Annotated in this window: 58 protein-coding genes and 1 tRNA gene (1 of these 59 running past the window's edge); 26 read left to right on the top strand and 33 right to left on the bottom strand. The window is 65.7% G+C overall.

All coding sequences use genetic code 11. The features are described 5' to 3' along the window. Nucleotides 1-373, top strand: the 3' portion of a protein-coding gene (locus CIT39_RS04235) for a prephenate/arogenate dehydrogenase family protein (protein WP_094973256.1). The gene continues 563 nt to the left of window position 1, outside the view; the window shows 373 of its 936 coding nt (coding positions 564-936); its start codon lies beyond the left edge, outside the window; the stop codon is at nt 371-373. 86 nt (nt 374-459) lie between these two features. Here the strand turns inward: CIT39_RS04235 and CIT39_RS04230 are convergent, their stop codons facing one another. Beyond that, nucleotides 460-1,644: a DUF2125 domain-containing protein gene (locus CIT39_RS04230; RefSeq protein WP_094973257.1), complete on the bottom strand. Its 1,185-nt coding sequence runs from the start codon at nt 1,642-1,644 to the stop codon at nt 460-462. 110 nt (nt 1,645-1,754) lie between these two features. On the opposite strand from CIT39_RS04230, the gene CIT39_RS04225 reads away from it, so the two are divergent. Then, nucleotides 1,755-2,363, top strand: a complete 609-nt coding sequence (locus tag CIT39_RS04225) for a gamma-glutamylcyclotransferase (protein WP_162308335.1) — start codon at nt 1,755-1,757, stop codon at nt 2,361-2,363. Here CIT39_RS04225 and CIT39_RS04220 read toward each other — a convergent pair. The 4 genes from CIT39_RS04220 to ftsE all read right to left on the bottom strand — a co-directional run bounded on the left by CIT39_RS04220 (nt 2,360) and on the right by ftsE (nt 5,565). Further along, a complete protein-coding gene (locus CIT39_RS04220; RefSeq protein ID WP_094973259.1) occupies nt 2,360-3,133 on the bottom strand; it encodes a lysophospholipid acyltransferase family protein in 774 nt (257 codons plus the stop codon). The genes CIT39_RS04225 and CIT39_RS04220 overlap by 4 nt on opposite strands. A gap of 34 nt (nt 3,134-3,167) precedes the next feature. Then, nucleotides 3,168-3,872 (bottom strand): YdcF family protein, encoded by a 705-nt coding sequence (locus CIT39_RS04215; protein ID WP_094973260.1) that lies wholly within the window; start codon nt 3,870-3,872, stop codon nt 3,168-3,170. Between the two features lie 72 nt (nt 3,873-3,944). Beyond that, the gene (locus tag CIT39_RS04210; RefSeq protein ID WP_094973261.1) at nt 3,945-4,913 is read right to left on the bottom strand and encodes a cell division protein FtsX; all 969 of its coding nucleotides are present in this window, start codon (nt 4,911-4,913) and stop codon (nt 3,945-3,947) included. Continuing rightward, the gene (ftsE, locus tag CIT39_RS04205; protein ID WP_063694655.1) at nt 4,906-5,565 is read right to left on the bottom strand and encodes a cell division ATP-binding protein FtsE; all 660 of its coding nucleotides are present in this window, start codon (nt 5,563-5,565) and stop codon (nt 4,906-4,908) included. Before ftsE ends, CIT39_RS04210 begins: the two co-directional genes overlap by 8 nt. A 161-nt stretch (nt 5,566-5,726) precedes the next feature. On the opposite strand from ftsE, the gene CIT39_RS04200 reads away from it, so the two are divergent. Both CIT39_RS04200 and CIT39_RS04195 read left to right on the top strand, forming a co-directional pair. After that, on the top strand, nt 5,727-6,608 hold the full coding sequence (locus CIT39_RS04200; RefSeq protein WP_094973262.1) for an MJ0042-type zinc finger domain-containing protein: 882 nt from the start codon (nt 5,727-5,729) through the stop codon (nt 6,606-6,608). A gap of 46 nt (nt 6,609-6,654) precedes the next feature. Beyond that, nucleotides 6,655-7,032: a response regulator gene (locus CIT39_RS04195; RefSeq protein WP_094895924.1), complete on the top strand. Its 378-nt coding sequence runs from the start codon at nt 6,655-6,657 to the stop codon at nt 7,030-7,032. A gap of 146 nt (nt 7,033-7,178) precedes the next feature. Here CIT39_RS04195 and CIT39_RS04190 read toward each other — a convergent pair whose 3' ends face one another. Both CIT39_RS04190 and CIT39_RS04185 read right to left on the bottom strand, forming a co-directional pair. After that, nucleotides 7,179-8,324: a DUF4175 family protein gene (locus tag CIT39_RS04190; protein WP_094973263.1), complete on the bottom strand. Its 1,146-nt coding sequence runs from the start codon at nt 8,322-8,324 to the stop codon at nt 7,179-7,181. Next, the gene (locus CIT39_RS04185; protein ID WP_094973264.1) at nt 8,312-10,249 is read right to left on the bottom strand and encodes a TIGR02302 family protein; all 1,938 of its coding nucleotides are present in this window, start codon (nt 10,247-10,249) and stop codon (nt 8,312-8,314) included. The genes CIT39_RS04190 and CIT39_RS04185 overlap by 13 nt, the downstream gene beginning before the upstream one ends. Before the next feature lie 167 nt (nt 10,250-10,416). Here CIT39_RS04185 and CIT39_RS04180 point away from each other — a divergent pair, with 167 nt between their 5' ends. Next, nucleotides 10,417-10,800 carry a carboxymuconolactone decarboxylase family protein gene (locus tag CIT39_RS04180; protein WP_094973265.1) on the top strand — a complete coding sequence of 128 codons (384 nt, stop codon included), beginning with the start codon at nt 10,417-10,419 and terminating at the stop codon, nt 10,798-10,800. Between the two features lie 212 nt (nt 10,801-11,012). Further along, the gene (locus tag CIT39_RS04175) at nt 11,013-11,921 is read left to right on the top strand and encodes an NAD(P)-dependent oxidoreductase (protein WP_094973266.1); all 909 of its coding nucleotides are present in this window, start codon (nt 11,013-11,015) and stop codon (nt 11,919-11,921) included. Nucleotides 11,922-11,930: 9 nt separating this feature from the next. Here CIT39_RS04175 and lysA read toward each other — a convergent pair whose 3' ends face one another. From lysA to argH, 3 genes are all read right to left on the bottom strand, one after another. After that, on the bottom strand, nt 11,931-13,196 hold the full coding sequence (gene lysA / locus CIT39_RS04170; protein WP_094973267.1) for a diaminopimelate decarboxylase: 1,266 nt from the start codon (nt 13,194-13,196) through the stop codon (nt 11,931-11,933). A 23-nt stretch (nt 13,197-13,219) separates the two neighbouring features. Continuing rightward, nucleotides 13,220-13,516 (bottom strand): LPS translocon maturation chaperone LptM, encoded by a 297-nt coding sequence (lptM, locus tag CIT39_RS04165; protein WP_094973268.1) that lies wholly within the window; start codon nt 13,514-13,516, stop codon nt 13,220-13,222. Between the two features lie 93 nt (nt 13,517-13,609). Then, nucleotides 13,610-15,007, bottom strand: a complete 1,398-nt coding sequence (gene argH / locus CIT39_RS04160; protein ID WP_094973269.1) for an argininosuccinate lyase — start codon at nt 15,005-15,007, stop codon at nt 13,610-13,612. A gap of 101 nt (nt 15,008-15,108) precedes the next feature. Between argH and tlpA the strand changes: the two genes are divergently transcribed. Further along, the gene (gene tlpA / locus CIT39_RS04155; RefSeq protein ID WP_094973270.1) at nt 15,109-15,774 is read left to right on the top strand and encodes a thiol:disulfide interchange protein TlpA; all 666 of its coding nucleotides are present in this window, start codon (nt 15,109-15,111) and stop codon (nt 15,772-15,774) included. 5 nt (nt 15,775-15,779) lie between these two features. Here tlpA and CIT39_RS04150 read toward each other — a convergent pair whose 3' ends face one another. The 6 genes from CIT39_RS04150 to CIT39_RS04125 form a co-directional block, all read right to left on the bottom strand. Further along, nucleotides 15,780-15,974 (bottom strand): hypothetical protein, encoded by a 195-nt coding sequence (locus tag CIT39_RS04150; RefSeq protein WP_094973271.1) that lies wholly within the window; start codon nt 15,972-15,974, stop codon nt 15,780-15,782. Nucleotides 15,975-16,151: 177 nt separating this feature from the next. Continuing rightward, the gene (locus CIT39_RS04145; protein ID WP_094973272.1) at nt 16,152-17,033 is read right to left on the bottom strand and encodes a 3-hydroxybutyryl-CoA dehydrogenase; all 882 of its coding nucleotides are present in this window, start codon (nt 17,031-17,033) and stop codon (nt 16,152-16,154) included. A gap of 210 nt (nt 17,034-17,243) precedes the next feature. Further along, complete coding sequence (locus CIT39_RS04140) at nt 17,244-18,188, bottom strand: electron transfer flavoprotein subunit alpha/FixB family protein (protein WP_094973273.1); 945 nt, start codon at nt 18,186-18,188, stop codon at nt 17,244-17,246. Then, the gene (locus tag CIT39_RS04135; protein WP_094973274.1) at nt 18,188-18,937 is read right to left on the bottom strand and encodes an electron transfer flavoprotein subunit beta/FixA family protein; all 750 of its coding nucleotides are present in this window, start codon (nt 18,935-18,937) and stop codon (nt 18,188-18,190) included. Before CIT39_RS04135 ends, CIT39_RS04140 begins: the two co-directional genes overlap by 1 nt. Nucleotides 18,938-19,063: 126 nt before the next feature. After that, a complete protein-coding gene (locus CIT39_RS04130) occupies nt 19,064-19,636 on the bottom strand; it encodes a cob(I)yrinic acid a,c-diamide adenosyltransferase (RefSeq protein WP_094973275.1) in 573 nt (190 codons plus the stop codon). Nucleotides 19,637-19,638: 2 nt separating this feature from the next. Then, complete coding sequence (locus tag CIT39_RS04125; protein ID WP_094973276.1) at nt 19,639-19,833, bottom strand: twin transmembrane helix small protein; 195 nt, start codon at nt 19,831-19,833, stop codon at nt 19,639-19,641. A gap of 320 nt (nt 19,834-20,153) precedes the next feature. Here CIT39_RS04125 and CIT39_RS04120 point away from each other — a divergent pair, with 320 nt between their 5' ends. After that, on the top strand, nt 20,154-21,047 hold the full coding sequence (locus CIT39_RS04120) for a YihY/virulence factor BrkB family protein (RefSeq protein ID WP_094973277.1): 894 nt from the start codon (nt 20,154-20,156) through the stop codon (nt 21,045-21,047). Here CIT39_RS04120 and CIT39_RS04115 read toward each other — a convergent pair. Then, nucleotides 20,974-22,236: an ATP-binding protein gene (locus tag CIT39_RS04115; RefSeq protein ID WP_094973278.1), complete on the bottom strand. Its 1,263-nt coding sequence runs from the start codon at nt 22,234-22,236 to the stop codon at nt 20,974-20,976. The genes CIT39_RS04120 and CIT39_RS04115 overlap by 74 nt on opposite strands. A 105-nt stretch (nt 22,237-22,341) precedes the next feature. Then, complete coding sequence (gene gluQRS, locus CIT39_RS04110; RefSeq protein WP_094973511.1) at nt 22,342-23,211, bottom strand: tRNA glutamyl-Q(34) synthetase GluQRS; 870 nt, start codon at nt 23,209-23,211, stop codon at nt 22,342-22,344. A gap of 181 nt (nt 23,212-23,392) precedes the next feature. Here gluQRS and CIT39_RS04105 point away from each other — a divergent pair, with 181 nt between their 5' ends. The 4 genes from CIT39_RS04105 to CIT39_RS04090 all read left to right on the top strand — a co-directional run bounded on the left by CIT39_RS04105 (nt 23,393) and on the right by CIT39_RS04090 (nt 27,745). Beyond that, on the top strand, nt 23,393-24,040 hold the full coding sequence (locus tag CIT39_RS04105) for a DNA-3-methyladenine glycosylase family protein (RefSeq protein WP_094973279.1): 648 nt from the start codon (nt 23,393-23,395) through the stop codon (nt 24,038-24,040). Nucleotides 24,041-24,170: 130 nt separating this feature from the next. Next, entirely contained in the window at nt 24,171-25,946 is a 1,776-nt protein-coding gene (locus CIT39_RS04100) for a flavin-containing monooxygenase (RefSeq protein ID WP_101635020.1), read from the top strand. Nucleotides 25,947-25,994: 48 nt separating this feature from the next. Continuing rightward, nucleotides 25,995-26,972 (top strand): peptidyl-alpha-hydroxyglycine alpha-amidating lyase family protein, encoded by a 978-nt coding sequence (locus CIT39_RS04095; RefSeq protein ID WP_094973280.1) that lies wholly within the window; start codon nt 25,995-25,997, stop codon nt 26,970-26,972. Between the two features lie 215 nt (nt 26,973-27,187). Next, complete coding sequence (locus CIT39_RS04090; protein WP_094973281.1) at nt 27,188-27,745, top strand: HNH endonuclease; 558 nt, start codon at nt 27,188-27,190, stop codon at nt 27,743-27,745. Nucleotides 27,746-27,754: 9 nt separating this feature from the next. Here the strand turns inward: CIT39_RS04090 and CIT39_RS04085 are convergent, their stop codons facing one another. The 3 genes from CIT39_RS04085 to CIT39_RS04075 all read right to left on the bottom strand — a co-directional run bounded on the left by CIT39_RS04085 (nt 27,755) and on the right by CIT39_RS04075 (nt 29,955). Next, a complete protein-coding gene (locus CIT39_RS04085) occupies nt 27,755-27,928 on the bottom strand; it encodes a hypothetical protein (protein WP_155526009.1) in 174 nt (57 codons plus the stop codon). A gap of 2 nt (nt 27,929-27,930) precedes the next feature. Continuing rightward, nucleotides 27,931-28,932, bottom strand: coding sequence for a glycoside hydrolase family 16 protein (locus tag CIT39_RS04080; protein ID WP_094973512.1), 1,002 nt, complete (start codon nt 28,930-28,932; stop codon nt 27,931-27,933). Nucleotides 28,933-29,073: 141 nt separating this feature from the next. Then, nucleotides 29,074-29,955 (bottom strand): DMT family transporter, encoded by an 882-nt coding sequence (locus CIT39_RS04075; RefSeq protein WP_094973282.1) that lies wholly within the window; start codon nt 29,953-29,955, stop codon nt 29,074-29,076. A 163-nt stretch (nt 29,956-30,118) separates the two neighbouring features. Between CIT39_RS04075 and CIT39_RS04070 the strand changes: the two genes are divergently transcribed. Continuing rightward, complete coding sequence (locus tag CIT39_RS04070) at nt 30,119-30,340, top strand: dodecin (protein ID WP_094973283.1); 222 nt, start codon at nt 30,119-30,121, stop codon at nt 30,338-30,340. Between the two features lie 80 nt (nt 30,341-30,420). Then, the gene (locus CIT39_RS04065) at nt 30,421-31,068 is read left to right on the top strand and encodes an HAD family hydrolase (RefSeq protein WP_094973284.1); all 648 of its coding nucleotides are present in this window, start codon (nt 30,421-30,423) and stop codon (nt 31,066-31,068) included. A gap of 16 nt (nt 31,069-31,084) precedes the next feature. Here CIT39_RS04065 and CIT39_RS04060 read toward each other — a convergent pair whose 3' ends face one another. From CIT39_RS04060 to CIT39_RS04035, 6 genes are all read right to left on the bottom strand, one after another. Further along, a complete protein-coding gene (locus CIT39_RS04060; RefSeq protein ID WP_094973285.1) occupies nt 31,085-32,053 on the bottom strand; it encodes an ABC transporter ATP-binding protein in 969 nt (322 codons plus the stop codon). Further along, entirely contained in the window at nt 32,050-33,045 is a 996-nt protein-coding gene (locus CIT39_RS04055; protein WP_094973286.1) for an ABC transporter ATP-binding protein, read from the bottom strand. The genes CIT39_RS04060 and CIT39_RS04055 overlap by 4 nt, the downstream gene beginning before the upstream one ends. Beyond that, nucleotides 33,045-33,962, bottom strand: a complete 918-nt coding sequence (locus CIT39_RS04050; protein ID WP_094973287.1) for an ABC transporter permease — start codon at nt 33,960-33,962, stop codon at nt 33,045-33,047. Before CIT39_RS04050 ends, CIT39_RS04055 begins: the two co-directional genes overlap by 1 nt. Further along, on the bottom strand, nt 33,928-34,887 hold the full coding sequence (locus CIT39_RS04045) for an ABC transporter permease (protein ID WP_094973288.1): 960 nt from the start codon (nt 34,885-34,887) through the stop codon (nt 33,928-33,930). The genes CIT39_RS04050 and CIT39_RS04045 overlap by 35 nt, the downstream gene beginning before the upstream one ends. A gap of 29 nt (nt 34,888-34,916) precedes the next feature. Further along, nucleotides 34,917-36,707, bottom strand: coding sequence for a peptide ABC transporter substrate-binding protein (locus CIT39_RS04040; RefSeq protein WP_094973289.1), 1,791 nt, complete (start codon nt 36,705-36,707; stop codon nt 34,917-34,919). 261 nt (nt 36,708-36,968) lie between these two features. Further along, complete coding sequence (locus CIT39_RS04035) at nt 36,969-38,387, bottom strand: M20 family metallopeptidase (RefSeq protein ID WP_094973290.1); 1,419 nt, start codon at nt 38,385-38,387, stop codon at nt 36,969-36,971. A gap of 286 nt (nt 38,388-38,673) precedes the next feature. Between CIT39_RS04035 and CIT39_RS04030 the strand changes: the two genes are divergently transcribed. From CIT39_RS04030 to CIT39_RS04020, 3 genes are all read left to right on the top strand, one after another. Continuing rightward, the gene (locus CIT39_RS04030; protein WP_094973291.1) at nt 38,674-39,645 is read left to right on the top strand and encodes a S1C family serine protease; all 972 of its coding nucleotides are present in this window, start codon (nt 38,674-38,676) and stop codon (nt 39,643-39,645) included. Nucleotides 39,646-39,667: 22 nt separating this feature from the next. Further along, a complete protein-coding gene (locus CIT39_RS04025) occupies nt 39,668-40,738 on the top strand; it encodes an alpha/beta hydrolase (protein WP_094973292.1) in 1,071 nt (356 codons plus the stop codon). Between the two features lie 81 nt (nt 40,739-40,819). Further along, nucleotides 40,820-41,026 (top strand): hypothetical protein, encoded by a 207-nt coding sequence (locus CIT39_RS04020; protein ID WP_094973293.1) that lies wholly within the window; start codon nt 40,820-40,822, stop codon nt 41,024-41,026. Nucleotides 41,027-41,109: 83 nt separating this feature from the next. Here the strand turns inward: CIT39_RS04020 and CIT39_RS04015 are convergent, their stop codons facing one another. From CIT39_RS04015 to CIT39_RS04005, 3 genes are all read right to left on the bottom strand, one after another. Next, nucleotides 41,110-41,769 carry a DsbA family protein gene (locus tag CIT39_RS04015; protein ID WP_094973294.1) on the bottom strand — a complete coding sequence of 220 codons (660 nt, stop codon included), beginning with the start codon at nt 41,767-41,769 and terminating at the stop codon, nt 41,110-41,112. An 87-nt stretch (nt 41,770-41,856) separates the two neighbouring features. After that, nucleotides 41,857-42,579: an LrgB family protein gene (locus CIT39_RS04010; RefSeq protein ID WP_094973295.1), complete on the bottom strand. Its 723-nt coding sequence runs from the start codon at nt 42,577-42,579 to the stop codon at nt 41,857-41,859. Then, nucleotides 42,576-42,959, bottom strand: a complete 384-nt coding sequence (locus tag CIT39_RS04005) for a CidA/LrgA family protein (RefSeq protein ID WP_094973513.1) — start codon at nt 42,957-42,959, stop codon at nt 42,576-42,578. The genes CIT39_RS04010 and CIT39_RS04005 overlap by 4 nt, the downstream gene beginning before the upstream one ends. A gap of 195 nt (nt 42,960-43,154) precedes the next feature. On the opposite strand from CIT39_RS04005, the gene CIT39_RS04000 reads away from it, so the two are divergent. Further along, entirely contained in the window at nt 43,155-43,703 is a 549-nt protein-coding gene (locus CIT39_RS04000; RefSeq protein ID WP_094973296.1) for a TetR/AcrR family transcriptional regulator, read from the top strand. Nucleotides 43,704-43,749: 46 nt separating this feature from the next. Here CIT39_RS04000 and CIT39_RS03995 read toward each other — a convergent pair whose 3' ends face one another. Next, on the bottom strand, nt 43,750-44,250 hold the full coding sequence (locus tag CIT39_RS03995; RefSeq protein WP_094973297.1) for a hypothetical protein: 501 nt from the start codon (nt 44,248-44,250) through the stop codon (nt 43,750-43,752). 199 nt (nt 44,251-44,449) lie between these two features. Between CIT39_RS03995 and CIT39_RS03990 the strand changes: the two genes are divergently transcribed. Both CIT39_RS03990 and CIT39_RS03985 read left to right on the top strand, forming a co-directional pair. Next, nucleotides 44,450-44,731, top strand: coding sequence for a PsiF family protein (locus CIT39_RS03990; protein ID WP_094973298.1), 282 nt, complete (start codon nt 44,450-44,452; stop codon nt 44,729-44,731). A 99-nt stretch (nt 44,732-44,830) separates the two neighbouring features. Next, entirely contained in the window at nt 44,831-45,916 is a 1,086-nt protein-coding gene (locus CIT39_RS03985) for an AbrB family transcriptional regulator (RefSeq protein WP_094973299.1), read from the top strand. A 169-nt stretch (nt 45,917-46,085) separates the two neighbouring features. On the opposite strand, the gene CIT39_RS03980 is transcribed toward CIT39_RS03985, so the two are convergent. Beyond that, nucleotides 46,086-46,625 (bottom strand): disulfide bond formation protein B, encoded by a 540-nt coding sequence (locus CIT39_RS03980; protein WP_094973300.1) that lies wholly within the window; start codon nt 46,623-46,625, stop codon nt 46,086-46,088. Nucleotides 46,626-46,783: 158 nt separating this feature from the next. Between CIT39_RS03980 and CIT39_RS03975 the strand changes: the two genes are divergently transcribed. The 6 genes from CIT39_RS03975 to CIT39_RS03950 all read left to right on the top strand — a co-directional run bounded on the left by CIT39_RS03975 (nt 46,784) and on the right by CIT39_RS03950 (nt 54,107). Then, a tRNA-Leu gene (locus tag CIT39_RS03975) sits at nt 46,784-46,868 on the top strand. Nucleotides 46,869-47,078: 210 nt separating this feature from the next. Next, nucleotides 47,079-47,381: a hypothetical protein gene (locus tag CIT39_RS03970; protein ID WP_094973301.1), complete on the top strand. Its 303-nt coding sequence runs from the start codon at nt 47,079-47,081 to the stop codon at nt 47,379-47,381. 777 nt (nt 47,382-48,158) lie between these two features. Continuing rightward, nucleotides 48,159-48,386 (top strand): hypothetical protein, encoded by a 228-nt coding sequence (locus CIT39_RS03965; protein ID WP_094973302.1) that lies wholly within the window; start codon nt 48,159-48,161, stop codon nt 48,384-48,386. A 179-nt stretch (nt 48,387-48,565) separates the two neighbouring features. After that, the gene (locus CIT39_RS03960) at nt 48,566-51,325 is read left to right on the top strand and encodes a DUF2235 domain-containing protein (RefSeq protein ID WP_094973303.1); all 2,760 of its coding nucleotides are present in this window, start codon (nt 48,566-48,568) and stop codon (nt 51,323-51,325) included. Nucleotides 51,326-51,468: 143 nt separating this feature from the next. After that, a complete protein-coding gene (locus CIT39_RS03955; protein ID WP_162308334.1) occupies nt 51,469-52,152 on the top strand; it encodes a response regulator in 684 nt (227 codons plus the stop codon). Continuing rightward, nucleotides 52,149-54,107, top strand: a complete 1,959-nt coding sequence (locus CIT39_RS03950) for an ATP-binding protein (RefSeq protein ID WP_244607513.1) — start codon at nt 52,149-52,151, stop codon at nt 54,105-54,107. The genes CIT39_RS03955 and CIT39_RS03950 overlap by 4 nt, the downstream gene beginning before the upstream one ends. A gap of 136 nt (nt 54,108-54,243) precedes the next feature. Here CIT39_RS03950 and CIT39_RS03945 read toward each other — a convergent pair whose 3' ends face one another. After that, complete coding sequence (locus CIT39_RS03945) at nt 54,244-54,549, bottom strand: hypothetical protein (RefSeq protein WP_094973305.1); 306 nt, start codon at nt 54,547-54,549, stop codon at nt 54,244-54,246. Nucleotides 54,550-54,667: the final 118 nt, after the last annotated feature.

Below are 54,667 nucleotides of genomic sequence, written 5' to 3'. Positions count from 1 at the left end.
GATCACCAGCCATCTGCCGCATCTGATCGCCTACACCATCGTCGGCACCGCCGACGAGCTGGCGCAGGTGACGGAATCCGAGGTGATCAAATTCTCGGCCGGCGGTTTCCGCGATTTCACCCGCATCGCGGCCTCCGACCCGACGATGTGGCGCGACGTCTTCCTCGCCAACAAGGAAGCCGTGCTGGAGATGCTCGGCACTTTCACCGAGGATCTCGCAAAACTGACGCGCGCGATTCGGCGCGGCGACGGCGAAGCGCTGTTCGACCATTTCACCCGCACCCGCGCCATCCGCCGCGGCATCGTCGAGATCGGCCAGGATTCGGCAGCCGCGGATTTCGGCCGCCAGCACGGGGCGCTGAAGAAGCCGTAGCGGACAGTCCCGTAGCCCGGATGAGCGAAGCGACATCCGGGACGGTCCCCGCATGTCGCTTCGCTCATGCGGGCTACGGCATCCAACTAATACAGCGGCGGGATCTGGCCGACCTTGACCGGGCCGAGCAGCACGGCGCCGTCGACGAATTTCAGCGGGAAGCTGCGCGCCTTCCTGCCTTCCAGCGTGCTCTCGGTACCGATCGAGTTGATGCCGGCGGCGACGCCGGCATTCGCGTTCTGCTTGATGACCTTGCCGAGACCGGGAACGGCGCGATCGAGCGCACCGAACAGATTGTTGAGGTCCTGCGACTTCACGCCGGGCGCGACGCGGTCGAGCGTGGCCTGCGGCACGCCCTCTTCCAGCATCTTCTCGATGCCGAGCGCCGGGATCACGCGCTCGAGGCCCGTCACCGTCATCTGCAATTCGCCGTCGAGCCGGCCGTTGACCGAGAGGCCGAGCGTGCCGGCCGCAACCGCGATCATCTCGCCCTGCTGGATCCGCGACTGCACGATCTCGATGTGGCCGCCGGCGGCCTGGATCTCGCGGAACCGCTGCGGCCAAGGCTTTGGAGTGAGGTCGGACAGGCCGGTGATCTTCGCGCGCGTGTCGGCCTCGAACGGCTCGGCAAGCAGGGGATGAACGCCCTGGATGCTGCCTTGCGCGACATGGAGCACGGTCTCGATCACAGGGTGATCGGCTGGCGAGCCCTCGGCGAGGCGCCCGTGCAGCTCAACCTGCTTGGCGCGCGCGAGCGGCACCTGCACGCTGCCGTCGAGACGATTGAGACTGGGATCATCGAACACGAGCGAGGCGCGGTCCGGGATGGCCGGCAGGCCGACCACGCTGCTGCGGCCCTTGCTCCAGTTCACCACGAAGGTGCTTTGCGTGACGCCGTCGGTCAGCGTCGCGGGCGCCGAGAATTCGGCGATGACGAGCTTGGGATCGTACACCTGGGCAACGACCAGGATGTTGTCGAGCTTGGCCGTGAACGGCGTCTTGCTCGCGTTCTGCGACACCAGCGAGACGCTGGCGCCGGAGCATTGGACCTCGAAGCGGAACGGGAAGCCGGCGATCGAGCGCTTGGCGCAGTCATAGATGCGGCCGGACTTGGCCTCCTGCGCCCGCCAGGCGTCGGCGGCCACTTCGGCCTGCGAGGCCGCATAGAACCAGAAACAGCTCCACGCGACGGCAAGGATCAGGACGAGGACGGGGGCGATGAAAAGGCCCCAACGGGAGCGCCGGCCTGCGGAAACGGTCATATCGGACATGCGGCGACCCTTTGACCCCAGATGATGGCAAATGTAAGCGAGGTTCGGCTGCGACGAAAGGCGGAGAATCCGCTTCGCTTGGGAGCGCGGTTCTGGTAGCCGTGCCCGAAATGTCCGAAATCACCCTCCCCTCCGTCACCACAGCCACGGGCGACCTCTGGGTGTTCGGCTATGGTTCGCTGATGTGGCGGCCGGGCTTCGAGTTCGAGGAGCGCGTCCCGGCGCGGCTGGTCGGCGAGCACCGCGCGCTCTGCGTCTATTCCTTCGTCCATCGCGGCACGCCGGAGAAGCCGGGCCTGGTGCTCGGGCTCGACCGCGGCGGCGCCTGCCGCGGCATTGCCTTTCGCGTCGCTGAAAAGAACCGCGCTGACGTCGTCGCGTATTTGCGCGCGCGCGAGCAAGTCACCTCGGTCTATCGCGAGGTGATGCGCTCGGTCTGGCTGGAGAACGATGCGCGCCAGCGCGTCCCTGCGCTCGCCTACGTCGTAGACCGCGGCCATGTGCAATATGCCGGCCGTCTCTCGCTCGCCGAGCAGCACCGCCACGTCGTCCAGGGCCACGGCCAGTCCGGCGCCAACCGCGACTACGTCACCGCGACGGTGAAGGCGATCGAGGCCGAAGGTTTTCGCGATACGCAACTGCATCAGCTCGCGACCATGCTCCATGGCGATGCGCATTCGCTGCACGCGCCGACTCCCGACGATCGAGACGGCCGCTAGCTCTCCGACGGCGCGTAACTCGGCGATGCGCCGATCAATTGCTCCTGCTCCTTGCGGCCGGCTTCGACGAGGCGGCTCGTTGCCTCTTCGATCGCCGTTTGCACACGAGAGAGAAACTCATCCTTCGGCAAGCCCGCCGGCAACGGATCGAGGAATTCCACCACGAGCGTGCCGGGATAGCGCATGAAGGTGCGGCGCGGCCAGAACAGGCCGGAGTTGAGCGCGATCGGCAGGCACGGCACGCCGCAGGACGAATAGATCTGCGCAAAGCCGGTCTTGTAGTCGGGCGGCGCGCCCGGCGCGCGGCGCGTGCCTTCCGGAAAGATCACGAGCTGTTTCCCACTGCGCACCGCCTCGCGCGCCCGCCGGGTCATGTCCAGCAGCGCCTTCACGCCGGCCTTGCGGTCGATCGCGATCATCCCGGTCTTGACCAGGAACTGACCGAACACCGGGATCTGCATGAGCTGACGCTTGAGGATGAAGATCGGACGATTGAAGAATCCGGGCAGCACGAACGTCTCCCAGAACGACTGGTGCTTGGCCGCGATCACCAGCGGTCCTTGCGGGATGTTCTCGACGCCGCGGAATTCGACCTTGATGTTGCAGACCACGCGCATCAGCACCAGCGTCGCCTTCGCCCACCATTGCGCGACGGTCAGCATGGCGCGCGGCGGCAGCAGGAAGGTCGGCAGCGCCACGATCGCGAGGCACACCAGCACGGTGTAGAACAGCACGTTGAACACGAGCGAGCGCAGGAAAATCAGGAACATCGACGATCCGATTAATTTGCCGATCAATTGCCGGTCAATTGGCCTGTGCGGTGGCGGGCCGCTTCGGTTGCTGACCTGCAGGCTGCTCCGACATCTCGGGCGAAAGGTCAATCCCGAAATCCTCCAGCCGCACCCTGAGCTCGGCCGCGATGTACTTGACATATTCCAAAAGCAGCAGCCGCAAGGTGGACGCCGAAGTCCACCACGGCTCCTCGCGCCATTTGTCGCCGACCACCGCGAACGGGATCAGCGTCGTCTGTGGCATCGCGTGCGAGAATTCCACCAGCGCGCGCGGCATGTGATAGTTTGAGGTGACCACGATCAGCGACTTGAACCGGCGGCCCTCGGCCCAGCGCCGCGCCTCCGCCGCATTGCCGCGGGTCGAAAGCGCGGTGCGGTCGAGATCGACGCAACAGGTCATGAAGGACTGGTTCTCCGGCAGCGTCCGGGAGATGTCGCTCGCCGTCGACGTCGGGTGCACGCCGGAGATCAGCAGCCGCCTGCCGTAGCCGGAAGCAAGCAGCTCCATCGCATCCGACACCCGCGAGGAACCGCCGGTCAGGACCACGATGCCGTCTGCCTTCCGGCTTGGGGCGATCTCGGCGCCGCGCAATTGCGACAGGAACGCGATGAAGCCCGCCGCCGCCCCGACAAAGGCGAACGCAATCGTCGACACCAATGCCGCGCGCAGCCAGCCGCGCGGCAGGTTCGGCGATCGATCGTCGGTCGGCGAGGTCATGTGATGTCAGTGAACCCTTCCCTAGAGTGATTTTAAAACGTTTTGAGGCGAAGTGGAGTCCGGTTATCAACCCTAGTCGACATCGTTCAATGTCGCGAACAGGGTCTGGCGTGAGGCCACCGCGGTGATGGCGCCGATCAGCACGGCCTGGACCACGAGCACGATGTAGCCGGACGGCCGCAGCGAGAAGGTGCCGAGCAGCGCGGCGAACTGATCGCCGACGGGGGTACCGGAAAACCAGCCGGCGATCGACTCGGAGAAGCCGAACACCAGCATCGCGGCGCCGCCGCCGATCACGCCGCCCTCCAGGCCCAGCCTGAGGAAATGGCGCAGGAAGCGATTGGCGATGTAGCGATCGCCGGCACCGACGAAATGCAGCACCTCGACGATCGGACGGTTCGCCGCCATGGCGCCGCGGGTCGCGAACGAGACCGAGATGATGGTGGCGACGATGACCAGCGCGAGGATGCCGAGGCCGGCGAGCACGGTGGCGTTGGTCATGGAGCGCATCCGCTCGATCCATGCGCGGTGGTCATCGACGCTGGCACTTGGCGCGACCTGGGTCACGCGCGCGCGCAGGACGCCGAGATCGAGCGGCGTGCCGGGTTGCACGCGCGCGATGATCATGCGCGGCACCGGCAGATCGTCCATCGACAGCCCGGTGCCGAGCCAGGGCTCGAGCAGCTTGCCGCTCTCCTCCCGGGTGAACGGCTTGACCTCGACGATTCCGGCTTGCGCGCGCATCGCCTCCGTCACCGCCGCGGTGTCGCGTTCGAGATCGCGGCCGGGCTGCGGGCGAACCTGGATGGTGATCTCGCTCGCGACGTCCGACTGCCATTCCGCGGCGGAGGCACTCACCAGCAGCACCGTGCCCGTGGTCATTGACGCCAGGAAGGTCATGATGGCGACCACGGCGACCAGCGCGCGGCCCTGGATCGAGGCGCGCGGCACGATCGGCGACATGTTGCGCGCGTTGGCCGGAAGCTGCGGACGCTCCTGTCCGAGGTCGACCAACACGCCGCGCTCGTCGGTTCTATTCATAGACGTGCAGCCGTCCCTGATGCAGCACGAGACGGCGGGCCTCGTACTGGTCCATCAGGCCGATGTCGTGGGTCGCGATGATGACGGCGGTGCCCGATTTGTTGAGCTCGATGAAGAGCCGCAGCAGGCGGCGCCCCAGCGTCGGATCGACGCTGCCGGTCGGCTCGTCCGCGAGCAGCAGTTGCGGCCGCGAGATCACGGCGCGCGCGATCGCCGCGCGCTGCTTCTCACCGCCCGACAGGATCGGCGGCAGCGCGTCCATGCGCTCGCCAAGCCCGACCCAGCGCAACAGATCGATCACCTCCTTGCGATAGCTCGACTCGCTGCGGCCCATGACGCGGAACGGCAGCGCCACGTTCTCGTAGGTCGTCATGTGATCGAGCAGGCGGAAATCCTGCAGCACGATGCCGATGCGCTTGCGCAGATCGGCGATCTCGTCCTTGCCGAGCTGCGAGATGTCGTGGCCGAACAGATTGACGAGGCCCCGCGTCGGTCGGTGCGACAGGAACAACAGGCGCAGCAGCGAGGTCTTGCCCGCACCGGAGGGGCCGGTGAGGAACTGGAACGAATGCGCCGGGATCTGGAAACTGAGGTCGCGCAGGATCTCCGGCCCCAGACCGTAACGCAATCCGACATTTTCGAACCGAACCAAGTTCAGCTCCGTTCGAGAGGGGGCGCGGGTCGCATGGCTGCGCTCCGCCATGCGCGATCAACCGGTTTTGCCGCCGTTATGGTTTCCGGTTCGTTAACGGTCGCCTTGTAGCATCCAGGGCGCCCGGTTCGGCACGACTGGGTCATCGTCGAGGCTCGTCCATGCATATCGTCTGCCCCCATTGTATGACATCCTACGCCATCAAGCTCGCGAGCCTTGGGGCGAACGGACGGGCGGTCCGCTGTTCCCGCTGCAAGGAGACCTGGATCGCCCATGCCGAGGATGCCATCGAGGAGGCATCCGTCCCGGCCATGGCCGCGGCCAGCCAGGCCGACGACCAGGCCGACCTTGCCGAGCAGTGGAACTCCTACGCCAAGGACGACGGCGACACTGATGCGCCTGTCGTCGACAGCCCCTCGATCGCCAGCGACTGGCCCGAGGAAGAGGCTCCCAATGAAACCGAGGACGAGTGGTCGGCGGCGGCCCGGGAGGCCGAGGAAGAGGTCGTCGGCGCGCAGCACCAGTCCTGGTTCCGCAGCCTGTTCCCCCGCCGCGGCGCACGGGTCAGCCGACCGGTCACCACCGCTGTGCCCCAAAAATCCTATTTCGGCGTGCCGACCGCCTGCGTCGCCATGGGCGCGCTGGTGCTGGCGCTGGTGATCTGGCGCGGCGACATGGTGCGGCTGCTGCCGCAGACCGCCGCCTTCTACAAGATGGTCGGGCTTGAGGTGAACCTGCGGGGCCTCGCCTTCAGGGACGTGAAGCTGTCCAGCGAGACCGTGGACGGTAAGCAGGTGCTGGTGATCGAGGGCGTGATCGTCGGCGAGGGCAAGAAGCCGCTCGATATTCCGCGGCTGCGCTTTGCCGTCCGCGACGGGCAAGGCGCGGAGATCTACGCTTGGAATACGGTGCTGGAGCAGACCGTGCTGCGGCCTGGCGAGCGCGCCGTCTTCCGCTCCCGCCTCGCCTCGCCGCCGCCGGAAGGCCGCAATATCGACGTCCGCTTCTTCAACCGGCGCGACATTGCCGGCGGCAGCGTATAATCGCGCCGCCCAGTGCCGCCCGGGAGTTGGTCCGAAAGTTGATCCCATGCCGAAGATCCTGATCGCCGACGACGAGGATTCGATGCGCACGCTGGTGGCGCGCGCCATCGCCATGGACGGGCACGAAACGGTCACCGCGCAGGACGGCGCCGAAGCGCTGGAGATCCTGACCCGCGAGGACGGCGCGTTCGACCTGCTCCTCACCGACATCCAGATGCCCGTGATGGACGGCATCGCGCTGGCGCTCTCCGCCGCGCGCGATTTTCCCGATTTGACCATCCTGCTGATGACCGGCTTTGCCGACCAGCGCGAGCGCGCCTCGAATCTCAACGCGCTGGTGCACGACGTCGTGACAAAACCGTTCTCGATCGCCGACATCCGCATCGCCGTGGCGGACGCGCTGGCGGCGAAGAAGGGGTCTTAGGCGACACTAGCCACATATACTGCTGTCATGCCCCGCGAAGGCGGGGCATCCAGTACGCCGCAGCCTATCGATTAAATAACAACCGTCTCGGAGTACTGGATCGCCCGATCAAGTCGGGCGATGACAGTGAGCTTGTGGCGTCCGCCTCAAAAATCCTTCAGCAGCCGCTCGATGTAATCGAGCTCGATCTGCGGGCGCGAGCTGTCGCCGAGGCGGCGGCGGAGCTCTTCGAGAATGCGGCGGACGCGCTGGGCGTCGATCTCGCCCGGGATCTTGACGGTGTAGTCGTCGCTGAGATCGCGGCCGTGCAGCGGGCGGCCCAGCGGATCGGTCTGATTGCCGCCGCTCTGCTGACGGCCGGCCCGGTTGCCGGGACCATCGCCCTGCCCCTCGCCATCGCCCTGCTGCATCGCCTCGGCCATCTTCTGCGCGCCCTTGCGCATCGCGTCGAGAGCCTTGCCCTGCGAGTCCACGGCGCCATCGGCATTGCCATCGCCGAGCTTCGAGCCGGCATCGCCCATGGCACCGTCGGCGTCGTCCAGGCTGCCGTCGTCCTCCCCCTGATCGCCGTCCTGATCGCCGCTCTGGCCCGGATCGCCCTGCTGGCCTTTCTGACCCTGCTGACCCTTCTGGCCTTTTTGTCCCTTTTGCGCGAGGCCGCGCTTGGCGAGCTCGTCCTGCAGCTTCTTCAAACGGTCACGCAGCGACTGCTGATCCTGCTGCAGCTCCGACATCGACTGGTCGCCCTGCTGCTTGCCGCGCGAGCGGTCACGCCGGGAATCCTGGCCCTGCTTGAAAGTCTTGTCGCGCAATTGCTGCTGCTTGCGGATCATGTCGCTGAGCTCGTTCAGCGCCTGCTCCATCTCGCTCTCGCCGGATTGCCCGGGCTGCGCCATCTGGAGGTTTTCCATGATCTGCGCGAGCTGCTCGAGCATGCGCTGGGCCGCCTCTTTATTGCCTTCGCGCGCAGCCTTCTCGATCTGCCGCAAGAGGTCATCCAGATCGCGCTGCGTGATGACGTTGCGATCACGGCTGGAGGATTGGCTCCGTTCCGTCGCCCGCTTGTACTCCTCGAGCTTCTGGATGGCGTCGGATTGGTTGCCCAGGCTCTTCCCGGATTCCTTCTGCCTGAGGCTGTCGCCGGATTCCTGCATCGCCTTTTCCGCGCTGTCGAGCAGCGCATCGGGATCCTGATCCAGTTGGGCCGCGGCCGGCGAGACGCCGCCCAACAGCAAGGCGAGGCAGGCGATCGACATCGCCTTCAAGACTGGCGCGCGTGCTAGCTTCCGCATTTCCGGTCCCGCGTAAACTGGTTGGTCTTGTCGTCTCCCGCCTTGTTGGCACGGCTGTTCGCCGACTTCCGGTAGGCCTGAAGCTGCTCGCGCAAGACGTCCTGCTGCTGCGCAAGATCCGCGAGCTGCTCGGGCGTCGCCTTCTGGGTCTTTTGTCGCAACTCGACTGCCTTGTCGAGGATGAGCTGGACCTCCGCGGGGAACGGCTGCCGGGCACCGAGCGGATTCTGCTCGGCGCGGCGGGCGAGATCGCGCACCTTGCCGGCCATGGCCTCGCGCAGCTTCTGCGTCAGCACCCTGAGTTCGTCCTCGCTGGCGCCGCGTTCCAGCGCCGCCTTTAGGGCGTCCTGCGCCGAACGCAGCGCGGCGTTGACGCTGCCGGCAACACCGTCGTCCTCGATGGTGGTCGCGAAGGCCCACATGCTCGCCACCACGTTGCGCAACGCATCGTCGGTACGGGCAGCCTCGAGCTGGGTCGCGAGACTCCGGAGGCCGAGATAGCAGCCGGCATCCGGCGTGAACAATTCGGGTGCGATCATCAGCGCGTCGAGCGCGGTGTAGACGTCCGAGTTCCTGTTGGCGTCGAGCGCGAGAATGCGGCGCTGCTCGATCAGCGCACGCGCGAGCGAGTTGGTGAACAGACGCTCGGGCAAGCGCATGTTGAAGGGTTCGCTCCTGGCCTCGTTGCCGGCCTCGTCCTTGGCGGTGAGCGTCAGCGTGACGTCGGCGCCGGCATAGGGGTCCTCGCTGAGGTCTTTCACCGTCTGGCCGACGCCGTTGCGGGTGCGCGCGTTCGGCAGCACGAGCGGGAACTGCGGCGGCTGGAACAACGGCCGCGGCGCAGCCTTGCCGTCGGAATCCTTGCTGCCGTCTTTGGTGTCGGCGGGGCGCAGCGCAATCTGCGCATCCGCGCCGGTGACGCCGTAATCGTCCTCGATCTTGTAGGAGAGCTGCAGCCCGCCGCGCGCCTGGCGCTCGGGATCCTTGGCGAGCGCGATCGTCGGCGCATGGTCCGGCGTGGCCGCAAACGCCCATTGCGGCTGGCCGGAGGGCGCGCGGACATGTGCGGTGCCGTCAGCGGTGATGGTGAAATGCTTCTCGTTGGTGCCCTTGGGCGCGACTTCCGCGGGGGCGACCTCCTTGAGGCCGCCGGAGACGACGACATCCAGACTGCCGCCGGAGGAGCGCACGATCAGGGTCGAGCCTGCGGGAACGGCCAGGGGACCGGAAGCCGGCAGCGCCGCGGCCTCCTTGTTGGCGGCCGACAGGATGACCGGCGGCTTGCTGGTGTAGAGCGGCGGGGTGACCCAGGCATCGACGCGAACATTGGCCGGCGCCAGCACGCCGTTCCAGTCGAAGGCGGCTCCGAGCCGCATTCCGCGCTCGTCGCCGGCGGCGAAGAAGGTCGCAACCAGCATCACCATGACCAGCGCGCGCAGTGCCCAGGGATCATGCAGCGCCAGCCGCGGATGCGGCAGGCCGGCGCGGATGCGCTTGAGCGAGGCCAGCGTGCGCTCGCGCTGCGCCTGCCACAGCGCCTGTGCGACCGGGTCCTGCGATGACAGCGTATCCGTCAGCGTCGTGGCCGGGCGGTGACGGATCCCGGAACCACGATCGAGCCGGGCCAGCGCCTCCTCGCGGCTCGGCCAGCGGAAGCGAATCAAGGGAAACAGGACGGCAATTGCGATGCCGGCGAAAACGACCAGACCGACGGCACGGGCGACGAACGGTAGCGCCAGCCAGAGGCCGGCCCAGGACACCACCAGGAACAGGCCGACGACGGTCAGAAGCCGCGCCAAATTCGGCCAGGCACGCTCCCATGCGATGGCATAAATGGCCCGATCGAGGGCCTGCGCCAGCTTCAGCCGCGACAGAGCATCGCTGTTGCGGATCGGGTCTGACGGGTCGGGGGTGACGCCGTTCAATCAACTCTCCAGGTTGCCCGGGAGAGAAGCCTATCACAACGGCAGCACTGAGGCATCCGTTCCGGTACGGGAGACACCCCTTTTCCCGCATAACACGAGGACGTGACTGGCCCCGCACAACCCCGTAATTTCCGCGCCGCCAACCGAGAGAGACGAGAGGAAACGCCATGGACAAGAAGATGCACGACAAGGGCCTGGAAGTCCGCAAAGCAGTGCTGGGCGAGGCCTATGTCAGCAACGCCCTGAAGAACGTCGACGATTTCAACCGCCCGTTCCAGGAGATGTTGAACGAATATTGCTGGGGCACGGTGTGGGGCCGCGAGGAGCTGCCGCGCAAGACCCGCAGCATGCTCAACATCGCCATGATCGCGATCCTGAACCGCCAGCACGAGTTTCGCGCGCATCTGAAGGGCGCGCTGACCAACGGCGTCAGCCGCGAGGAGATCCGCGAGATCCTGATGCAGGTCGCGATCTATGGCGGCATGCCCGCCGCAGTCGACAGTTTCCGCATCGCGCGGGAGGTGTTTGCGGAGATCGACGGCAAGGCGTGAAGGGAACTCCGTCGTCCCGGGGCGCGCGAAGCGCGAGCCCGGGACCCATAACCACAGGACGACGTGGTTAGCGGGACTCGGAGTGACCGGCTTCGCGCAACAACTTCTCCCTGGGGTTATGGGTCCCGGGCTCATCGCTCCGCGATGCCCCGGGACGACACCGCGGGTCGATCAAGCATCTCTCACAACAACGAAGAAAAGAAGGAAACACCATGGACATCGGATTCATCGGGCTCGGAAACATGGGTTTGCCGATGGCGCGGCGGTTGATCGAGGCAGGCCACAGGCTCGTCGTGTTCGACACGCGCAAGGAGGTCACGGACAAGCTCGTGGCGGTCGGCGCGACGGCGGCGACATCGCCGAAGGACGTTGCCGACCGGGTCGAGACCGTGATGGCGAGCCTGCCCTCGCTGCAGGCTTCGCTCGAGGTTGCAACCGGAGCGAACGGCGTGATCGCGGGCAGCCGGGCAAAGCGCTTCATCGATCTTTCCACCGTCGGCTCCGCGATGGCCGTGAAGATTCACGGCCTGCTCGCCGAACGTAACATCGTGCAGATCGACTGCCCCGTCTCCGGCGGCGTCGGCGGAGCCGAGAAGGGCACGCTGGCGGTGATGGTCTCAGGGCCGAAGGCGGAATTCGAGCTGCTCAAGCCGGCGCTCGACGTGATCGGAAAAGTGTTCTTCATTGGCGAGAAGCCCGGCGCTGCCCAGACCATGAAGCTCGCCAACAATTTCCTCTCGGCCACCGCGATGGTGGCGACGTCGGAAGCCGTGGTGATGGGCGTGAAAGCCGGGCTCGATCCCGCCGTGATGATCGACGTCATCAATGCCGGCTCGGGCATGAACACCGCGAGCCGCGACAAGTTTCCGCGCGCGGTGCTGCCGCGCAGCTTCGACTTCGGCTTCGCCACCGGGCTGATGGTGAAGGACGTGCGGCTGGCGCTGGAGGAGATGAAGCAGCTCGGCCTGTCGATGGAGGTCGCCGACGCGGTCGGGCGGTTGTGGGAGACCGTAATCAGCGCGGAAGGCGCCGAGTCGGATTTCACCGCGGCGATCAAGCCGATCGAGAAGAAGGCGGGGGTGGTGGTTGGCGGGAAAGCCAGCGGATTTGCGGGGAAGTAGCGCCTCGCCTCACAGCCACGGCGCGGGCGTATCCATCGCGATCAACTGCTCGACCTCAATGCGCGGGCGTACGACCGCGTACTGATCGTCCTTCACCAGCACCTCCGGCACCAGCGGCCGCGTGTTGTAGGTGCCGGCCTGCACCGCGCCGTAGGCGCCCGCCGTCATGATGGCGATGAGATCGCCGGGCGCGGGCGTCGGCAGCGTGCGGTCGAGCGCGAGATAGTCGCCGGTCTCGCAGACTGGGCCGACGACATCGGCCCGGATTGTCGCGGCGTCCTTGGCGGGTTGCTTCACCGGCAGGATGTCGTGATGCGCCTCGTACAGCGTCGGACGGATCAGGTCGTTCATCGCGGCGTCGATGATCACGAAATTCTTGCCGTCGCCGTGCTTCACATAGATCACCCTGGCGACCAGGATGCCGGCATTGCCGACGATCATGCGGCCCGGCTCGAACATCAGCGTGCAGCCGAGATTGTGGCTGACGCGCTTGACCATGGCGGCATAGGCCGCCGGTGCCGGCGGCGCCTCGCGGTCCATGTAATAGGGGATGCCGAGGCCGCCGCCGAAATCGACATGACGGATATCGTGGCCGTCGGCGCGCAGCGTCTGCACGAATTCGGAGAGGATGCGGAACGCCGTCTCCATGCCGGAGAGGTCGGTGATCTGGCTGCCGATATGCACGTCGGTGCCTGTTACCTCGATGCCCGGGAGTTTTGCGGCGCGGGCATAGACCTCGCGGGCATGCACGATCGGGATACCGAACTTGTTCTCGGACTTGCCGGTCGAGATCTTGGCGTGGGTGCCGGCGTCGACATCGGGATTGACGCGCAACGAGATCCGCGCGGTCTTGCCGGCCTCGGTGGCCAGGCGCGACAGCAGTTCGAGCTCCGGCTCGGATTCGACGTTGAGACAGAGGATGTCGGCGGCGAGCGCGGCGCGCAGCTCTGCTTCCGTCTTGCCGACGCCGGAGAAGACGATCTTGCTGGCGGGAATGCCGGCCGCCAGCGCGCGCTTCAACTCGCCGCCGGAGACCACGTCGGCGCCGGCGCCGAGCTTGGCCAGCGTGCGCAGCACCGACTGGTTGGAGTTCGCCTTCATGGCGTAGCAGACCAGCACCTTCTCTCCGGCGAAGGCCTCGGTGAAGACGCGATAGTGCCGCTCCAGCGTCGCGGTCGAATAGCAATAGAACGGCGTGCCGACGGTCGCGGCCAGCTCGGACAAATTCACCGCCTCGGCGTGCAGCACGCCGTTGCGATAGTCGAAATGATTCATGGCGCAGGCTCGGTTGTCCCGGCTTATCTCTTGCCGGGAGGTTCGTCCAAGAGCGGATCGAGAATGAACGGTTTCTTCCTGCCCTTGGCCGCCGCGGGCTCGGCATCCGCACCTGATGAAGTGGGATTGAACATGCTCGACGTCTTCTGGGCTGCGGTGTCGGTGTCGGTTGGAGCTGCGACGTTGGCCGTGGACGCGCTGGAGGCCGTCGGCGGCAGATCCAGCGGACCCTTGCGGCCGCAGCCGGCCAGCGCAAGCGCCGTCAGGCTCAAGACAATGATGGCCCACACCGAGCCGGCCGGGCGAAACTTTGACGTCACGACAAAATCCCCACTACGCGGACCGCACCATACAGAGATTGGCGCACTCTGGCGAGAGCCGGATGACCATGAAACATAAGCGAAATTTTGCCCTCAGCCCAATTTTCGCTCCTTTTCCAGCCGCTTCGCCCAGGCCTTCGCCTGCGACGCCACGTTCTTCGGCGCGGTGCCGCCGAAGCTGGTGCGGCTCTTCACCGACGATTCGACCGAGAGTACGCCGAGCACGTCCTTGGTGATTTTTGGCTCGATCGCCTGCATCTCCTTGAGCGGTAGCTCATGCAGGGCGACGCCGCCCTCGGCGGCCTTGGCGACAATGCGGCCGGTGACATGATGGGCCTCGCGGAACGGCATTTTCAGCGTCCGCACCAGCCAGTCGGCGAGGTCGGTCGCGGTGGCGTAGCCCTCGCCCGCGGCCGCCTTCATCCTGGCTTCGTCGGGCTCGAGGTCGCGGACCATGCCGGTCATGGCGCGGATCGCCAGCGACAGCGCGGCGAAGCCCTCCATGGCGCCCTGCTTGTCCTCCTGCATGTCCTTTTGATAGGCGAGCGGCAGGCCCTTCATCACGATCAGGAGACCGTTGAGCGCGCCGATGACGCGGCCGGTCTTGGCGCGCACCAGCTCGGCGGCATCCGGATTGCGTTTCTGCGGCATGATCGAGGATCCCGTGGTGAACTTGTCGCTGAGCCGGATCAGGCCGACCAGCGGCGAGGTCCAGATCACGATCTCCTCGGCAAAGCGCGACATGTGCACGGCGCAGATCGAGGCCGCCGACAGCGTCTCCAGCACGAAGTCGCGGTCGGAGACCGCGTCGAGCGAGTTCGCCATCGGGCGGTCGAAGCCGAGCGCCTTGGCGGTGGCGTGGCGGTCGATCGGGAACGAGGTGCCGGCGAGCGCGGCGGCGCCGAGCGGGGATTCGTTCAGCCGCTTGCGCGCGTCCTGGAAACGGCCGCGATCGCGCCCGGCCATCTCGACATACGCGAGCAGATGATGGCCGAAGGTCACGGGCTGCGCGGTCTGCAGATGGGTGAAGCCGGGCATCACTGTTGCGGCATGCTCCAGCGCGCGATTGACCAGCGCGGCCTGGAACGCGGCCAGCGCCGCGTCGGTCTCGTCGAGGACGTCACGGACATAGAGACGGAAATCGGTCGCGACCTGGTCGTTGCGCGAGCGCGCGGTGTGCAGGCGGCCGGCGGCCGGGCCGATCAGCTCGGTCAGGCGGCTCTCGACATTCATGTGAATGTCCTCGAGTGCGCGCTTGAACTCGAAGCCGCCGTTGCCGATTTCTGACAAAATCGTGTCTAGACCCTTGCCGATATTTTTCGCATCAGAGCCCGTGATGATGCCCTGGCTGGCAAGCATCGCAGCGTGGGCCTTGGACGCGGCAATGTCCTGGGCGAACAGGTGACGATCGACGTCGATGGAGACGTTGATCTCTTCCATGATCTCGTCGGGACGTTCCGAGAACCGGCCGCCCCACATCTTGTTGCTCATGATCGCCTGCTCACGCCTTGATTTGCCGCACGTTTGCCGGCTGCCGCCAGCCGTACTAAGAGGCCCCTGATAGCCATATCTGCGACCGGATGACAAACGATATGCTCGACAAGAAGCCCTCCGCCACGCGCCGGGTCCCCCTCGTCATCGCCACGGTGGCGATCGGAGGGCTGGCCGGCTTCGCCGCGTTGTACGGGCTGGGCCTGAGCCGGGCACCGTCAGGCGATCCGGCCTGCAAGCCGGCGGTGGCGACGGCGCAAAAGATCGCCCCCCTCGCCCATGGCGAGCTGGCGGCGCTGACCATGGCGAGCGCGCCCCTCAAGCTGCCCGACCTCGCCTTCGAGGATTCCGACGGCAGGCCGAAAAAGCTGTCCGATTTCCGCGGCAAGACGCTGCTGGTGAACCTCTGGGCCACCTGGTGCGTGCCGTGCCGGAAGGAAATGCCGGCGCTGGACGAGCTCCAGGGCAAGCTGTCGGGCCCTAATTTCGAGGTGGTGGCGATCAATATCGACACCCGCGACCCCGAGAAGCCGAAGACGTTCCTGAAAGAGGCCAATCTGACCAGGCTCGGCTACTTCAATGATCAAAAAGCCAAGGTGTTTCAGGACCTTAAATCGATAGGCCGGGCCTTGGGCATGCCGACCTCGGTGCTGGTCGATCCGCAAGGCTGTGAGATCGCGACGATCGCGGGGCCGGCGGAATGGGCGAGCGAGGACGCGCTCAAGCTGATCCGGGCGGCGACGGGCAAGGCCGCCGCAGCACTCTAGGGATTTTAAGCCGTGACGTTGAGATTGCCGCCGACGCCGGCACCGACATTGGCGAGCGAGGGCTGACCCGCGCCCATCAGCGTCAGGACGGTGGATTTCTCCATATCCGCGTTCTGCTTGGCCAGCGTCGCCGAGATATTCGACTGCAGCGCGCCTTGCTGAGCGGCCAGCATGGTGCTGACCATTGCCATCATGTCCATTACGCGAACCCTCGTACTGGCCGTAACCTAGGGTGGATGGGTTAACGCGACATGAATTGTCACATGGCCGAGGTGCCGTAGGGCGGGCAAAGCGAAGCGTGCCCGCGCACTTTTTGCGACCGAGAGAGATGGTGGGCACGGCGCAAGTGCGCCTTTGCCTACCTTACGAGACCCGCCTTAGCGCGTCGGAACCGGCTTGGCGCCGCGGTAATCGTAGAACCCGCGCTGGGTCTTGCGGCCGAGCCAGCCGGCCTCGACGTATTTCACCAGCAGCGGACACGGGCGGTATTTGGAATCCGCCAGCCCCTCATGCAGCACCTGCATGATCGAGAGGCAGGTATCGAGGCCGATGAAATCGGCGAGCTCCAGCGGGCCCATCGGATGGTGGGCGCCGAGCTTCATCGCCGCGTCGATCGCCTCGACATTGCCGACGCCTTCATACAGCGTGTAGATCGCCTCGTTGATCATCGGCAGCAGGATGCGGTTGACGATGAAGGCCGGGAAATCCTCGGAGACCGCGACCTGCTTGCCGAGCTTGGCGACGAATTCCTTGGACGCCTCGAAGGTCGCATCGTCGGTGGCGATGCCGCGGATCAGCTCCACCAGCTCCATCAGCGGCACCGGATTCATGAAGTGAATGCCGATGAAGCGCTCGGGCCGGTCGGTGGCGGCGGCCAGCCGGGTGATCGAGATCGAGGACGTGTCGGAGGCGACGATCGCCTCGGGCTTCAACACTGCGCAGAGCTCGTGGAAGATCTTGCGCTTGACCTCTTCCTTCTCGACCGCAGTCTCGATCACGAGATCGCAGTCGGCGAGACCGTCGAGCTTCTCGGCGAGCGAGATACGGGCGATCGCCTTGGCCTTGTCGTCCTCGGTGACTCCCTTCTTGGAGACCTGGCGCGCCAAATTGCCATTGATGGTGGCCATGCCCGATTTGAGACGGTCGGACGAGACGTCGTTGAGCACCACGTCGAAGCCGGCCAGCGCCGCGACATGCGCGATGCCGTTGCCCATCTGCCCCGCGCCGATCACGCCGACCTTCTTGATCACTGCCGCCATAATGTCATCCACCGGAACGGCGCGCGACGCGCGCGCCTGCCTATCTCCCAAGCCGGGAGGTCTGATTTGATCAGAAGCTTGATTTAATCAGAACCCGGGCTCGAAACCTAGATTGGATCGCCTCCCCGGCGTGCCCCACGCCAAAGAAAACGCCTCAGAAATGAAACACCGGCCGGAGTTTATCCCTCCGGCCGGTGTTTTCGACGTGTTTTACTTGCCGAGCTTGCCGAGTTCGGCCGTCAGCTCCGGAACCGCCTGGTAGAGATCGGCGACCAGGCCGTAATCGGCAACCTGGAAGATCGGCGCGTCCTCGTCCTTGTTGATCGCGACGATCACCTTGGAGTCCTTCATGCCGGCCAGATGCTGGATCGCGCCGGAAATGCCGATGGCGACATAGAGCTCGGGGGCCACCACCTTGCCGGTCTGGCCGACCTGCCAGTCGTTCGGCGCATAGCCGGCGTCGACCGCCGCGCGCGAGGCACCGACACCGGCCCCAAGCTTGTCAGCGAGCGGCTCGATGTACTTGGCAAAATTCTCGCGGCTCTGCATGGCACGGCCACCGGAGACGATGATCTTGGCCGAGGTCAGCTCGGGACGGTCGCTCTTGGCGACCTCCTCGCCGATGAAGGACGACAGGGCCGGATCGGCGGCCGCCGCGACGGTCTCGACCGGCGCGCTGCCACCCTCGCCGGCTGCGGCGAAGGTGGAGGTGCGGACCGTGATGACCTTCTTGGCGTCCTTGGACTTCACCGTCTGGATGGCGTTGCCGGCATAGATCGGGCGCTCATAGGTGTCGGGGGCGACAACCTTGATGATCTCCGAAACCTGCATGACGTCGAGCAGGGCGGCGACGCGCGGCATCACGTTCTTGAAGCGCGAGGTCGCGGGCGCGACGATGGCATCGTAGCCCGAGGCGAGCGAGACGATCAGCGCGGCCAGCGGCTCGGCGAGATCGTGTGCGTAGAGCTCGCCGTCGGCGAGCAGCACCTTCTTGACGCCGGCAAGCTTGGCGGCGGCATCCGCCGCGGCCTTGGCGTCCTGGCCGGCAACGAGGACCTCGACATCAGCGCCGAGCGCGGCGGCCGCGGTCAGTGCCTTGTTGGTCGAATCCTTCACCGACGCATTGTCGTGTTCGGCAATCAGCAGCGTCGTCATCAGAGCACCCCGGCTTCGTTCTTGAGTTTCGACACCAGCTCGGCGACGTCCTTGACCTTGACGCCCGCCTTGCGGCCCGCCGGCTCCGTCGTCTTGACGACCTCGAGACGGGGAGCGACGTCGACGCCGTAATCGGCGACGGTCTTGTCCGCGATCGGCTTCTTCTTGGCCTTCATGATGTTCGGCAGCGAGGCATAGCGCGGCTCGTTGAGACGCAGATCGGTGGTGACGATCGCCGGTCCCTTCAGTTTCACGGTCTGGAGGCCGCCATCGACTTCGCGGGTGACCTTGAAGTCAGAACCTTCGACCTCGAGCTTCGAGGCGAACGTCGCCTGCGACCAGCCGAGCAGCGCAGCCAGCATCTGGCCGGTCTGATTGCTGTCGTCGTCGATCGCCTGCTTGCCGAGGATGATCAGGCCGGGCTGCTCTTCGTCCGCAACCTTCTTCAGGATCTTGGCGACCGCGAGCGGCTCGACCGCGCCGTCCGCTTTCACCAGGATGCCGCGATCGGCGCCCATGGCAAGACCCGTGCGGATCGTCTCCGACGCCTGCGCCGGTCCAATGGAGACCACCACGACTTCGGTCGCCTTGCCGGCTTCCTTCAGGCGCAGCGCTTCCTCGACCGCGATCTCGTCGAACGGGTTCATCGACATCTTGACGTTGGCGAGTTCAACGCCCGATCCATCGCTCTTGACGCGGACCTTGACGTTGTAATCGACCACCCGCTTTACCGGCACAAGAACCTTCATCGATCCTCTTTCACTCAATTTGGGAGGGGGGTTATCAACTGGCGCGGAACCTAAAGGCCTGATCTGCCCCGGTCAACGCGCGAACGGGCCTAATTTTAGCCCTCGGAAATGCGAGAGTTCGATGGGTCAGCGGTTCTGGCCTGGAACCCAGAGCACGTCGCCAGCGCCATGACCGTTGGCGGCTCGGCTGGCCACGAACAGGAAGTCCGACAGACGGTTCATATATTGGATGCCAGCCGCGCCGACCTGCTCCTCGGGTCGGGCCGCCAGTTCCACGATCACCCGTTCCGCCCTGCGGCATATCGTACGCGCCACATGGAGATGGGCCGCAGCCGGCGTGCCGCCCGGAAGCACGAAGGAGGTCAGCGGCGCGAGCTTGTCGTTGAGCGCGTCGATGTCGCGCTCGAGCCGCTCGACCTGGCTCGCCACCACCCGCAGCCGCTCGGCTTTGCCTTCGCGTTCCGGCACCGCGAGGTCGGCGCCAAGGTCGAACAGATCGTTCTGGATGCGGCCTAGCATCGCATCGAGATCTGGCATGTCTGCGGTATGAAGCCTGACGACGCCGATCGCGGCGTTGGTCTCGTCGACAGTGCCGTAGGCCTCGATGCGCAGATCGTATTTCGGACGCCGCTCGCCGGTTCCGAGCGCCGTCGTGCCGTCGTCACCGGTCTTGGTGTAGATGCGATTGAGCAAGACCATGATTACCGCCCCATCGCCCAGACCGCGAGCATCGCGATGACGATCGCCACGAACTGAAGCAGCACGCGCCAGCGCATCAGCTTCTGCGAGGTGTTGGGCGAGCCGCCGCGCATCATGTTGATGAGCCCGAGCAGCAGCACCAACGCCACGGCGCCGGCTGCCACCGGCAGGATGAAAGTACTCAGGAGAGATGCCATTGGGGGGTGATAACACCGTGTGAGGCGGTCCGCCAAGGTGCCGCGGCAGCCTTCGGCGTCATTCCGGGGCGATGCGAAGCATCGAGCCCGGAATCCATCGGGCCACCACCCACATTGCTGCGAAATGGATTCTCAGATGCGCAATTGCGCATCATAGCTCGCGCTGCGCGCGCCCCGGAATGACAGCAGGGCGCTTCGCGAACTGGCTTTTGGGACAATAATATCAGATGGTAGCGCAATGATTTCCGATTTGTGCCCATTGCCTGTTCTCCTGCTCTCTCCCGACCTGCCGGGGAAGAGAGCAGCGGTGTAGGTGCCACGTGAAAGCGATCCGCACCATCTACGACGTCGCGATGGACGCGTTCTACACGTTCCTGGCCGACGACGGCTGGGCGATCGCGAGCCACATCGCGCTGTCGACGCTGATGGCGCTGTTCCCGTTCCTGATCGTGCTGACCTCGCTCGCGGGCTTCTTCGGCTCCAAGGAACTCGCCGACCAGGCCGCCAGCCTGATGCTGCAGATCTGGCCCAAGCAGGTCGCCGATTCGATCTCGGGCGAGGTGCATGACGTGCTGACCACGACCCGTACCGGCCTATTCACCATCGGCGCAGTGCTGTCGGTCTATTTCGCCTCCAACGGCGTCGAGGCGCTGCGGGTTGCGCTCAACCGCGCCTACGCGGTGGTGGAGATGCGGCCCTGGTACTGGCTGCGGCTGGAGTCGATCGGCTACACGCTGGTCGCAGCCTTCACCGCGCTCGCCATGGCGTTCCTGATCGTGCTCGGCCCTCTGCTCATCGAAGCTGCGCGCAGCCACATCCCGCTGTTCGTGGAGTCCAACGAGCGGATTTTGACTGGCATCCGCTATGGCATCACCGTCGGCGCGCTGGTGGTGGCGCTGCTGATCCTGCACGCCTGGCTGCCGGCAGGACGGCGCAGCTTCGTCCAGATCCTGCCCGGCATCGTCTTCACCATCGTGGCGTCGCTGATCTCGGGCATCGTGTTCGGACAATATCTGGCGCGCTTCGCCAACAACTACGTGACGATGTATGCGGGGCTCGCCTCGGTGATCATCGCGCTGGTGTTTTTGTACTTCATCGCCGCGATCTTCGTTTACGGCGGCGAGCTCAACGCCGCGATCATCAAGTCGCGGCTTCCTCACGGCGTGTCGCTTCAAGCAGCGCAGTCGCTAGCGCCCGCGGAGACACAGGCTTGACCAGGAAGGCGTCGGCGCCGGCCTCGCGCGAGGCCGCCTCGTCCTCGCTGCGGCCGGACACCCCGATGATCGGGATCCGGGCCAGCGGCGCCTGCATGGTGCGGATCCGCCGGATGGCCTCGATGCCGTCGATGCCGGGCAGCACCATGTCCATCAGCACCGCGTCGAACGCGCCTTGCGCCAGCCGGCCCACGGCGTCCTCGCCGCGCCCGATGAACTCGGCATGATGGCCGAGCTCGGTCAGAATCGTGTTGAGCACGACGCGGCCGAACGGATTATCCTCGACGCTGAGGACGCGCAGCGCGGCGACCGCATCTGCCTCGGTCTCGCCCTTCGTCTTGCGGGTTTTGCCGGGGCCCGCCGCATCGAGCGACACCGTCAACGTAAAGGTGGCGCCGCCGCCGCGGCGCAGAGCGACGGTGATGTCGCCGCCCATCGCGCGCGCCAATTGCTTGACCGAGGACAGCCCTAAGCCGGCACCGCCGAAGCGCGAGGCGATGGTGACATTGGCCTGGGTGAACGGGCGGAACAGCCGCTTGATCTCGGCCATGGTCAGGCCGATGCCGCTGTCGGACACCGCAAAGGCGACGCCCACCCTGCCCTTCGCCTTACCCTTGACGGGGCGCCAGGGCGCGACCTCGAGCCCCACGCCGCCCTGGTCGGTGAACTTCACGGCATTGTCGATCAGGTTCTCGAGCGCGGCGCGCAGGCGGACGGGATCGCCGACCACGAGGCCGGGGAGCTTGTCGGAAATCCCGACCTGGGCGTGGAGACCCTTGGCAGCGGCGCGGCCGGCGAGTGAATCGCCAGCGGTGCGGGCGAGTGTCCCGAGGTTGAACAGGTCCTGCCGCAGCGTACTTCCGGCTTTGCCAGCCCCCTTGCCGGTTCGGGCGGCATCCACGAACAGCGTGGCAAGGCTCGCCAGATGCTCGGCGCCGGCCTTGATGGTGTCGGCCCAGCGCCGCTCCCGTTCGCCAAGATCGGAGGTCGCGAGCAGATCGCTGATCGCCAGGATGCCGGTCAGGGGGGTACGGACCTCATGGGCAAAGGCGGCGAGCGCGGCCTGGACCACGTCCGGCCCGACCGCCTTGGTGCTGCGCTTGCGCAACGGGGCGGCCGGCCCGGGCCGCTTCCGAGGCGGCCGCCTGGACGTCCGCGTGGTGCGCGCTGGGCGCTTCTTCGCCGCCATAAATCCCCTTCGAAGTGTCGCCTTCGAACCCCCGGGCCATCAGGCGAGCATGGCACGGCGGAACCCCCGGAGTCACGGCGACGTTTAGCTAAACCCCAGAGAAATCTAACCTAATCCCACCAAGGCACGGATGCTCGCGGGCGAGGCCCCGGCGGCGCGTAACTCCCGCAGGCCGGTCGAGCGGCTCGATTTCGACAGCTTCCGCCCCTCGCCGTCGCAAATCAGCCGGTGATGGCGGTAGGCGGGTTCGGGCAGGCCGAGCAGGACCTGGAGCAGGCGGTGGACGGCGGTGGCGTGGAATAAATCCTGGCCCCGCACGATCTCGCTGACACCCTGGAGCGCGTCGTCAACGACAACAGACAGGTGGTAGCTGGTTGGCGTCTCCTTGCGGGCCAGGATCACATCGCCCCAAGCCTGCGGTCGCGCCGGGACGATGCCGCCCTCGCCGCCTTGCTCCTCGCCGAGCTCCCTCCAAGTCAGGCCAGCGACGCGCTGACAGGCGGCCGCCATGTCGAGCCGCAGCGCGTAAGGTACGCCCGAAGCGATCAGACGAGCCCGCGCGTCGCCCGGCAGCGATTTGCACTCGCCGGGATAGAGCGGCGCGCCGTCGGGATCACGTGGCCACGGGCCGTCGGCCTCGCGCGCGGAAACGAGCCTTGCGATCTCGGCGCGGCTTTCGAACGCGGGATAGACGAGACCCAGCGCCGACAGCTTGTCCAGCGCGGCGCGATAATCGGCGAGATGCTCGGACTGCCGCCGCACCGGAATCTCCCAGCTGGTTCCGAGCCAGGCCAGATCCTCGTAAATCGCCGCCTCGAATTCCGGCCGGCAGCGCGTCGTGTCGATGTCCTCGATCCGCAACAGCAGCCGGCCGCCGGTCTCGCGCGCGCGGTCGAAGTTCAGCAGCGCCGAGTAAGCGTGACCGAGATGCAGGTGGCCGTTGGGGCTGGGAGCGAATCGGAAAACTGGTGGCATCGGTTTCAGGGACCTCGTCATTGCCGGGCTTGACCCGGCAATCCATCTTCCACGACTCTGTTACGATAGGAGATGGATGCGCGGGTCCCGCCTACGCCGAAGGCTTCGGCGGGCTTCGCGGTATTGGGCCGGCGGAGCCTTAGCAGAGACGGCAAGCCCGCGCATGACAAGTTGAGTGACCATGACCATCCACCTCGAAACCCAGTCCGATCTCGAAGAGGCCATTCACACGCTGATCAAGCGCGACCCGCGCCTCAAAGCCGTGTTCGAGATCGCGGGCATGCCGGCGTTGCGGCGGCGCGAGCCGGGTTTTGCGGGCCTTGCCCACATCGTCTGCGGCCAGCAGCTCTCGACCGCGAGCGCGGCGGCGATCTGGGGACGGTTGTCGGCCGCCTTCGATCCGTTCGACCACGACGCGGTGCGCCGGGCCCGCACCGACCGGCTGGGGCGGCTCGGCCTGTCCGCCGCCAAGATCAAGACGCTGAAACATCTCGCGCGCGAACTCGGCGCGCAGCGGCTGAACCTCGACGTGCTCGCGGAGGAAGATGCCGACGCCGCGCATCACACGCTGATCGCGCTGCCCGGCATCGGCCCCTGGACCGCGGACGTCTATCTGCTGTTCTGCCTCGGCCATGGCGATGCCTGGCCCGCCGGCGACCTCGCCGTGCAGGAGGCCATCAAGATCGGCCTCGGCCTTCCGGCGCGGCCGACGGAAAAGCAGATGGCGCCGCTCGCCGAGCCCTGGCGTCCGCTGCGCGGCGCGGCGGCGCATTTGTGGTGGAGCTATTATCGCGCGGTGAAAAAGCGCGAGGGCGTGCTGCCGGCGTGACATGGGCGCATTCCGCCCGAGCAGGGCCACATGCTCTCGCTGCCCGGGTAAAGCGCTTTCGACCACCATCGAACCGGTATAGCGTTCGACCTCACAGGAAACGCCGCGAAAGACGGCCACGAGGTCGCGCATGCTCGACAAGACCAAGAATCTATCCGTCAGCGCCCAGGCCTGGCTCGACGCATTCGAGCGCGCGCTGAACAGGCCCGATCCCGCCAAGCTGGACCGCCTTTTCGTGGCCGACAGCTTCTGGCGCGACGTGCTGGCGCTGAGCTGGAACCTGCAAACGATCGCCGGCCGCGAGACGATTGCGCAAACCCTGGCCGCGCTGGGGCCGAAGGCGGCACCAGCCAATTTCAAGGTCGCGCCCAACCGTGCGCCGCCGCGCTGGGTGACGCGCGCCGGCACCAACACCATCGAAGCGATCTTCGATTTCGAAACCGCGACCGGGCATGGCAGCGGTATCCTGCGGCTCATTCCCGACAGCGCCGACGACGACCGCCTGAAGGCGTGGACGCTGCTCACGGCGCTCGACGAATTGAAAGGTTTCGAGGAACAGCTCGGCACGTCGCGGCCGCGCGGCCAGGCCTATTCGCGCGATTTCCGCGGACCGAACTGGCTCGACCTGCGCAACGTCTCGCGCGACTATGCCGATCGCGATCCGGCCGTGCTGGTGGTCGGCGGCGGCCAGGCCGGGCTCGCGATCGCGGCACGGCTGAAGCAGCTGCAGGTCGACGCGCTGATCGTCGATCGCGAGTCGAGAATCGGCGACAATTGGCGCAAGCGCTATCACGCGCTGACCCTGCACAACCAGGTGCAGGTCAATCACCTTCCCTACATGCCGTTCCCGCCAAACTGGCCGACCTATATCCCCAAGGACAAGCTCGCCAATTGGTTCGAAGCCTATGTCGACGCCATGGAGCTGAACTTCTGGACCGCCACCGAATTCGAGGGCGGCTCTTACGACGAGGCGAACGGACGCTGGACGGTCACCCTGCGCCGCGCCGACGGCGGCCAGCGGACCATGCATCCGCGTCACGTCGCCATGGCAACCGGCGTCAGCGGCATCGCCAATATTCCCGATATTCCGACGCTCGAGAATTTCAAGGGAACGCTGCTGCATTCCAGCCGCTACGAGGACGGCGAGAACTGGAAAGGCAAGCGCGCGATCGTCATCGGCACCGGCAACAGCGGTCACGACATCGCGCAGGATCTTCATTCCAGCGGCGCCGAGGTGACGCTGGTGCAGCGCTCTCCGACGCTGGTCACAAATATCGAACCGTCGGCGCAGCTCGCTTATGCGACCTACAATGAAGGCACACTCGAGGACAACGATTTGATCGCGGCTTCGATGCCGACGCCGCTGGCGAAGAAGACGCATGTGATGCTGACGGAGCAGTCGAAGCAGCTCGACAAGGAGCTGCTCGAAGGCCTTGCCCGCGTCGGCTTCAAGCTCGACTTCGGCGAGGCCGGCACCGGTTGGCAGTTCAAATACCTTACCCGCGGCGGCGGCTATTATTTCAACGTCGGCTGCTCCAATTTGATCGTCGAGGGCGCGATCAGGCTCAGGCAGTTCGACGAGATCGAGGGCTTCGTCGCGGAAGGCGCGCGGATGAAGGACCGCACGCTCCTTCCCGCTGATCTGATCGTGCTCTCCACCGGCTACAAGCCGCAGGAATATCTGGTGCGGAAGCTGTTCGGTGACGGCGTCGCCGACCGCGTCGGCCCGATCTGGGGCTTTGGCGACGGCGTCGAGCTTCGCAACATGTATGCGCGCACGCGGCAGCCCGGCCTCTGGTTCATCGCCGGCAGCCTCGCGCAATGCCGCATCAACTCGAAATACCTCGCGCTGCAGATCAAGGCGATCGAGGAAGGGATTTTGGGGCGAGAGGTGGGCGCCACTTGAGGCTCCATCATTGCGAGCACGACAGAGACAGTGAGAGGAAGGAACACAATGCCAGCCATTCTCGGCAGCGGCGAGCACCGCTACCGCGTCGTCGACAACTTCGCGAAACTGCCCGCAGGCTGGCAGCTCACCGATGTCGCCTCCGTCGCGGTCGACAGCAAGGACCGCGTCTACGTCTTCAACCGCGGCGCCCATCCGATGGTGGTGCTCGACCGCGACGGTAATTTCCTGCGCAGCTTCGGCGAAGGGCTGTTCTCGCGCGCGCACGGCCTGCACATCGACGCCGACGACAATCTTTACTGTACCGATGACGGCGACCACACCGTGCGCAAATGCACCACCGAGGGCAAGGTGCTGCTGACGATCGGCATTCCCGAGAAGCCGTCGCCATTCATGAGCGGCGAGCCCTTCCATCGCTGCACCCATACCGCGCTGTCGCCGAAGGGCGAGATCTACGTCTCCGACGGCTATGGCAATGCGCGCGTGCACAAGTACACGCCGGACGGCAAGCTGCTCAAGAGCTGGGGCGAGCCCGGCACCGATCCCGGCCAGTTCAACATCGTGCACAATATTGCCACCGATGCCGATGGCTGGGTCTACGTCGCCGACCGCGAGAACCATCGCGTCCAAGTATTCGACGGCAACGGCAAATACGAGACACAGTGGAACAATCTGCATCGGCCCTGCGCGCTGTGCTGTTGCGGTGGGGCCAAGAGCCCGACTTTCGTCATCGGCGAGCTCGGCCCGGGCCTTGCCATCAACCGCAAGGTGCCCAATCTCGGCCCGCGGCTGTCGATCGTGGACGCCAAGGGCAATCGCATCGCACGCCTCGGCGGCGAGGACGGGCCGGGCGTTGCGAGCGGAAAATTCCTGGCGCCCCACGGCATCGCGCTGGATTCGAAGGGCGACATCTATGTCGGTGAGGTCGGCGTCACCAATTGGGACACCAGCTTTCCCGACGAGGATATGCCGGCCGCGGTGCGCGCGACGCGATGCTTGCAGAAGCTGGAGCGGGTACGGGAGTAGCTGCCGCAGCAGCGCCGCGACCCGCCTGTCGCGGCAGTTCCGCGCCAGCCGCGTACCTTCCTCAAATCGCGGCTTTTTGAGCGCTTTCGCCACCCCGGCGCCGCATTGCTTGCGCCTGAATAAGTCGCTCAACGGGCTTCACAATCCCGTCACGCTGCATGTAGTATGTCAGGACATGCTGCTTCGCAGCGTATGTTGGAGGCCGGGAGCGTTACTTGAACGCACATGTCTCGCAAGGCAGTTGGCCGGTGTTGGTGCTGAATGCGGACTTCCGGCCGCTGAGTTACTACCCGCTGTCTCTTTGGTCGTGGCAGGACGCGATCAAGGCGGTGTTCCTCGATCGCGTCAACATCGTCGCGCATTACGATCAGGCCGTTCACAGCCCCACGCTGCAAATGCAGCTGCCGAGCGTCGTCTCGCTCAAATCCTTCGTCAAGCCGACCACCCATCCGGCCTTCACCCGGTTTAACGTCTTCCTGCGCGACCGTTTTGCCTGCCAATATTGCGGCTCGCCCGAAGACCTGACCTTCGATCACATCATCCCGCGCAGCAAAGGCGGCCAGACCACCTGGGAGAACGTGGTCGCGGCTTGCTCGCCCTGTAACCTGCGCAAGGGCAATCTCACGCCGGCACAGGCAAAAATGTTTCCGCGCCAGCACGCGTTCGCGCCGACCGTGCACCAGCTCCACCGCAACGGTCGCCTGTTCCCGCCGAACTATTTGCACGATAGCTGGCTGGACTATCTGTATTGGGATACGGAGCTGGATCCGTAGGGGCGTGTATCACCCCCCGATCGCATTCCTTGCCACCACGTCGGGATAGAACGCCGCGCTCAGTTCGGCGCGGTCGATCGATGCGGCCTTGTCATTCTCCGCACTCCAGGCGCCTGCGGCTACGCCTAGCGTGGCAAGGCCCGTGAGCTTGGCGAAATGGCGCTGCGAGACTTCGGCTGGCATCGCTATCTCCGCGCCTGCTCCATGTCGATCTGATAGGCGGAAATCCGGTCGATCTCGAATGCGACGCTTCGTGGCGATTCCGCATCGACGGGACTGACACCGGGAAAGAACTTCGATCCGATCGCAAGATTGACGATCATGTACATGGGATCGTCGAAACCGATCGGCACCTTGATGTCGGAGACCGGATTGCGATCGATGAAGTAGATCAGCCGATCCTCCTGCCACAGCACACCGTAATTGTGGAATGCGCTTGAGGCGTCGCCGACCGCAAAATCGAAACCGCAGGACTGGATCTTCTGGGTCGAGGGGATCCGCCAATGTGTCGTCATCACGAGATCGCCCGGCCGCTCGCCGCGGCCTTCCAGCACGTCGACCTCCGGCGGCCAGCCGCCATCGTCCGCCAGCATCCAGAACGCCGGCCACACCGCATGGCCGACCGGCACCTTGGCGCGGATTTCGAAATAGCCGTGCTTCTGGGCGAACGTGCCCTGGGTCGTCAGAATTCCGGAGATGTACTCGTTGTCGAACAGCAGCGGTTTCAATTCCGGCGGCGTGCGGCTGGCGACGATCGACAGCACGCCGTCCTTCACCCTGAACGGATCGAGGCCGAGCGGCGCGGCCGCGCGGCCGGCATAACGCGGATCGACGTAGATCTGCTGCTCGCCATTGGCGCTGGTCTTGCGCTTGAAGTCGGAGCCATCGCCGCCCCAATAGCGCGCCTCCGGCCAGGCCGCTCCGCCCGCATAATGCGGGACCCAGCGCCCGTTCGACAGCGGATGCTCGTCGAAATCTTCGCTGAACGTCCGGCGCAGCGGCAGGAAAACGAGCGAGGCCGGGTTGACCGTTTCAAGCCGGCGGCACGCGATGGTGGAGGGATCGGTCGTGACCTGCAGCGACATGCGAACCGGCGCGCCATCGAGCTCGTCCTGCGCGATGCCCGGCGCAGGCACGGCGCAAAGACCGATCGCGACCAGAGCGCCCCTCGTCCAACGCTCGATCATCATCGCACCTCGAAGAGACCAGGACAGGCGCGGAAGTTAGCTCACCCGTCTTCGCGCCGGCAACGGCAGCATCCGACGCCAACGGGCGATTTGAAAACCGCCGTTCTCGCTCCCCGCTCCGCGGCCCGGGGCGTGACGACCTTACCCGCGCTGCAAGGCAAGCGTCACACCACCGAGCGTGAGCGCCATCGCCGTCCACTCGCGATAGCCCAGCGGCTCGCCGAGAATGATGGCGGCAGAGACCACGCCGATCACGGGAACGATCAGCATGCCGGTCGAGGCCGTGGTCGGCGGCAGGCGGCGCAGCGTCTCGAACCAGGTCACGTAGCAGATGCCCATCGGCACCAGCGTCATGTAGACGAAGCAGCCGAGCCCCAGCGGGGTGATCGCGGTGACGTCAGGATGCTCAAACAGCACGCCGAGGACCAGCATGGTGGCGCAGCCGAGCCCGACCTGCCAGGCGACGACGACCAGCGGCGGCATCGGCAACGGCTTGCGGTTCAGCACGTTGCCGAGCGCGAACAGGATGGCGCAGAGCAGCGCGAGCGTGATCCCGATCAGCTTCTCGGCGCCGAACGCAAAGCCGTTGCCGCTGAGGAGCAGCGTCACGCCGGCAACGCCGAGGACGAGCCCGAAGACGTCCCGTAAGGCCGGCCGCGTGTGCAGCACCGGCCAGGCGAACAGCATCGCCCAGATCGGCATGGTGTAGGCGAGCAGGGCGCCCTCGCTCACCGTCACATATTTCATCGCGACCGTGCCGAGCCCCATCCAGGCGAAGACATTGGTGAAGGTCGCAAACAGCAGCCGCGGGATCGCCTCGCGCGGCACGGCGAACGATTCCTTCTGGCCCAGCACCAGCATGCCGAGAATGACCGAGGCGCACACGCCCGCAAGGCCGCGCGCGAACAGCGGCGGCCATTGCTGGAGCAGCAGCTTCATCAGCGGCCAGTTCAGCGCCCAGCCGAACGCCGTCACGCAGAGGCAGAGAGAGCCGATCGTCCTGTCGCGTCGTGCCGAATCCATGGATAGCGCTTAGCAGGCAAGCGCGGCCGGCTCCACCTCGGCCGGCGCATGCGGGCCATCACGGCCCCGGGGAACCCGAAGCGCGCAGGCCCGTTCAGAGTCGGCGCCATGCGCGTCGCACCGAAGGCCTTCGTCGGCCGCAAGATGAAACAGGAGAAGACCCATGCCCACACCCGAGAGTGATCATGTCTACAAGATCCTGGACCTCGTCGGATCCTCCGACAGCTCGATAGAGGACGCGATCAAGAACGCGATCAGCCGCGCGTCCAAGACCATCCGCGAAATGAAATGGTTCGAGGTGGTGCAGACGCGCGGCCACATCGAGAACGGCACTGTCCGCCACTATCAGGTGACGCTGCGCGTCGGCTTCACGCTGGAGGGATGAGGCGGCCTCGTCGCGGCGATCCGGCCTCACCCCGGATTGTCGCCTGCGTTCCGGCGAGATAAGACTCCGATCAAGGCCGGATGTCCGGCCGATCCGCGAGTGCTGCCGTGAGCGACGCCATCAAGCTCGTCCTATTCGACATGGACAATGTCCTATGCGCCTACGACAGGGCGACGCGTGTCGCCTATCTGGCGGAGCTCGCGGGAACGACGCGCGAAGCGGTCCACGTGGCGATCTGGGACAGCGGATTCGAGCTGCTCGGCGATTCCGGCGCGCTCGAGGCTGCCGATTATCTGGGAGGCTTTGGCGAACGCATCGGCTATCCGCTGTCACTCGAGGAGTGGGTGGAGGCCCGGCGCCGTTCAATGCAGCCAGATCGCGCGATGCTGGATATCGCCGGCCGCTTGCGAAACACCGTCGATATCGCCGTCCTGACCAACAACACCACGCTGGTCGCCGACCACATCGACACGCTGCTGCCGGAATTGCGCCCGCTGTTCGGCTCCCGGATCTACACCTCGGCGCAATTCAAGACGGCCAAGCCGGACCCGCAATGTTATCGCCGCTACCTCTCGGAGCTCGACACGACGCCAGAAGCCGCCCTGTTCGTCGACGATCTCGCAGCCAACGTCGCCGGAGCGCGCGAGGCGGGCTTGTTCGCGCATCAGCACACCTCCATGGAGAGCTTCAAGCAGGCGCTGTCGGAGCACGGCCTGCTTCGCGAGTGAACCCGCTTTCGCGGCGTCAGGCGAGATGACACGCCACGAAATGCCCGCCCGCGCCTTCCCTCAGCACAGGCGCGCTTTCCGCGCAGCGCGGCTGGGCGATCGGGCAGCGGGTGTGGAAGTGGCAGCCCGACGGCGGCTTCATCGGACTTGGCACGTCGCCCTTGAGGCGGATGCGCTCGCGCTTCAGCTTGGGATCCGGCACCGGTACCGCCGACAGCAGCGCCCTGGTGTACGGGTGCTGTGGATTGCGGTAGAGATCGCTGGCCTTGGCAAGCTCGACGATCCGGCCGAGATACATCACCGCGACGCGGTCGGAGATGTGCTCGACCACCGAGAGGTCGTGCGCGACGAAGAGATAGGTGAGGTTCAGCTCGGCCTGGAGGTCTTCGAGCAGGTTGATGACCTGGGCCTGGATCGACACGTCGAGCGCCGAGACCGGCTCGTCGCAGACGATCAGCTTCGGCTCGACCGCGAGCGCGCGCGCGATCACGATGCGCTGGCGCTGGCCGCCGGAGAATTCGTGCGGATAGCGCCGCATGTGCTCGGCCTTGAGCCCGACCTTGACGAGCAGGCTGGCGACGCGCTCCTCGCGCTCCTTGGCCGATGATCCCAGCTTGTGGATGATCAGCGCCTCGCCGAGGATCGCGCCGACCGTCATGCGCGGATTGAGCGAGGCGAACGGGTCCTGGAACACCAGCTGCATGTTCCGCCGCATCGCGCGCAGATCGTCGCCGCCGAGCTGGCGAACGTCCTGTCCGTCGAACGTGACCTCGCCGTCGGTCGGCTCGATCAGGCGCAGCACGCAGCGTCCCGTCGTCGACTTGCCGCAGCCGGATTCGCCGACGAGACCGAGCGTCTCGCCGCGATTGACCGAGAACGACACGCCGTCGACCGCATAGACGGTGCCGACCTGGCGCGACAGCAGGCCGCCGAGCACCGGGAAGTGCTTCTTCAGGTTGGAGACTTGCAGCAAGGGCTCGCTCATGCCGCGCCTCCCAGATTTGTATCGCCGAGATGACAGGCCATGCGATGGCCGGGTGCGATCTCGCGCAGCAACGGCTCCTGCTCGGTGCAGACGTTCATCGCGAACTTGCAGCGCGCCGCAAAGCGGCAGCCGACCGGCGGATTGATCAGGATCGGCACCGAGCCGCCGATCGCCTCGAGCCGCGTCTTGTGCTCGGCGGCGAGATCGATGCGCGGAATCGAACGGATCAACCCTTGCGTATAGGGATGGCCCGGGTTGCTGAACAGATCGTCGACCGGCGCTTCCTCGACCACTTTGCCGGCATACATCACGACGACGCGTTGCGCGGTTTCGGCGACGACGCCCATGGCATGGGTGATCAGCATCACCGCCATGCCGAAGCGCTCCTTCATGTCCTGGAGCAGATCGAGGATCTGCGCCTGGATGGTGACGTCGAGCGCGGTGGTGGGCTCGTCGGCAATGATCAGCTTCGGCTTGCAGGCGAGCGCCATCGCGATCATCACGCGCTGGCGCATGCCGCCGGAAAACTGGTGCGGATAATTGTGCACCCGGCCTTCGGCGTTGGGGATCTGCACCAGCTTCAGCATCTCGATGGTACGATCGAGCGCCTGCTTTCTTGTCACGGACTCGTGGCGGCGCAGGCTCTCGGCGATCTGCTCGCCGATGGTGAGCACCGGGTTGAGCGAGGTCATCGGCTCCTGGAAGATGAAGCCGATCTCCTTGGCCCTGATCTCGTCGAGCTGGTTGCTCGTCAGCGGCACGAGATCGCGACCCTCGAAGATGATCTGGCCCGCCGCGATACGGCCCGGCGGCATCGCGATCAGCTTCAGGATCGACATCGCGGTGACGGTCTTGCCGCAGCCGGATTCGCCGACCACGCAGAGCGTCTCGCCCCGGTTGATGGAGATGTCGACGCCGTCGACGGCCTGGAGGATGCCGTCGTCGGTTGAGAAATGGGTCTTCAGTCCCTTGATCTCGAGCAGCGGCGCCATCAGATCACCCGTCGCGCATCGAGCGCGTCACGCAGGCCGTCGCCGATGAAGTTGATGGCGACCACCGCGATGAAGATCGCGCCGCCCGGAAACAGCGCCCAATGCGGGCCGATGTCGAGAAAGTCCTTGGCGTCATACAGCAGGCGGCCCCAGGTCGGCGTATCCGGCGGGAAGCCGAGGCCGAGGAAGGACAGCGTCGATTCCGCGATGATCGCGGCGGCAACGTCGATGGTGCCGGCGATGATCACCGGGCCGAGCGCATTCGGCAGGATATGCCGTATCACCTGCCGTACCGGGCTGGCGCCGAGCGCCCGCGCGGCCTCGACGAATTCCTTCTCGCGGATCGACAGGAACTGCGCGCGCACGAGCCGTGCCACCGGCATCCAGCGCAGCCCCCCGATCACGAGCACGATCAGGATGAAGATGCCGCCCTCGGGGCCGAACGCGGCCTTCAGCCCGTCACGGAACAGATAGATCAACAGCAGCAGCAACGGCAATTGCGGCAGCGACAGGAACAGGTCGGTAAGCCACATCAGCCCGTGACCGAGCGCACCGCGCGACATGCCGGCGAGCGCGCCGATCAGCGTGCCGACGAATACCGACACCAGCATGGCAGCGAGGCCGACCGCGAGCGAAATGCGCCCGCCATAGATCATGCGTGCGAGGATATCCTGCCCGAGATCGTCGGTGCCGAAGGGATGGGCCGGCGAGGGCCCCTGGAGCCCGGCTACGATGTCGATGTCGTCGATCTTGACCCGCCAGACGAAGGGGCCGAGCACCACCGCCAGGATCAGAACGAGCAGCAGGAAGGCGCTGACCACGGCGAGCTTGTGGCGGCTGTAGCGCCGCCACGTCTCGCGCCAGGGCGAGTAGACGCGCCGCTCAGCGGAAGGAGATGCGAGGGTCAAGCCAGCCATAAAGGATGTCCGCGATGAGATTGAACAGCACGACCAGGCACGCGAACACGAAGGTGACGGCCATCACCACCGGCGTGTCGTTGGACAGGATCGAGGAGATCAGCAGCGAGCCGATACCGGGGATGCGGAAGATCTGCTCGGTGACGATGGCGCCGCCGAAAACCGCGGGGATCTGCAACGCGATCAGCGTCACGACCGGGATCATGGCGTTGCGCATCACGTGCTTGACGATGACCTTGGCCTGTCCGAGCCCCTTGGCGCGGGCGGTGGTGACATAGTCGAGCCGGATCACATCGAGCATCGCCGACCGCACGAAGCGCGTCATCGACGCCGCCTGGAACAGGCCGAGCACCGCCACCGGCATGATCGCCTGCCGGATCATCTCGAACACCCAGTGGATGCCGGTGCCCTTGATGTCGGTGGTGTAGACGAAAGGCAGCCAGTCGAGCGTGACCGAAAAGATCAGAATGAACAGGATGCCGGTGAAGAAGGTCGGCAGCGAGAAGCCGACGAAGGCGAGCGTGTTGGCGATCTGGTCGAACAGCGAATACGGCTTCGTCGCGGCATAGACGCCGACGGGAATCGCGATCAGCAGCGCCAGGATCTGCGCCGAGCCGATCACATAGAGCGTGGTCGGCAGGCGCTGGAGGATCAATTTGTCAACGTCCATCCGGCTGACGAAGGAGAAGCCCCAGTCGCCGTGCAGCATCGCGTTGAGCCAATGCACGTAGCGGAGGTAGATGGGATCGTCGAGGCCGAACTTGGCCCGAAGTGCAGCCTGCACTTCGGGGGGGACGTTCGGGTTCGTCGCCAGCTCCGAGAATGGATCGCCGGGCGCGAGCGCCAGCACGAAGAACAGCACGGCCGAGATTCCGAGCAGGCTCGGAATCGCGATCAGCAAGCGACGCAGAACGTATTGACTCATGAGGGAAGGCCCCGTCTAGAGCTTGGGGATCATTCCTCGCGGTACCAGTCGAACAGATTGTCGGTTTCGTTGGCCCAGCCTGAAATCACCGGACGCAAATTGTTCGCGGCTGCCTCGACCTTGAGACGATGCATCACGGGGATGAACACGGTGTCCTGCCACATCAGGTCGTTGGCCTTGATGTAGTACGCGGCGCGCTTGACCGGGTCCATTTCCATATCGGCCGCCGTGATCGCCTCGTCGTACTCCTTGTTCACCCAGCGGGGGAAGTTGGTGCCCTGCCACTTGTTCTCCTTGGTCGCGACGCTGGTGGACAAATAGCGGCGCATGTGCTGCGACGGATCCGGTTGGCTCAGCGGGATCTGGAACATCTCGAGGTCGGCGTAGAACTTCGGATAGGTGTCGGGATTGGCGACGTCGGACGAGAAGAACACTGAGGCCACCACCGACTTCAGCTCGACGTCGATGCCGGCCTTTTGACAGGCCTGCTTGACGATGGCCTGGGTCTTCTGCCGCGGACCGTTGATCGAGGTCTGGTACAGCAGCTTCAGCTTCTTGCCGTCCTTCTCGCGGATGCCGTCGGCGCCGGGCTTCCAGCCGGCGTCGTCGAGCATCTTGGCGGCCTTCTCGATGTTGAATTCCCAGCTGGTGTTCTTCGAGACGAACTTCTCGGGGCCATTGAGAAAGTTGGCGGTGGTGCGGCCGGCGCGGCCGTAGATCGCCTTCTTGACGGACTCGCGATCGACCAGCAGGGACAGCGCCTTGCGCACGACGGGATCCGAGAACAGCGGATGCTTGGTCTTCATCGACGAGCGCTCGCCATCGACCTCGACGTTCGGATCGGTGAAGTTGAGCGCGATGAACTCGGTATCCCCGCCCACGGCATAGACCGTCTTGCCTTTGCCACCCTTCTCCAGGCGCAGCAGAACATCGTCCTCGACCTGGATGTTCCAGCCGAAATCATATTCGCCGGTCTGGATCACCGCACGCGCGGCCGAGACGGCGTCACCGCCGCCCTTCATCTCGATCGAATCGAAATAGGGCCGGTTGGCCATGTGGTAGTCGGGATTGATCACGCCGCGGATGAGATCGCCCGGTTTGAACTCGACGAACTTGTAGGGACCGGTGCCGACGGGCGCGAGGTTGGTGGGGGCTTCGCGCGACTTCGAGCCGATAAAATCTGCGAACAGATGCTTGGGCAGGATCTGGCCGGTCGCACCGACGAAGGCGTCGGCCCAGAACGGCGTCGGCTTCGCGAAGGTGATCTTGACCGTGAGATCGTCGATCTTTTCGACAGTGAGGTCGCGATAGGATGCGATGGTCACAGCCGCCGTGGCCGGATCCTTGATGTACTGCCACGTGAATACGACATCGTCAGCCGAGAAAGGTTTGCCGTCGTGCCATTTCACGCCGGGCTTGAGCTTCCACGTCACCGACTTGCCGTCGGCGGCGAGCAGGCCGTTCTGGGTCGAAGGAATCTCGGTCGCCAGAACCAGCTTCATGTTGCCGTCCGGGTCCCAACAGCCGAGCGGTTCGTAGAACAGGCGCGAGCCGTCCTGGTCCTTGGTGCCGGTGGCGAAATGGGGATTGAGCAGGGTCGGGCCCTGCCACCACAGCAGCTTCAGCGCACCGCCGCCGCCACGCTTGGTCGGCTTGTAGGTCGAGGCGCCCTCGGCCATGGCAACGCCGCCCAGCGCGAGGATCTGATTGGCAAGGGGAGCGGTGAGACCGACAGCGGCCATGCGCTTGATGAAGGAGCGGCGATCCATCCGCCCGTCCTTCACGTCACCGATCATCGAACGCAGTTCTTTATCCAGCATGGTTGTCCCCGTCTGGTTTCCATCATGATGATGACGGCCAACACGAGGTGGCCGCCCAATTAGCTGGCAGTAGATGGCACACCGAATGGGGGGTGCGTCAACTGGGACCGTGTGTATGCAAACGGTCTTCTGGCTGTCTGTTGGGCAAAACCGCGCTCCGCAGCCCATCCATTTGGCAATCCAGCATCAAAACGTGCTGGATTGCACGCTGCACTGCGGAAAATTTGTTCGCCGCATCAGACGAAGTGTCGAGGCGAAATTCTACGCGACGGACATGTCGAGCGGCGGATCAATGTGATCCGGCAGCGGACAGACATATGGCGTCTTGGCCGTCCGCTTTTTCAGGTCGGCCTTGGCCGCCTTGATCAGTTCCGGATCTGTCAGCGCCTTGATGCCGAGACCGGCCATCGCCTTGGCGGCCTGCACCATGGCCTTGTGGGCATGCGGGCTCTTGCCCTGCGCCACCACCTGCCAGGTGTGGAACGGTGTGCCGATCGCAACCGTGGGTGCGTGAACCTGTACGGTCGGCACCACCCAGCTGACGTCGCCGACGTCGGTCGAGCCGACCAGCGGATTGCGCTTGGCATCGAGCGGCACCAGGAAGTCGGCCAGCGGCCGATCGGTCTGTTCCATGCCGATCGCGTAATAGACCGATGCGATATCCTTGTCGCTCAACGTCGCGCGAATCTGGCTGGCAAAGCCCTTGTCCGCATCGTCGAAATGCGGCGGTCCGAGTTCTTCCATGACCCGGTGCAGCGCCTGCTCAAGCGGCGCGTTCGGCAGGATGTTGGAGACCGCGGAGATGATCTTCATCTCGACCTTGGTCTCGGTCATCAGCGCCGCACCTTCTGCGATCTTGCTGACGCGCCCGACCAGTTCGTTCATGCCGGGAAGGTCACGGGCGCGGATCGAGTAGCGCACCCGCGCATGGGCCTGGACCACGTTGGGCGCGATGCCGCCGGTGTCGAGCAGCGCATAGTGCACCCGCGCATCGCTCGGCATGTGCTCGCGCATGTAGTTCACGCCGACATTCATCAACTCGACCGCATCGAGCGCGGAACGGCCGAGATGCGGCGAGGCCGCGGCATGCGAGGTGCGGCCGGTGAAGATGAAGTCCGCGCGCGTGTTGGCGAGCGACGGCGTCACCGCGACCTCCCAAAAGCTGTGCGGATGCCAGGTGACGGCGATGTCGGCGTCCTCGAACGCGCCGGAACGCACCATGAAGGCCTTCGCCGCGCCGCCTTCTTCAGCCGGGCAACCATAATAGCGCACGCGGCCGGGCACCTTGTTCTCGGCGAGCCAATCCTTCACCGCGGTCGCGGCGAGCAGCGCGGCGGAACCGAGCAGATTGTGGCCGCAGCCATGACCGTGGCCGCCGGATTCAATCGGACGAGGCTCGGCGACACCCGCTTCCTGGCTGAGACCGGGCAGCGCGTCATATTCGCCCATGAATGCGATGACAGGACCGCCCTCGCCCCACTCGCCCATGACCGCGGTCGGAATGCCGGCGACCTTCTCGGTGATGCGGAAGCCCTGGTGGCGCAGTTCGGCGAGGTGCTCGGCGGCGGACCGCGCCTCGGTGTAGCACACCTCGGGCATGCCCCAGACCTTGTCGCTGAGGTCGATGAAACGCCCCTTGATTGTGTCGATGCCACGCCAGATGTCGCTGCGGTTATCCATTGCTTCGGTCCGTGATCTCTTGGTCAAGGGAAGCGGCAATGGTTAGCAGCTTCATCGTACGCCGCCTAGCACCTCGCCGGACACCAGCCATGCGGCCGCATGCTGGATCGAGGGTCGCCTGCCATCCGCACGGGATGCCTCTGAGCCTTTCGAAGATTTCACGCGGGGTTCTACGAATAGTTGGGAACGAGGCTTTCAAGACGCCCTTCCTCAGCCTAAATTAACCGTGCTTCGCGCGTCGCTCTGCAGCAATATCGGAGCGACGCACTAAAGCCAGGAGAACTCCATGCCCGCTTTGACCGAATGGAGAGTGCCGCCGGCCAATCAGCCGCGTGCGAGCGACTACGGTTTCGATCTCGACCGCGCACTCGCATCCGTCGTCGGCCTGCACGCCATCATTCCGCCGGACGCCTTCAGCGCCGAGACGCTGGGCACCGAACGCGCCGGCAACGGCGTCGTGATCGACCGCGGACTGGTTCTGACCATCGGCTATCTCATCACCGAGGCGGAATCGGTGTGGCTGCACCTCGGCGACGGGCGGGTGGTCGAAGGCCATGCGCTCGGCTTCGATTCCGAAACCGGCTTCGGCCTGGTGCAGGCTCTCGGCGACCTCGACGTCGAGCCATTGCCGATCGGCAGCTCGGCGAAAACTGGGATCGGCGACCGCGTCGTGGTCGGCGGCGCCGGTGGTCGTACGCGCTCGGTCGCCAGCCAGATCGTGGCCAAGCAGGAATTCGCCGGCTATTGGGAATATCTGCTGGACGAGGCCATGTTCACCTATCCCGCGCATCCGAACTGGGGTGGCACGGCGCTGCTCAACGAGCGCGGCGAGCTGATCGGTATCGGCTCGCTTCAGCTGGAGCGCGAACGCGACGGCAAGGCCGAGCACGTCAACATGGTCGTGCCGATCGACATCTTGAAGCCGGTTCTCGACGATCTGCGCAAGTTCGGTCGCGTCAACAAGCCGGCGCGACCATGGCTCGGGCTCTACTCGACCGAGATCGACAACCGCGTGGTCGTGATCGGGATCTCCCCGAACGGCCCTGCCGCGCGCGCCGAGCTCAAGACCGACGACATCATTCTCGCCGTGAACGGCGACAAGGTCACGAGCCAGACCGCGTTCTACAAGAAGATGTGGGCGCTCGGCGCCGCCGGCGTCGATGTGCCGCTAACCGTGTACCACCAAGGTGTCACCTTCGACGTCACGGTGACCTCGACCGATCGCTTCAAGCTCTTGAAGGCGCCAAAGCTGCATTGATCCGACGCTGAAGGAAGCCGCAATGAGCGAGGCCGTGGTCGACGACATCGTGGCCGTGCTGCCGCCGCTGCTCAATGCGCTGGAAGCGCTCGGCTTCTTCCAACGTCAATTGCATCCGCCGGCGTTCGCTTCCGTGATGAATGCGATCGGCGCACCGGATGAGGCGCTGCAAACGGCCCACGCGGCTATCGGAGCGTGGCCGGAGCAGTTCGCGAGCCTCCGCGAGCGGCTCGATCGCGCCTGCGACGAGACGCTTGCCGCCTTTGCCGGGATCCGCGAGGTCGAGCGCGGCAATGGCGATCTCGTCGCCGTCTTCCGCGCGCTGCGCCATTTGCCGCGTGCACAGGAGGCGCTTTATCCGTTGTCGCCGCAATTTCCTCCCGTCAGCAATTTCTTTCTCAACACCGCCAATCGCGACAATGCGGATCTGTTGTCGCGGCTCGAAGCCGGCACGAGTGAAAATGCCGGCATCTTCCACGACCACAACGAACCCGGCAGCCGCGGCGGCTTCTCGGTCTACGTGCCTGAGCATTATACGCCCGAGCGCGCCATGCCGCTGGTAATGGCGCTGCATGGCGGCAGCGGCAACGGACGCGGCTTTCTGTGGAGCTGGCTGCGAGACGCCCGCAGCCTTGGCGCGATCCTGGTGGCGCCGACCGCGACCGGTCCGACCTGGGCGCTGATGGGCGATGATGCCGATACGCCCAATCTCATGCGCATCCTCGAAACCGTGCGCAGCCGCTGGCGCATCGACAGCTCGCGCATGCTGCTGACCGGCATGAGCGACGGCGGCACCTTCAGCTATGTCAGCGGTCTCGACGGCGCCTCGCCCTTCACCCATCTGGCGCCGGTCTCGGCAACCTTCCATCCGCTGATGGCGGAGATGGCCGACGCCGCGCGCCTGCAAGGTCTGCCGATCTTCATCACCCACGGCAAGCTCGACTGGATGTTTCCGGTGCAGACCGCGCGCCAGACCCAGGCGGCGCTCGCGGCGGCGGGCGCCGATGTCACCTATCGCGAAATCGACGACCTCAGCCACACCTATCCGCGCGAGATCAACGCGGAGCTGGTGCAGTGGCTGAAGGCGGGATGAACAAGTCCACTTCATCCGTGCCACAGTGCCGCGGAACCTTAACTGCGGGCCAACGTTATCGGCCGTCACCGGAGGTTAGCCATGCGGACTTTTTTCGGAATGATCTTGGGCGCGCTGCTCCTTGCCGGAGGAGTCTATGTCTATGACTCCATGCAGACGTCGTCCGTCGCCAACGGCGAGGTCGCGAGCGTCAATCGCACGATCGTGAACTGGGACGTCGCGAAGGCCGATTGGGATGCGCTGCGCGATCGCGCGCACAGGGACTGGGTACGAATCTCGCAGAAGTAACGCCGCACTGTCGAACATGAACGAGGCGCCGTCGCGAATCCGCGGCGGCGCCTTTGTGTTGGCTGCGATCGACGCTGCGCGTATCAGTTCATCTTGGCCTTGCGGGCATCGGCGATGACCTGCTCGAACTCGGCCATGCTGAGCGCGCCCGGAACGCGATACTTGCCGACGATGAAGGCCGGGGTGCCGCGGAAGCCGAAGGCTTCGGCCTGCTCGTTGTTGCGCTTGAGCAGGGCGTCGATGTCGCTGCCGCGGCCGGCGAGATCGCGCTTCAGGCGGTCCATGTCGACGCCGGCGGCCGCGAGCAGCTCGTTGATGCGCGGCTCGGTCAGGCGCGAGCTGACGCCCATCATGGCGTCATGGGCCTGATGGTACTTGTCCTGGAATTTCGCCGCGAGCGCGGTCCGCGCCGCGGTGACCGAGACCGGACCGAGGATCGGCCAATCCTTCATCACCAGCCGCACCTTGCCGTCGTCCTGGATGACCTGGCGCAGCTCGGGCTCGAGCTTGCGGCAATAGGGGCAATTGTAGTCGGACCATTCGACGATGGTGACGTTGCCGTTGGGATTGCCGGCGACGGGCGTGTCGGGGTCACGCAGCACCTTGGCTTCGGTCAGCACCTCGTTCTCGTCGGTCGCCGCGCGCACTGAGGCGCCGCCCGTCAGCGCGAAGGCGCCTGCCCCGATCAGCGTCAGCGCCGCGCGCCGCGTCGGCCCAAGGCCCTTAGTCCCAAATCCAGCCATATCTCGTCCCGTTTCGGTCCCATCTCCCCGAATACGGTTCGGGACCGGGAATTGTTACTCGTCATATAGAGTGTCGCGGCAGTGATGTCATCGCACCAGCAGCGTGACCGCCAGGGGGACCAGGAACGAGGTCACCAAGGCGTTCAGGCTCATGGCGATGCCGGAGAAGACGCCGGCAATCTCGTCGACCTGGAACGCACGCGCGGTGCCGATGCCATGCGCGGCCAAGCCAGCCGCAAATCCGCGCGCGCGGTAATCGGTGACGCCAGTGCGGTTCATCAGCGGCGTCACGATGATGGCGCCCATGATGCCGGTGAGGATCACCGCAACCGCCGCCAGCGAGGGATCGGCGTGCAGGGATTCGGCGATGCCCATGGCGACGCCGGCGGTGACCGATTTCGGCGCCAGCGACAGCACCACGTCGCGCGGCAGGCCGGCGAACTCGGCCAGCAGCACCACCGACACCACCGCCGTGATCGATCCCGCGAGCAACGCCACCAGCATCGGCACGATGGATGACACGACGCGCCAGCGGTTCTCATAGAGCGGTACCGCGAGCGCGACGGTGGCAGGCCCCAGCAGGAAGTGGACGAACTGCGCGCCGGCGAAATAGCTCGTATAGGACGTGCCGGTCGCGAGCAGGAACGCGCCGATGATCCACATCGCGTGCAGCACGGGATTGGCGAGCGGATGGCGCCGCGTCGCCAGCGACACCGCATCCGTGGTCGCATAGACCAGCAGCGTCACGGTCAGCCACAGCAGCGGCGACTGCGAGAGATAGACCCAGAGCGAAAACGGATTGTCGCTCATCGCGCGTCCTGCTGCTTCAACAGGCGGCTGACGAGGCGAAAGGTCAGCACCGTCGCCAGCAGCGTGACGACCACGGAGAGCGCGAGCACCAGGACGATGGCGATGCCGTGAGAGGCGAGCAGGTCGAGCTTCTGCACGACACCGACGCCGGCCGGCACGAACAACAGCGACAGATGCGCCAGCAGGCCCTTGCTGGCGTTTTCCACGCCGTCGTTGCGCAGCGGCCCGTGTGCAAGCACAGCGAAGCGATCGCGGGCGAGCAGCAGGATCAGGAGCAACAGCAGGCCGAGCACCGGCCCCGGCAAGGGTAGACCGATGCCGCGCACGACGGCTTCGCCGATCAATTGGCACAGCAGGATGAGGCCGAGACTCGCAAGCATGACCAGCACATCAAGGGATGCGTCGGCAGGCTTGTCAATCGGCGCTGTGCATGGGACGTGCGCGGCTCGTGCGAAGCGGCAATGCGGGGCAGCATCGAACGCGATCGCGCCTTTCGGCTCTTGATACGATAGCGTATCAGGGCCTCCTCGCGTTAGCAATACGGCACCGTATCAAGAATCGGAGAGGCCTCTTTCATGAGCGACGGCAAGGGCGATGTCTGGGTCGAGGCGGGCTTTATCGAGCTCGCCCGCGCCGGGGTCGAGGGTGTCCGGGTCGAGGTGCTCGCCAAGAATCTCGGCGTCACCAAGGGCGGCTTCTACCGTCGCTTCGCCGACCGCGCCGCGCTGCTCGATGCCATGCTGCAGCATTGGCGCGAGGGGCGGGCTGAGTCGATCGCGCAGCAGACGCGCCTCGACGGCCAAGAGCCGCGCGAACGGCTGAAGGCGGTGATCCAGCTCTATTCCGAGCGGCTCAATCCGGAAGCGATGGCGATCGAGCTCGCGATCCGGCAATGGGCCCGCTCCGACGAGAATGCCGCGGCAGCCGTGGCGAGCGTGGACGCAGCGCGGCTCAAGCATGTGGCCGAGCTCTATCGCGCGACCGGGCTCGCGGCCGAAGAGGCCGACGCACAGGCCTTCCTGTTCTACTGCTTCATCTTCGGCCAGAGCCTGTTGTTCGTCGAGCGCGGCCCGCGCAAGCGAGCGCAGCTGGTGGCAAGGTCGGCCGAAAAGCTGCTGGGCTAGGCAACAAGGCCGGAGCGCTGCTCCGGCCTTGGCGTCAATTCGAAGCTCAGGCGGCGCCCTTCAGCTTCTTGTTGCATTCGCTGTAAAAGCCGCCGCCCTTCTGGATCCACTTCAAGCCGCCGTTGCCGTTGGTGGTCTTGTTGGCGTTGTACTGGTCGACGCAGGTGTGCAGGCGGCCCTTGCCCGGGGTCTCCTTGGCATATTTCGGATCGATCGCGTTCGGATAGATCGCGGGTCCGGCCGGCAGGGTCGGCGCGGCGGCGGGGGCCGCCTCCTTCTTGGCCTGCTTCGGCTCGGCGGGAGCGGCGGGCGCAGCCGCGGTCGGTGCAGGAGCAGCCGGTGCGGCGGCAGCCGGCGTTGCATCCGCACCGCACTGGGCCTTGCGGAAGTCATTCCACTTCGTGGTGCCGAGCGAACCGTCCTTCTTGGCGGCCTGGTATTTGGCGCTGCACTCCTGCGACGTCAGCGCCTGCGCCGGCGCCGACACCGCCAACGCCGCAAATCCCGACAACGCCATAGCGCAGAGCCATTTTGATTGAATGGTCATCCCTGATCTCCTCCTTGGTCTTCCCCGAGGGAAGTGAAACGAACATTACTATCCTAGCGTGCCGGCCGCCCGCGACAAGGATGCGATGCGTCGCCCCGGCAAAATATAGTGATCCCGTCATTCCCATCATTCATGTCGCGTTCAGCAACGCGGGCCGACGGTCTTATCCCTCCCAATTCTCCCAAGCAGAGTGCAACACATGACCTTCACGTCCCGCCTCGCCGCCGTCGCTCTCGCCTCTCTGCTCGTCAGCGGCACTGCCTTCGCGCAGACCGCCGCGCCGGCCACCAAGCCCGATGCAGCCGCCATTGCCGAAAGGAAGGCGCCGAAGGAGCGCTCGGCGGAATCGCTTGAATGCTCCAAGCAGGCGGACGCCAAGGGATTGAAGGGCAAGGAGCGCAAGAAATTCCGCCGGGAATGCAAGAAGGAAGCGAGGGCTGGCAGTGCGGCGCCCGCCGCCCCTGCCGCCGACAAGAAGTAAGTCCGTCGCGATTCTCCACCTGCATCAGACAGAGGCGCGCGCATTGCGGCATGACGAGCCTGCAATTGTGCGCCTCTCGCCGATTTGCGATAAGGCGGCGTGAAGCAAATCGCCGCCTCCCTGTCGTTCGAATGGCCGAGCCGTGCCAGGATCCTGAGCACGGCGGAGACGCTCGTCATCGGCACCGCCGGCGGCCTTGCGTTTCTGCTCGCCGGCCTTCCCGGCGGACTGATCTCCGGCTCGATGATCGCGGTCGGGATCGCCGCGATCGCCGGGCGCCAGCTCGCGCTGCCGCCGCTCCTGACCCAGACCGTGCTGGTGCTGCTCGGCATTTCGCTGGGCTCGGTGGTCTCGCGCCATCTGCTTCAGCAGGTCGGCGCCTACCCCCTCACCATCGGGCTGCTCGCGCTCGCGACCTTCTGCTCGACCTTCGGCTCGAGCTATTACCTCCAGCGCATCCATGGCTGGGACCGCACCTCGGCCTTCCTCGCCGGCAGCCCCGGCGCGCTGTCGCAGATCACGATTCTGGCGGTCGAGCGCGGCGCCGACCTGCCGGGCATCGCGGTGGTGCAGACCATGCGCGTCATCATCCTCACCGCGGCGCTGCCGATGGTGCTCGCGTTTGCAGGTGTCGCCCCCTCTGCCGCGCCGTCGCTGACGACGACGATCGCCTCGCCGCTCGATCTCGTTGAGCTGGTCGCGGCCTCGCTGGCCATGGCGCTGGTCCTGCGCCTGATCAAATTTCCGGCGAGCTGGATGTTCGGCGCCATGATCGCCTCCAGCGTGCTGCATGGCGCCGGCTGGGTCGAGGGCGGCCTGCCGAACTGGGTGCGCGGCGTGGCGCTGGTCGGCATCGGCGCGCTGATCGGCAGCCGTTTCGCGCGGATGCGGATCAAGACGCTGGCCGGCCACATCAACGCGGCGCTGGGCTCGTTCACGGTCGCGATCGCCGTCTCTGCCATCTTCGTCGGCATCGTGGCGCTGACCACCCAGGTCAAGTTCTCCGACACCGTCGTCGCCTTCGCGCCGGGCGCGATGGACGCCATGCTGGCTCTGGCACTGACCTTGCACATCGACCCGATCTTCGTCGGCGCCCATCACCTCTCGCGCTTCGTGTTCGTGACGATCGCAACGCCGGGCATCGTGCATCTGTTCGGACGCACGCAGGACGACGTGGATGATTGAGGGAACGCAGCGGGCGTAACGGGCTTCGCTCTTGTAGGGTGGGCAAAGGCGCGCTTGCGCCGTGCCCTCGTTCTCTTTCGGCCTTATCAAGACGAACGGCCATGAATAGCGATGAATCGTGGGCACGGCGCGCGAAGAGCGCGCCTTTGCCCACCCTACGGCAGCTAGCCTAGCCTCTCGCCGTCCGTGCAAATCCCCACGCGGCGATCGCGGCCATCAGCAGCGAGATCAGCACATTATATCCGGCGAGCGAGAGGCCGAGGAAGCGCCACTGCACCTCGTCGCAACGCACCACCTTCACGGTGTCGAGCTTCGAGAAGAGATCGCCGGCATTGCCGAGGTTGACGACCGGACCGGTGCAATCGGTCGGCCCCTGCCAGAGTCCCCATTCGACGCCCGAATGATAGGTGCCGAGACCGGCATTGGCGAGCGTCGCCAGCGCGAGGATCGCGAGCCCCGCCAGCAGAAGCGGCCGCGGCGCGCCGCTCCGCGCGGCAAACGCCGTCAGCACACCGAGCGGAATCGCGAGGTAATAGGCGTAGCGCTGCTCCAGGCAGAGCGGACAGGGCAGGATCTCCAGCACGAGTTGGAAGAACCAGGCTCCCGCGATGGTCGCAGCCGCAATCAGCGTGACGAGCAGCGAGGCGGTCAACGCGGGGTTCGCGGCCGCCGGCTTGAAGGCAGGTATTGCGGCACTCTGGGTCGTCACGGCAGCCTCTTTCCGGTCGGTTGCTCTCTTAAGCCTCTAGCCCCGGTCCATGCGGCTGTCGAGAACGGCCGACATCACTTTGGCGCGGGTTGACCCCGCTTTGTCCATGGCTATAGTCCGCCGACTTCGCGACGCTCGCCTCATAGAGCCGACCGAGGGCCCCTGTGGCGGAACTGGTAGACGCGCTCGACTCAAAATCGAGTTCCGCAAGGAGTGCTGGTTCGATTCCGGCCAGGGGCACCACGCTTCGCCCTTCGGGCTACGCGTGGCGCGGCCAAGCTGGACCGGAAGACGAGCATGTCGAGGCAGCCACGCGTAACCCCGAAGGGTGAAGCGTGTCCGGCGAAGCCTCTTGGCGAAGACGGACTGCCTCAACATTTCCCCCTCCCCTTCCAATCGTCATATCCCGACTGTATAAACCGGTAGCTTCTTCCGTTACTCGAAGGAGCTCATATGAACGATTTGCACGCGTGGCTTTCGCAACAGCACCACGGCTTGCGGACCTTCCAGACCTTTCAGCACATGCTTGAGACGCTCGGCCGGAGCGATCCCGCCCAGCGCGGCCTGTGCCGCCTGCTCAGCGGTATCGTCGGCAGCTACATCGAGGCCTTTGACGAGGCGCCGCTGCCGGTCGACATCGCCGAAATCGCCTATCGGCGCCTGCTGACGCTGGTCGAAAGCCTCGATCTGCACGGAAACGCCGCGCGCCGCCTCGCCGACATCAACCGCGTGGCGACCTGCGAGTTGTGGCGGTGATCGACAAGACCAGCCCGCCCACTTCAATTTCTCGATAACGAGACGCGCCGCTACGGCCTCGCGACGCATGACGCCCGAGTCTTGTGCTTCTCTCGACGCCCCTTCCTTGGAAAGGGCGCAGGGAAGGCCGGGCGCCGGCTGGCACCCGCGGTCCGCTGTGCGCAAATTGCGCGAAAACAAAATGCACAGCGGCATACAGGGCAGCCTGGGACATCCCGGCCTTTCCCTGCGCAGTGGTTTGACGGCTTATGGCGCGCTCTCCCCGGGGAGCGATTCACTATTGCCCCCGTCGCCTTGCGGATGGCTGATGCGCACGCCCGGTCGGGCAGCCACATCACCGCAAACCTTGACGCACAGACCCCGGGCGTCAGGACGACACGCTTTTGCCGTACGCGGACCGCACCGGTCGTGTGCGCGCTGCTCGACCGCTCACGGGCCAAACCCGCCCTGCGATTGCTGGCGCGCCGATGCACTCCACGTCCACCGCCACCCGGCCCGCGCATCGTGACGATCGCGAAACGCCCCTTATCCATGGGCCGGGATGAGCGACACATACGACATTTCCGAATTTCGGTCAAGACGAATTATCTCCCCGAGGGTAGGGCAATCATAAATCATACTTGAGAGCGATTTCCCGGCGGCCATCCTTCGAGACGCGCGCGGAGGCCGCCCAGAATGCCACCCGACTGTCCTGCTCCGAACCGGTGCGAGCCGTTCGACTTCGTCGCACCAATCCCTATATCCTCCAGCAACCCATCTAACGCAGCGGACAGCTTGATGGCCAGGACACGCACGACTGACGCCGACGACTTTCCCCGCTACTTCGTCTGGGTCCGGGGTCTCGAAGGCCCCGAGCCGCAGAAATGGATGGCGATGGATTTCGGCGTCGGTGACTGGAAGCGGCCGCTGGTGCTGGCCTATCTGGAGCTGCCGCAGGACGAGCGGCGTCTGTCGCTGTCGATGCTGGCCCGGCGCTATCCGCCGCCGCGGGTCGACGTGTCATAGACATGGTCGGCGTCAGCGATACCCATCACTATCTCGTCATGGTGAAGCGGCTGGCTTGCTACCTCAACGGGATCGTGTGCAGGCTTCACCTGCATTTCATGACGCAGCGATTGATGGATTCCGGGGAGTGCAGCCCGGTTCAGGCCTGACACTTTCCGGTTGCATTGCCGGTGAGACCCATGACGCATCATGACGAGCGGAACGCCGACTCTCCCAAGGCCGATTCTCCCAGGCCGGAACGCACGTCCAGCGCCGGGGATGACGGAGGCGCGGCCCTGCCAAGACGCAAGCTGGTGCTGTTCGCCGACGGCACCGGCAATGCGTTCACCACGAAGGAATCCAGCGTCTGGCGTCTCTATGAGGCGCTCGACCATACCCAGCCGGATCAGATCGCGCATTATATCAAGGGGGTCGGCACCGCCGGCTGGGCACCGCTTGCCGCGCTCGACGGTGCCACCGGCGTCGGCGTTCCCGGCAACGTCCGCAAGCTCTATCGCTTCCTGTGCTGGAACTGGCGTCCCGGCGACGACATCTACATCTTCGGCTTCAGCCGCGGCGCCTTCACCGCGCGCACGCTGGCCGCGCTGATCTCGAGCCAGGGCCTGGTGCCGGCGGAGATCGACGACACGCCGGTGTCGCATGCCGAGATGGGGCGCAACGTCAAAGCCGCCTGGCGCGCGTACCGGCGCGACACCGTGCCCTGGACCAGGAGCCTGCCGACGATCTGGGTGACGCGCTGGATCCGCGACTTCCTGCTGTTCGTCTATCACTGGCTTTGTCGGCACCGTACCTACGCCGAGGTGCGGAGCAAAATGAACGGGCGCAGCGAGGTCGAGATCGCATTCCTCGGCCTGTTCGACACCGTCGAGGCGTTCGGCGTTCCGATCGAAGAGCTACGTCTCGCCGTCGACTGGGCGATCTGGCCGATCTCGTTCCGCAATCACCGGCTGTCGCACAAGGTCAGGCACGCCTGTCACGCGCTCGCGCTCGACGACGAACGCACCACCTTCCATCCGCTGCGGATCGACCAGAGCCATCTGGCGCAGGGACAGATCGTCAAGGAAGTGTGGTTCACGGGCGTTCATTCAGACATCGGCGGCGGCTATCCGGAATCCACGTTGTCTTTCGTCCCGCTGGTCTGGATGGTCGAGCAGCTCGGCGGCCGGCTGCGCTTCAAGGACGGCGAGATCGAGCATTTCAGCGACTATCAATCGGCGCTCGGACCGCGGCACGATTCCCGCGGCGGCGCAGCGGTGCTGTACCGCTACGGACCGCGTCCGATCGTCGGCGGCGACGTGAATGGCGGGCTGCCGGTCGTGCACTTCGCGGTCATCGAGCGCATGCTGTTCGGCTGTGACGATTACGCGCCCATCATGCTTCCGGCGAACTGCCTGGTGCTGCTGCCGGACGGAACGAAATTGCCGCTGCGGTCGGAGGGAGACGACAAGGATCTCGACGAGCAGCATGTGCGCGAGGTCATGAAGGCCGCCTATCTGCAAAAGGCGACGGGACCGCGTCGTGCCGAGGAGGCCAGGGCCTTCACCGGGATGAGCACGCCCGACGCCACCATGTCGAGCCTGACGCGCGACACCGTGTGGTGGCGGCGCGTCGCCTATTTCTCGCTTCTGTTCATGGTCGGCGTGATCGCCGCCTGGCCGTGGATCGCGCACGCGCTGGTGCAGTGGTCCGAAGACCGCGCCCTCGAGGGCACAGGTGCGCTGTCTTTCATCACTAATATCGACTGGGTGATGGGCGCTGTGGTGGCGCCGCTGACCAATCTGCTGCGAGACGTGCTGCCGTCCTATGCGGCCCCCTGGCTCAACATCGCGACCTACTATCCCTTCCTGACCTCGATCGTGGTGATCGTCACCTGGTGGATCTGGCACAAGAACGGAACGTTGCGTGACGACATCCAGGAGCGGGCGCGTCTCGCCTGGAACACGCCGCGCCGCAGGGCGAGCAGGGAGCACGTCGACCAGCCGGGGCCGTTAATGCGGTTCGGACACTGGATGCGCCTGAATGCCGGCCCGGCGCAGCGCGTCATCACCAAGGGATTGGTGCCGGCGGTCTTCCTGATCGCGATCTTCGGCTCGGCCGCCCTGATCGTGTCGAGCAGCCTGTTCACCGGACGTCTTGCTCTCGGATCGGTCTGCTCGCCGCCTGCGGTCAAGGGCTCGCCCTCGTTCCAGACCGGCACGCCGGTGACGGACGAGCCGCTCGAGGCGCGCGCGTCATTCGACACCAGGGACTTCTGCTGGTGGAGCGGGCTCGCCGTCGAGAAGGGCCGCAAATACCGCGTCTTTCTCGAGATAAAGGAGCCATGGTTCGACCGCACCATCATGAGCGGCGCGAACGGATTTGCGACCTACGAGCCGCATCATTACGTGGCGCTGCCGGAGCGTCGTCTGTTCGCCGCGGACTGGTTCCAGCCGGTGGTGCGCATCGGCAGCAAGGGCATCAACGACCTGCCGCTGACCGCAGTCAATGTGATGCCGGCCGACGAATTCCCCCGCCGCATGAAGCCCACTTTGCCCGCCGAGGACGACATCAGCCGAACCCGCAACAGGTACCCCGTGCGGCTCGACGACACGGCCGAGTTCAAGGACCGGCTCGACGGACTCGGCAAATTCGAACCGATTCCGCCGGCCATGCTCGCCGAGGCAGGCCAGGTCTGGACCAGGCAGCTGTTGACCGGCCGCCTCGTCGCCGAATTCGTCGCGCCCGACTCCGGCGAGCTGTTCTTCTACGTCAATGACGCCGTCCAGATCTTCCCGCGTCTGCTTCCGGAATCGTGGGTCCCGTCCTGGCTCGATGCGATCCAGGGACCGCGCGATCTCTTCTACCGAAACAATAGCGGCACTGCGAAGATCAAGGTCCAGCGCCTGCCGGCCGCGCCGATGCCGCCGGACATGCCGGCATCACCGCTGGCGCGCAACTGAGACCCGGCGGGGATCCCGCGTCGGCGTTCTCCGCGCCGCGACTTGGACACCCCGCCCCCATGATTATGGGTGTCGCTGCCTGCGCCCGGCGGATAAACTTGCCCTTGCGCCGCGGGGGACACGCGGGTCGCGGGACCATGATCATGACTGAACAGGGCGAGACGGGTGAAATCATCACCATCCTCCTCGTCGAGGACGACGCGCCGACCTGCTGGCGGCTGCAGGACGCGCTGGTCAAGGCCGGCTACGAGGTGCGCAGCGCCGGCACGCTCGGCGAAGCCCGTTCGGCGCTGGCCGCCGGCGCGCCGCGCGTGCTGCTGACCGATCTGCGGCTGCCCGACGGCCACGGCATCGAGCTGATCCGCGAGACGAGACAGCGCTTCCCCGACACCGAGATCATGGTGATCTCGGCCCTCGGGGACGAGGAGAGCGTGATCTCCGCGATCACGGTCGGCGCCACCGGCTATCTGCTCAAGGACGCCTTCCCCACCGACATCGCCACCACCGTGCGCGACCTGGTCGCCGGCCATTCGCCGATCTCGGCCTCGATCGCGCGCTTCATCGTGCGCAGAACACAGGGTGCCGCGCAGAGCTCGGCGGAGCCACCGCCCGGCCCCGCGCTCAATACGGCCAGGCTGACGCCGCGCGAGATCGACATCCTCTGGGGCATCGCAAAAGGCTTCAGCTATGCCGAGATCGCCAGCCATCTCGGCCTGTCCAAACAGACCGTGCCCGGCCACATCAAGAACATCTATCGCAAGCTCGAGGTGCACACGCGCAGCGAAGCTGTGTTCGAGGCGGTACAGCAGGGCCTGATCAAGCTGTGAGCGAGATCGCGGCCAAGGAAACGACAAAGGCACCTGAAAGGGCAATCTCGAAGGCACCCACGCGCCCGCGGCGCCGGCTGATCGCCTCGCGTCTCGTGCCCTATCTGCTGCTGCAGGCCCTGATCGTGATCGCCACCCTTCTCGGGCTGCGGCTGCTGCAGCCGAGCGACCCCGACGAATTTGCGCTGAGCGGATTTTCGATGCGCCAGGACGGCGTGACGCACCCCGTGACGCTGCCGCATTTCACGACTTCGCGCAATTCCCTGGACGACCCGCCGCTCTACACCGGGACCTTCACATTCCGGCGCGGCGACGCGGCCTCGGGCTGGTCGGTCTATCTGCCGCGCTTCAGCAACGCGGTCGAGGTCGCGATCGACGGCGTCGTCGTGCTCGACTCCCGGCGCGATGCCAATGCCAACCGGCCCGATCGCAACACGCCGCAGATCGCAGCCATTCCCTCTTCGCTGCTGCGCGAAGGCGCCAACGAGATCACGGTGCGGCTGTTCGTGTGGGGACCGTTGAAGGGTTTTCTCGACACGGTGTATGTCGGTCCGGACGCCGCCCTGCGTCCGGCCTACGAGACGCGCACGCTGCTGTTCGTCACCCTGCCGGTGGTGTTCTCGGCCTGGCAGTCGATCCTGGCCGTCATCCTCGCGATCATGTGGCTGATGCGGCGCCGCGAGCCGGTCTACGGCGTGTTGGCGGCTGCGATGGTGATCGGCGTGGTGCAGGCGTACGTCCCGCCGCCGGTGCCGCCGGCCGCCGCGTCGCGACTTGCCGCAGTGCTGCTGGCGTCCGCGCCGACCGAAAGCGCGTTGGTCGTCATGTTCGGCGTGCTGTTCTTCGGCTGGCGCTGGCCGCGCTCCGGCGCGCTGCTGTTCGTGCCGGGAATCGTCGTGTTCGTGGTTGGGCTGATCGGAGGACCGCCGCTGCCGCGCATCCTCTTCCTGGTGCTCGGCATCCCCACGGTCGGGCTTTGCCTGCTGCTGATGGCCTGGGTGACCACGATCGCGGTCGTGCGGCGGCAGGACGCCGCAAGCTTCACGATCGGCTGCGCCGTCACCATCGTGCTGGTCTGCTGGATCCAGGATATGCTGACGGTGCTCGAGCTCGTGAACAACGATCGCATCTTCGTTTCGCGCCTGTCCTATTCGGCGATGCTGGTCGCGATCGGCGCGGGACTGACCTGGCGCTTCGCCCGCGCGCTGAACCAGGTCGACAGCTTTGCCGGCCAGCTGGTGACGCGCGTGCGGGAGGCCGAGGAGCGGCTGAAGGCGAGCTTCGTCCGCGAGGAGGAGCGCGCGCGCGCCGCCGCGCTCGCCAATGAGCGCACGCGCCTGATGCGCGACCTGCATGATGGTCTCGGCGGCCAACTCGTCAGCATCGTCGCGCTCTCCGAGCGCGGCCATGAGGGCGCGACCATCACCGACGCGGCCCGTGCCGCGCTGAAGGATCTGCGTCTCGTCATCGATTCCATGGACGACATCGGCGGCGACCTGATGCTGGCGCTGGGCTCCTGGCGCGAGCGCGCCAGCGCGCAATTGCGGCCGCACGACATCACGCTCGACTGGCGGGTGGCGACCGTGCAGGGCCTGCCGCTGCACCCCGAACTGCGGCCGTGGCACGTCATCCAGATCGTGCGCATCCTCGACGAGGCCGTGACCAACGCGGTCAAGCACGCGCAGGCCCGCCACATCGCGGTCACCATCGAAACGTTCGACGCGAGCGAGGGGCCGTGCGGCCTGATCAGCGTGACCGACGACGGCCGCGGCTTTGCACCGGCCGGCCACGGCGAAGCCGGACGCACCGGCCAGACCGCGCGCGGCCTGCGCAACATGAGAAATCGCGCCGCGCGCTGCGGCGCGGTGCTCGATCTGAGGTCCGATGCCTCCGGGACGCGCGTGCGGTTGCAATTGCCGCAACGTTTTCCCGACAGCGACGCGGCGGCGGGCTGAAAAGCCCCCTCTCCGAACGCGTGGGACGCGCGGAGAGAGGGAACGGGCCGGGTGATATGCCGGCGGAGGACGGGGGGTTCGTCCGCAGGGCGCCCTGGGCCCGAAGCGATGCAATCAACTCAATCGAATGGAAATATCAGCGCACGCCGACGCGATTGACCGGGCCGCCGCGATTCATCGGTGTTCCCGCGCGCACGCCGACACCGGGCGCGCCGACGCCGGGCGTTGCGACCGCGGCCCTTGCGACCGGCGCTCCGGGCGCGACCACCACCGCCGCCGTCGGCCGCACCACGCAGCCCTTGGGTACGCCGACGGTCTTGCAATAGACCACCGCCTGCGCCGGGCTCGTACCCAGCGACACCATCGCCACGCCCGCCAGCGCCATGACCGTCAGCGCCATGACCGTCAGCCTTGCACTCAGCGCTCCAGCTCTCTTCGACATCCTAGCTCTCCTGCTTCCCGTTCGGCGTCCCGATGCAATCACCGGGTCTCGCAGCCGAGGTGCAGCCTGAATGACAAAAGACGGCGTGCGGATACATGCCATGAAGATGGGGGGCCCG

This window comes from Bradyrhizobium symbiodeficiens (genome assembly GCF_002266465.3).
Lineage (GTDB): Bacteria > Pseudomonadota > Alphaproteobacteria > Rhizobiales > Xanthobacteraceae > Bradyrhizobium > Bradyrhizobium symbiodeficiens.
The sequence above is the reverse complement of the archived record's forward strand: the minus strand, read 5'-3'. Positions and strand labels throughout refer to the sequence as shown.

Bases quoted from the DNA above. Each gene is read 5' to 3' on its own strand.
- CIT39_RS04040 (WP_094973289.1), bottom strand. From the start codon at position 36,707: ATGCTGGATAAAGAACTGCGTTCGATGATCGGTGACGTGAAGGACGGG.
- CIT39_RS03995 (WP_094973297.1), bottom strand. From the start codon at position 44,250: ATGACCATTCAATCAAAATGGCTCTGCGCTATGGCGTTGTCGGGATTT.
- CIT39_RS04220 (WP_094973259.1), bottom strand. From the start codon at position 3,133: ATGTTCCTGATTTTCCTGCGCTCGCTCGTGTTCAACGTGCTGTTCTAC.
- CIT39_RS04075 (WP_094973282.1), bottom strand. From the start codon at position 29,955: ATGGATTCGGCACGACGCGACAGGACGATCGGCTCTCTCTGCCTCTGC.
- CIT39_RS04010 (WP_094973295.1), bottom strand. From the start codon at position 42,579: ATGAGCGACAATCCGTTTTCGCTCTGGGTCTATCTCTCGCAGTCGCCG.
- CIT39_RS04130 (WP_094973275.1), bottom strand. From the start codon at position 19,636: ATGGTCTTGCTCAATCGCATCTACACCAAGACCGGTGACGACGGCACG.
- CIT39_RS04200 (WP_094973262.1), top strand. From the start codon at position 5,727: ATGCATATCGTCTGCCCCCATTGTATGACATCCTACGCCATCAAGCTC.
- CIT39_RS04085 (WP_155526009.1), bottom strand. From the start codon at position 27,928: ATGCCAGCCGAAGTCTCGCAGCGCCATTTCGCCAAGCTCACGGGCCTT.
- CIT39_RS04225 (WP_162308335.1), top strand. From the start codon at position 1,755: ATGTCCGAAATCACCCTCCCCTCCGTCACCACAGCCACGGGCGACCTC.
- CIT39_RS04005 (WP_094973513.1), bottom strand. From the start codon at position 42,959: ATGCTTGCGAGTCTCGGCCTCATCCTGCTGTGCCAATTGATCGGCGAA.
- CIT39_RS04070 (WP_094973283.1), top strand. From the start codon at position 30,119: ATGCCCACACCCGAGAGTGATCATGTCTACAAGATCCTGGACCTCGTC.
- CIT39_RS04035 (WP_094973290.1), bottom strand. From the start codon at position 38,387: ATGGATAACCGCAGCGACATCTGGCGTGGCATCGACACAATCAAGGGG.
- CIT39_RS04015 (WP_094973294.1), bottom strand. From the start codon at position 41,769: ATGGCTGGATTTGGGACTAAGGGCCTTGGGCCGACGCGGCGCGCGGCG.
- CIT39_RS04080 (WP_094973512.1), bottom strand. From the start codon at position 28,932: ATGATCGAGCGTTGGACGAGGGGCGCTCTGGTCGCGATCGGTCTTTGC.
- CIT39_RS03945 (WP_094973305.1), bottom strand. From the start codon at position 54,549: ATGTCGAAGAGAGCTGGAGCGCTGAGTGCAAGGCTGACGGTCATGGCG.
- CIT39_RS04025 (WP_094973292.1), top strand. From the start codon at position 39,668: ATGAGCGAGGCCGTGGTCGACGACATCGTGGCCGTGCTGCCGCCGCTG.
- CIT39_RS03965 (WP_094973302.1), top strand. From the start codon at position 48,159: ATGGCCAGGACACGCACGACTGACGCCGACGACTTTCCCCGCTACTTC.
- CIT39_RS04115 (WP_094973278.1), bottom strand. From the start codon at position 22,236: ATGGCGGCGAAGAAGCGCCCAGCGCGCACCACGCGGACGTCCAGGCGG.
- CIT39_RS04055 (WP_094973286.1), bottom strand. From the start codon at position 33,045: ATGGCGCCGCTGCTCGAGATCAAGGGACTGAAGACCCATTTCTCAACC.
- CIT39_RS04105 (WP_094973279.1), top strand. From the start codon at position 23,393: ATGACCATCCACCTCGAAACCCAGTCCGATCTCGAAGAGGCCATTCAC.
- CIT39_RS04125 (WP_094973276.1), bottom strand. From the start codon at position 19,833: ATGGCATCTCTCCTGAGTACTTTCATCCTGCCGGTGGCAGCCGGCGCC.
- CIT39_RS03970 (WP_094973301.1), top strand. From the start codon at position 47,079: ATGAACGATTTGCACGCGTGGCTTTCGCAACAGCACCACGGCTTGCGG.
- CIT39_RS04175 (WP_094973266.1), top strand. From the start codon at position 11,013: ATGGACATCGGATTCATCGGGCTCGGAAACATGGGTTTGCCGATGGCG.
- CIT39_RS04180 (WP_094973265.1), top strand. From the start codon at position 10,417: ATGGACAAGAAGATGCACGACAAGGGCCTGGAAGTCCGCAAAGCAGTG.
- CIT39_RS04060 (WP_094973285.1), bottom strand. From the start codon at position 32,053: ATGAGCGAGCCCTTGCTGCAAGTCTCCAACCTGAAGAAGCACTTCCCG.
- CIT39_RS04195 (WP_094895924.1), top strand. From the start codon at position 6,655: ATGCCGAAGATCCTGATCGCCGACGACGAGGATTCGATGCGCACGCTG.
- CIT39_RS04215 (WP_094973260.1), bottom strand. From the start codon at position 3,872: ATGACCTCGCCGACCGACGATCGATCGCCGAACCTGCCGCGCGGCTGG.
- argH (WP_094973269.1), bottom strand. From the start codon at position 15,007: ATGAGCAACAAGATGTGGGGCGGCCGGTTCTCGGAACGTCCCGACGAG.
- CIT39_RS04150 (WP_094973271.1), bottom strand. From the start codon at position 15,974: ATGGACATGATGGCAATGGTCAGCACCATGCTGGCCGCTCAGCAAGGC.
- CIT39_RS04100 (WP_101635020.1), top strand. From the start codon at position 24,171: ATGCTCGACAAGACCAAGAATCTATCCGTCAGCGCCCAGGCCTGGCTC.
- CIT39_RS04190 (WP_094973263.1), bottom strand. From the start codon at position 8,324: ATGCGGAAGCTAGCACGCGCGCCAGTCTTGAAGGCGATGTCGATCGCC.
- CIT39_RS04095 (WP_094973280.1), top strand. From the start codon at position 25,995: ATGCCAGCCATTCTCGGCAGCGGCGAGCACCGCTACCGCGTCGTCGAC.
- CIT39_RS04020 (WP_094973293.1), top strand. From the start codon at position 40,820: ATGCGGACTTTTTTCGGAATGATCTTGGGCGCGCTGCTCCTTGCCGGA.
- tlpA (WP_094973270.1), top strand. From the start codon at position 15,109: ATGCTCGACAAGAAGCCCTCCGCCACGCGCCGGGTCCCCCTCGTCATC.
- CIT39_RS03960 (WP_094973303.1), top strand. From the start codon at position 48,566: ATGACGCATCATGACGAGCGGAACGCCGACTCTCCCAAGGCCGATTCT.
- CIT39_RS04210 (WP_094973261.1), bottom strand. From the start codon at position 4,913: ATGAATAGAACCGACGAGCGCGGCGTGTTGGTCGACCTCGGACAGGAG.
- CIT39_RS04065 (WP_094973284.1), top strand. From the start codon at position 30,421: ATGTCCGGCCGATCCGCGAGTGCTGCCGTGAGCGACGCCATCAAGCTC.
- CIT39_RS04050 (WP_094973287.1), bottom strand. From the start codon at position 33,962: ATGGCTGGCTTGACCCTCGCATCTCCTTCCGCTGAGCGGCGCGTCTAC.
- CIT39_RS04030 (WP_094973291.1), top strand. From the start codon at position 38,674: ATGCCCGCTTTGACCGAATGGAGAGTGCCGCCGGCCAATCAGCCGCGT.
- CIT39_RS03955 (WP_162308334.1), top strand. From the start codon at position 51,469: ATGACTGAACAGGGCGAGACGGGTGAAATCATCACCATCCTCCTCGTC.
- CIT39_RS04145 (WP_094973272.1), bottom strand. From the start codon at position 17,033: ATGGCGGCAGTGATCAAGAAGGTCGGCGTGATCGGCGCGGGGCAGATG.
- CIT39_RS04135 (WP_094973274.1), bottom strand. From the start codon at position 18,937: ATGAAGGTTCTTGTGCCGGTAAAGCGGGTGGTCGATTACAACGTCAAG.
- gluQRS (WP_094973511.1), bottom strand. From the start codon at position 23,211: ATGCCACCAGTTTTCCGATTCGCTCCCAGCCCCAACGGCCACCTGCAT.
- CIT39_RS03990 (WP_094973298.1), top strand. From the start codon at position 44,450: ATGACCTTCACGTCCCGCCTCGCCGCCGTCGCTCTCGCCTCTCTGCTC.
- CIT39_RS04000 (WP_094973296.1), top strand. From the start codon at position 43,155: ATGAGCGACGGCAAGGGCGATGTCTGGGTCGAGGCGGGCTTTATCGAG.
- CIT39_RS04140 (WP_094973273.1), bottom strand. From the start codon at position 18,188: ATGACGACGCTGCTGATTGCCGAACACGACAATGCGTCGGTGAAGGAT.
- lysA (WP_094973267.1), bottom strand. From the start codon at position 13,196: ATGAATCATTTCGACTATCGCAACGGCGTGCTGCACGCCGAGGCGGTG.
- CIT39_RS04045 (WP_094973288.1), bottom strand. From the start codon at position 34,887: ATGAGTCAATACGTTCTGCGTCGCTTGCTGATCGCGATTCCGAGCCTG.
- CIT39_RS04230 (WP_094973257.1), bottom strand. From the start codon at position 1,644: ATGTCCGATATGACCGTTTCCGCAGGCCGGCGCTCCCGTTGGGGCCTT.